The sequence below is a fragment of the Reyranella sp. genome (genome assembly GCF_044224635.1).
GTDB lineage: Bacteria > Pseudomonadota > Alphaproteobacteria > Reyranellales > Reyranellaceae > Reyranella.
This window is the reverse complement of sequence record NZ_JBGAKA010000004.1, coordinates 113,242-166,981: the sequence shown is the minus strand read 5'-3', so window position 1 is coordinate 166,981 and position 53,740 is coordinate 113,242. Positions and strand designations below refer to the sequence as shown.

The following is a 53,740-nucleotide window of genomic DNA, read 5'->3' as shown; positions in this document are numbered from 1 at the left end:
CGACCACGAAACCCACGGCGATGAACGACACCGTGCCCTGCACCAGGATGAGGTCGCGATTGAAGATGCCACCCAGCAGGAGCCGGCCGACGCCGGGCAGGGCGAAGATCTGCTCGACGATCACGGCGCCGCCGATCAGGCCCCCGACATTGAGCCCGACGATGGTGATCAGCGTGAACGAGGAGGGGCGCAGCGCGTGCCGCAGCAGCACCCGCCACGGCGGCAGGCCCTTGGCGCGGGCCAGCAGGATGAAATCCTCCTTGAGCGTGCTCAGCAGGTCCGAGCGCAGCACCCGCATCAGCACGGTCCATTCGACCAGGCCCAGCGTCAGTGCCGGCAGGATCATCGATTCGAGATTGCCCCACAGATCCTCCGACAGCGGCGTGAAGCCGGTTGCCGGGAACAGGTCGAGGGTGACCGAGAACAGGTAGATCAGCACGACGCTCAGCATGAAATTGGGCATCGCCAGGAAGCCGAACGCCGCCGAGGCCGAGATCCGGTCGAACAGGCCGCCCGGCCGGCGGACCGACAACAGCGCCACCGGCACCGCGATGCCGAGCGCGATCAGCTGGGCCATCACCATGAGCTGCAGCGAGACGGGCAGGCGATCGGCGATCGCCTGAGCCACCGGCTCGCTGCTGCGGTAGGAGCGGCCGAGATCGCCGGTCAGGGCCGAGCCCAGCCAGTCGAAGTAACGAACCAGGATCGGCCGATCGAGCCCGAGGTCGGCGCGCAAGCCGGCAATGTCCTGCGGCGTGGCAAGGCTGCCGAGAATGGCGATCGCCACGTCGCCGGGCAGGATGTTGACGATCAGGAAGGTCAGCAGCGTGACGCAGAGCAGAACGACCACAAGCCGCAACAATTGGCGCGCCAGCCAGTGCATGACGACGCTTTACGTCAGGCTGCGGAGATCTGCGGCTACTTCGCCAGCCACGCCGCCTCGACCTGTACCGCTCCGCCGCGCAGGGCGGGAATACCGCGCACGTTGGAGCGGGTGATGGCGAAATCGATGTTGCTGCCGGTCCACAGCCACACCACGTCGTCGTTCAGGATCTTGATCAGGTCGCAATACGCCGCCTTGCGCTTGTTCTCGTCGAGCGAGGTGCGACCGATCAGCAGCAGGCGATCGACCTCGGCATTGTTGTAGCCGGAGAAGTTGATCGGGCTCTTCGAATGGAAGTTGGCGAACATCTGCGGATCGACGTCGGCCAGGTCGATGATGCGCCAGCCGCTGACCAGGAAGTCGCGCGACAGCGTCTCCTTGACCAGCTGGGTCTGGTCGACCGGCTTGATCTCGACGTCGATGCCGATCTTCTTCATGTCTGCCTGGAAGACCTGGGCGTTCTCGCGACCGCGCGGCGTGGCGGTAACGGTCTGCACCAGCTTGACCGGCTTGCCGTAGTCGGCCAGCAGCTTCTTGGCGCGCTCGGGATCGTAGGGCAGGGCGCCGGTGTCGGCGCAGGCGATGCCGGAGGCCGGGCCGTAGGGGTCGTCGTAGACCGGACGCAGGCCCTGGCTCAGGATCGCCGCGTTGCCCTTGCGATTGAGTCCCATCGAGATTGCCTGGCGCACCCGCTTGTCGTTGAGCGGCTCGCGCTGGGTGTTGAGCGGGACGACCAGGGCGCCGCTGCCGACCCAATGCAGCGTGATCAGGTTCTTGTCCTTCTTGGCCTTGACGATGTTCTCGGCGCGGTCCTCCCAGATCACCTGCACGTCGCCTTTGACCAGGCTGGCATAGCGGGCATCCGAATCGGGCAGCGGGCGCACGATCACCCGGTCGAGATAGGGCCTGTCCTTGTCCCAGTAGTTGGGATTGCGCTCGGCGATCAGACGGTCGGCGGCGCGCCATTCCTTGAACACGAACGGGCCGGTGCCGACCGGATTGCGGTTGTAGTCCGCGCCCTTCTCCTGCAGCGCCTTGACCGAGATGATCAGCGAGAAGACGCTGGGCTGCGCCAGGGTCCTGGGCAGGGCCGCGTTGGGGCCGCGCATCTTGAAGACCGCCGTGAGCTCGTCGCCGACCTCGACCTTCTCGATGGCGACATAGGCACGGCCGGCGAAGCGGTTGTTCGGATCGAGCAGGCGGTTGAAGTGGTCGGCCACCGACTGGGCGGTGAACGGCGATCCGTCATGGAATTTCACGCCGGCGCGCAGCTTGGCGACCCAGATCGAGCCATCCTCGTTGGGGGTCATCGACAGCGCGAGCGCCGGCAGCAGACCGCCTTTGTCGTCGAGCCGCATCAGCGTCTCGTAGAACAGCGACGCCGCCGTGACCGTCGAATTGGAGTAGACGCCGGCCTTGACCGGGTCGAAGCCCTCGAAGTCGCTCTCCACGCCGATCGACAAGGTACCGCCCCGCACCGGCGCCTGCGTCTGCGCCACGGCCGGCGCCGCCAGCAATCCGGCAGACAATACGGCCAGCAGGCCGACCCTGCGGGAAAACACACCCATCAATTCCTCCCTGAATCGCGTCCTTGATCGACGCCGCTCCCTGGGCGGGGAGAATAGCGTGGCCGTCGGCGGCCGCCTATTGGAATTGCGCTGCGCGTCATCTGGCGATGCTGTCGACGCCTGCTAGGATGGCTTCCACAACGAAGGAGAAGCCAAGGCCATGGTCAAGACGGTGCTGTACGCGGAGAAGCTCTACGACAACGACAAGGTCGAGCGCGACGTGTTCGGCTCCGACGTGCGCGTGGTGTGGCGTAATGTGACCAACCTGTCGCAGCTCGAGGACAAGGACTGCGCCGACGTCGACGGCCTGATGGTGCTGCGGCATGGCGTGACGGCAGAGCATCTCGCCAAGTTTCCCAAGCTCGCCTGCGTCGTGCGCATGGGGGTCGGCTACGACAAGATCGACCGCAAGGCGGCCGCGGCGCGCAACGTGATGGTGTGCAACGTGCCGGACTACGGCACCACCGAGGTGGCCGACCACGCGCTGGCGCTCGCCCTGGCGCTGCGCCGCGGCGTCGCGCTCCACCTCGAAGCGCAGCGCCGGCCACAGCCCGCGCCGTGGAGCTACGTGCGCGACCCGCTGCTGCGGCGCAACGGCGTGCAGACCTTCGGCATTGTCGGCCTGGGCCGCATCGGCACGGCGGCGGCGCTCAGGGCGAAGGCCTTCCAGTTCCGCGTCGTCGCCTATGACCCCTACATGCCGAACGGCACCGAGCTCGGCGTCGGCGTCGAGCGTGCGAACACGCTCGAGGCGCTGATGGAGCAGACCGACACGCTGTCGATCCACGCGCCGCTGACGGCGGAGACACGCGGCATGATCTCGCGCGCCATGCTGGAGCGCATGCCGAAGGGCGGTGTGGTGGTGAGCACGGCGCGCGGACCGATCGTCGACGTCGACGCTCTGGCCGACCTGCTGAAGCGCGGGCATCTCGCCGGGGTCGGCCTCGACGTTCTTCCCGTGGAGCCGCCGGTCGAGCCCATCCCCGAGCTGCTGCGCGCCTATCGCGCGCGCGAGCCGTGGTGCGAGGGGCGCCTGATCATCACGCCGCACTCGGCTTTCTTCACGCCCGAGGCGTGGGAGGACATCCGGGTCAAGTCGGCGGAGACCATGCGCGCGGCGATGGTCGGACCGCGGCCGCAGAACGTCATCACGCCGGAGATGTTCTAGCCCCTGACGTGGCGAGGCCGTCATGAAGATCGACAAGGTCGAGACATTCCTGGTGCGCTGGGGCGACGTCTCCCGGCCGGCCGAGGTCGCCCCCGGCACGGCGACCGCCGTCGTCGCCGTTCACGCCGGCGGGCTGGTGGGGCTCGGCGAAGCGTCGCCGATGCAGGGTGGTGTGGCCTCGCTCTCCGTCATCGCGCGCGACATGGCGCCGACATTGATCGGCGCCGATCCGCTCGACCATGCCGTCATTCTCGACCGGTTGCTCCACAAGCTGATCAAGCTCGGCCCTGACGGCATCGTGACCGGCGCGGTGGCGGCGGTCGACATCGCCCTGTGGGACCTGAAGGGGAAGGCGCTCGGGCAGCCGATCCACAAGCTGCTGGGCGGCGCGTGGCGCACGCGCATTCCGTTCTACGCCTCGATCGGGGGCAACGCCGCCCGCGACGTCGATGGCGTGCTGCGGACGGTCGAGGCCCGCTTCAAGGCGGAACAGCCGTCCGCGATCAAGATCCGCTGGGACGGCACGCGATCGGAGATCGATCGCGATATCAAAGGCGACATCGCCAAGGCCAAGGCCGTGCGCAAGCTGGTGGGGGACGATTTCCCCTTGGCGTTCGACGCCAACAACCGCTACTCGGTCGGCGCGGCGATCAGGGTCGGGCGGGCGCTCGAGGAACTCGGCTATATCTGGTTCGAGGAGCCCGTGGAGTACTACCACGTCAAGGCGATGGGCGAGGTCGCGCAACGGCTCGACATCACGGTGTCGGCCGGCGAGCAGTCCTATACGCTGCAGTCGGTGGCGGCCCTGATCGACAGCGGGGTCAGGATGGTCCAGCCGGACATCGTGAAGATGGGTGGCGTCACCGGCCTGATGCAATGCGCCGCCCTCTGCCACGCCCACGGCGTCGAGTTCGTGCCGCACCAGACCCAGCCGGCCATCGGCAACGCCGCCAACCTGCATGTGCTGTCGACCGTCATGCATGCGACCAAGCCGGCGGAGCTGGCTGACGGCTGGTCGCGGTCCGCCGACACGTTCGTCAACGCTCCCAAGCCCGACGGCGGATGCATGGTGGTCCCCGACGGACCGGGGCTCGGCCTGGTGGTCGACGAGGCGATGCTGGCGCGCCGTCGCGTCGACGTGAAGGGCTGAACGAACGGGGCGTCAGCCGAGCGACCGAGCCAGCGCCTTCCGTGCGGCGACGATGCTCGGCAACGCGGCTCGCGGATCACGGTCGGGCGGCGCGACGAGGTTGAGATGAGTGACCCCGGCCGCCGCCATTTTCCGGCCCCTCTCGACCACGGCCTTCATGTCATCGCCGCCGACGACGAGCGGCCCGCGCACTTTCAGGTGCGACGGATCGCGCCCGGCGTCGCGCATGAATTGCTGCAGGCGCGGTATGTCGGGGAGGGGGTCTCCGAGCGACATCCAGCCATCGGCGATGCGCGCCACGCGGCGCAGAGCCTTTTCGCCCGATTCGGTGCCCATCCAGATCGGGATCGGCGGAACGGCGGGGCGATTGAGGCCGAGCTTGTCGAGCGTGTGATAACGGCCCTCGAACGTGACGTAGGGCTGTGACCAGAGCTGCCGCAGCACGCTGACCTGCTCCTCGAGCCGCGCCCCGCGGCCGTGGATGTCCTGGCCCAGGGCGCGATACTCGGCGGCGTTCCAGCTTATGCCGATGCCGAGCTCGAAGCGTCCGCGGCTCAGGATCGCGAGCTCGGCCGACTGCTTGGCCGCCAGCGCTGTCGGCCAGGCTGGGAGGATCAGGATGGCGGTGACGAAGTGGATGCGGCGCGTCATGCCCGCGAGATAGGAGAACGTCACCATCGGGTCGTAGAACGGTCCGACATACTGCCGGTCAGGCCGTTGCGGATTCGTGCCGGAAGGCTGCCCGAGGACGTGACCGGCGGTCGAGGTGAAGTCGAAGCCTTCGCCGTCGAGCGTCTGGACGTAGTCCTTGACCGTGTCGAAATCCGGGAAGGCCGTGATCGGAATGGGGCTGCCGTAGCGCATTGCAAGTCTCCAGGGCGATTGACCGCCAGCCTACACGCTCGGCCCGGCGAGGAGCCACATCGACCCCGCAGGACCATCGTGCAGCCATGGTTGCAATCCATCGTGGCGAATTGCCGGTGGCGCAGCACTGTGGGGCGAGCCCGCCGGCAGAGGAGACGGGCATGAGACGCGCGGGGATCTTCGCTTGGTGGCACGGAAGACGATCAATCCCCTTGATCCTCTCGCTTTGCACTCTCGTCTCGGCAGCGGCCCTGGCGACGAACACCGATGGCGCGGCAATCGAGGGTCGCTGGGAAACCGCGCGTAAAGACCTCGTGCTCGACATCGGCCGCTGCGCCCAGGGGTATTGCGGGCAGCTCGTGACGCCCGACAACAAGTGCGAGCGGACGATCCTGACGGTCGCGCTCAAGGCAGACGAACCGCCCTTTCCCGCTTTCGCGGGCGACTTCGCTCCGCCGAAGGGGGTACGTCCCACCTACAAGGTCAGGATCGATGTCACGCCGTCGGCAGGGGAGAAACCCGGCCGCATGATCATCATCGGGGACGAGGTCGATCCTAATCCGATGCGACGATCATTCCCGTACCGCGCGCTGCTCACGCGAGTCGGCGAAGCGGCTTGCTCTTCCCGCACCACAAGCTGAGCAGATGCTCCTTCTCATGGAGAAGGGACCGCGACGGGCAGCCATCCCGATCGGCATCGGGCTCGCCGCCGCTGTCGGCGTCGCGGCGCTCGGCTCCGCGATCGGCCTGCCGCCCTTGCCCGAGCCGCTGGCCGATCTCGATCAGCGGCTGCCGGGCATCTTCAAGGCGCATATGCTGTCGGCAGGTCTTGGCTTGATCCTGCTGCCGTGGATCCTGCTCCTGCGGCGCCGTCCGTCCGTTCATCGCGTGCTGGGACGCATCGGCGCCGGGCTTCTTTTCGTCGGCGCGGCGACCTCGCTGCCCAGCGCGCTGCACAGCGAGGCCGTGCCGCTGGCGCGGCTGGGTTTCTTCGCGCAAGGCGTTCTCTGCCTGGTGTTCGTGGCCGGCGGCGTCAGCGCAATCCACAGGCGCGATGCACGACGCCATGCACGGCTGATGGTGCGGTTGAGCGCGGTGATGTGCGGCGTGATCGTCCTGCGTGCCCTGATGGCGGTGGCGATGAGCCTGGGCTGGCCGTTCGATCCGACCTACGCGGCGCTCGCCTGGCTGTCATGGCTCCTGCCGCTGGCGGCGGTCGTGCTCTGGCCGACCGTGGCGCGTCTGCCGATGCGGCCGAACCGGTCGACCGCCGCCTTTCGCTACGAGTCGGCGAGCAGCGCCACGCCCGCGGTGGCCATGATCAGCAGCCCGCCGGGAAACAGCCACATCCACCAGGCGTCGCGCAGGTAGGGACCGGCGTGAGCCATGATGTGCCCCCAGCCGGGAACGTCGTGATTGGTCAGGCCGACGAAGGAGAGCGTCGCTTCCGCCAGCACGGCGCTGCTGAACAGGACGCCGGTCAGGGCCAGCACGACGGGCAGGATCGCCGGCAGCACGTGGCGCAACGCAATGCCCGGCCGGGAAACGCCGAGCGCCCGCGCAGCCAGCAGGTCGGGCTGGCCGCGCAACGCCAGCCCGGCGGCGCGCGCGACCCTTCCGGCCGTGGGCCAGGCGCCGACGCCGAGCGCCACCGCGGTGAGCAGCGTGCCGCTGCCCAGCAACGCCACCACAACGATGGCAAGCAAGAGCGGCGGCACCGTCACGGTGATCTCGGCCGTGCGCATCACGAGGTCGTCGACCAGGCGGCCGCCGAACGCCGCGCAGAGGCCCAGCACGGTCCCCACCAGCAGCGCGATCAGGGTGGCGAGCGTGCCGATGGCGAACGACACCTGGGCGCCCTGCGCCAGCAGCACCAGCATGTCGTGGCCGAGCTCGTCGGTGCCCAGCGGATGGCGCAGGCTGGGCGGCGCCAGCATGGCGCCGATCGTGAGCTTGCCCAGCGCCGGCGCGAACACGGCGAGCAGCAGCGGCGGCATCAGCAGCACGACGCCGACCCATCGCAGGTGACGATCCGCGCGATCGGGGAGGTGGGCGTCACGCCGCATGCGCCTCGTCCCGCTCGAGCGCCATGCGCGGATCGATGCGATTCATGGTAAGGTCGGTCAGCAGGTTGCCCACCATGGCGACGGCGCAAACCGATAGCGCGATGCCCAGCACCAGCGGATGATCGCGATTGACGGCGGCCGACACGATCAGCCGCCCCAGGCCCGGCAGGGCGAACACGGTCTCGACGGCGATGGCGCCGACGAAGGTTGCTCCGAGGCGGCCGCCCAGCACGGCGAGGACGGGCTGCAGGGCATTGACCAGCGCATGGCTGAAGCGGGCGCGCGGAAAGTCGAGCCCCTTGGCCAGCGCGGTCGTCATGTAGGGGCGGGCAACCTCCAGTCGCAACGCCGCGCGCAAGGTCAGCGCCGTCAGGGCGAGCTGATGGAGGGAGAGCGCCAGGACAGGCAGCACGAGATGCCGCGCGCGGTCGGCGAGGCTCGGCGTCGCGAGCCGCGGATCGTCGAGGCCCTGCACGGGAAACCAGCCGAGCGTCAGGGCGAACAGCAGCACCAGGCCCTGCGCCATCCAGAAAGTCGGCACGAGATGACCGACCAGCGCCATCACGGGACCGAGCACCCGCCGCCGTTCGCCCGGCGGCGGCGTCGACCACAGGCCGATCGCGGCGCCGCCTGCCAGCGAGAGCAGCGCCGCGGGCAGCACCAGCGACAGCGTTGCCGGCAGGCGCTCGAGGATCACCGCCATCACCGGCGCCTTGTGGAGATAGGAGCGGCCGAAATCGCCGGTGAAGGCCCGTCCCATCCAGTCGAGGTAGCGCTCGCCGAGCGGACGATCGAGACCGTAGCGCGCCTCGATCTCCTGGCGCAGCTCGGCGGTGGCGTACTCGCCGCTCAGCGCCGTCACGGGGCCGCCCGGCGCGGCATGGATCAGCAGGAAGGCGAGGGAGCCGACGATGAACAGCCCGATCGGCACCTGGATCAGGCGCCGCAGGATGTAGCGGCCCATGCGCCCTGGCCCAGCCTTCTCCTAGCGACGCCCCGCCCGTTCCGCGAACTGGCCGCTCCAGCCTTCGAAACCGGTGAGATCGGCCTTCCAAGCCACGGTGAAATCGGTCTCGACCAGCCAGAGCCGGCGGCGGCGAACAGCGCGTCGACCTCCGGGTTGCGATAGGCGGCGGCGTTGGAGAACGGGATGTTGCCGATGTTGCTCGACACGTACATGCGCCGCACCCCGATCTCGGGATCGCTGCCATTGCAGTAGGAGACGAGGGTGAGGTCGAAGTTGCGCTGCTTGAACACCGCATCGACCATCGCCGCCGGATCGACGAGGCGCGGCCGCACGCGGATGCCGACGGCGCCGAGTTGGTCGCGCAGCAGGTCGGCATAGCGGCCGAAGCTCGCGAACTGCACCAGCTCGACGGTGAGCCGCACGCCCTCGCTGTCGGGCTTGAGGCCGGCCGCATCGAGCAGGGCGCGGGCGCGCGCCGGGTCGTAGAGTGATGCCGGGAAGCTCCCGCCGGCATGGGCCCAGGCGATGCCGCTCGAGATCGGCGCGTCGGCGATGCGGCCGTGACCCACCAGGATGCGCTCGACGAACTGGCCGCGATCGATCGCGGCGGCCAAGGCCTCGCGCCCCTCGCGCGCCTGCAGGGCGGGCCGCTCGAGGTTGAAGCCCAGCGTCATGATGCAGTTGCCGCCGCCCGGCCCGAAGCGCACGTCGGCAAGCGTGGCGCGGCCGGAACGCTGCAGGCGCGCGACCTCGGCGGGCGCGACGCGGCTGATGAAATCGATCTCGCCCGCCGTCAGCGCCTGCGCCTGCGTGGCGCCATCGGGAATGACGCGGAACACCAGGCGATCGACCTTGGGCAGGCCCGGCTTGAAGTAGGCCGCGTTGCGGACCAGCACGACGCGGTCGCCCTTGGCGTAGCTCTCGAAGCGGAACGGCCCGGACCCCACGGGCCTGAGGTTGGCCGGATTGCGCTCGATGTCGCCCTCGCCCTCGCCATAGACGTGGCGCGGCAGGATCGGCGCTTCGGTGACATCGAGCTGCTGCAGCAGCGCCGGATAGGGCCGCTTCATGCGGAACTCGACCGTCGCCGGATCGATCACGTCGACGGCCTCGAGCACCGGCCCGAGACTGGCGCGCGTGCGCGCGTGATGGCGCAGCAGCACGGCCTCGAAGGTGAATTTCACGTCGTCGGCTGTCACCGGCTTGCCGTCGTGCCACCTGGTGTCCGGCGTCAGCTCGAAGCGTGCCCTGAGGCCGTCTTCCGACAAGGACCAGCGCATCGCGAGATCGGGCCGCGGCTCGCCTTTTTCATCGAGCGACAGCAGGCCGTTGAACAGCGAATCGGCCACCGCGTGAGTGGGCGAGCCGGTGGTGATCGCCGGGTTGAGATGGCCGGGGTCGGCCGATACTGCGGCCACCACGGTCAGCGGCGGCTGTGCCACGGCGAGCGGCGCCATCAGCGCGAGGAGGAGGATGAAGGAAAGTAGGTGGTGACGAGTCACGTGCTCTGATCCTGTGAGGTCTTGGTCGACTTTAGGGGCAAGCGGCGTTGGTCGAAAGCGAAGCTGGTGCAGTGACGAATGAAGATAACCCAGATCACCGTCCACCAGGTCGACCTGCCGCTCAGCGCCGGCACCTACAGCTGGTCCGACGGCAAGTCGATCCGCATTCGACGGTCGTGCGCGTGCATACGGATGCCGGCCTGATCGGCCACGGCGAGGTCTGCCCTCTGGGGCCGTCCTATCTGCCGGCTTACGCCAACGGCGTGCGCACGGGGCTTGCCGAGCTGGCGCCGCATCTCATCGGCCGCGATCCGCGCCAGCTCGGCATCATCAACCGGATCATGGACCAGCAGCTCAAGGGCCATCCCTATGTGAAGTCGGCGCTCGACATCGCCCGCATCCGCGCCGTCGCCAACGGCTACAACACGGTGAGCATCGCCGCGGGCGGTCCGCAGCAGCGCGGCGGCTACGTCGAGGCGCCGGTCGGTCCGGGCCTCGGTGTCGTTCCCTATCTTGACGTGCTCGGCGAGCCGGTGCTGACGATCGGGTGATCGGGTCTGTCGTTCAGCTCAACCGGAGCGGCGCGCGACTGTGCTGCCTCTCCTGCGCTGCCACACGGTCTCGGCCAGCACCAACAAGCCGTCGATCCTGCCCTATCGCGGCGTTGCCCGGACCGGCGTGTGCTACGCCATGAAACGGGTTGGCGTGTCGTTGGCCGCATGGAGCGGGCATCGCGCTCGACGCGTCGCGACCGGGTAGGCTACACCCTCAGGATGAACCGGGATCGTGAGCCGAAGGCAGGCCGCTAGTGTCCGATGCGCCGAGACCCGTGCGCATCGTCGATGCGCACCATCACATCTGGCGGCAGGCCGATCTTGCCTGGCTGCAAGGTCCGATGCAGCCGCGTATCTTCGGGCCCTACGAGGCGATCCGGCGGGACTACCCTGTCGAGGAATATCTCGCCGATATCGAGTCGTGCGGCGTCGTGAAGTCGGTCTATGTGCAGACCAACTGGCCGCCGGGCGGCGAGCTCGAGGAGGCCGCCTGGGTCCAGCAGGTCGCCGACCGGCATGGCTTCCCGAATGCCTTCGTGGGTTACGCCGATCTGCAATCGGAGACGCTCGCCTCGACGCTCGATGCGCTGTCCCGCCATCGCCGCTTGCGCGGCATCCGCCAGCAGCTTCATTGGCACGAGAATGCGACGTATCGCTTCGCCCGACAGCCTGCGCTCATGAGCGAGGCGAGCTGGCGTCGCGGCCTGCGCGCCGTGGCCGATCGCGGTCTGCTGTTCGAGCTGCAGGTGTTCACGAGCCAGATGGCGGACGCGGCGCAGCTGGCCGGCGCGTTCGGCGACCTCACCTTCGTGCTGCTGCATGCCGGCATGCTGGAGGACCAGAGCGCGCACGGCTGGGCGGCGTGGCGCGAGGGCATGCGGCGGCTGGCCGGCTGCCCGAACGTCGTGGTGAAGCTGTCGGGCCTGGGCACCTTCATCCATCGCTGCGACGCCGAGGCATGGTTGCCGGTCATTCGCGAGACGGTCGCGATGTTCGGGCCCAAGCGCTGCCTGTTCGGCAGCAACTTCCCGATCGAGAAGCTATGGACCGATTACGGCGCGATCGTCGATGCCGTGGCCGGCGCGCTCGATGGATGCACTGCCGAGGAGTGCGACGCGATCTTTTATGCCAACGCCGTGAGAGTCTATCGGCTCTGACTCGAAATCCGGTCACCGGCAGAGTTGGGGTGCTTGCGCTGCAGTATGGCGTGACACGATACGAATGCCGACGGGGAGGCTCCAATGGGCGAATGGCGAGCTGCTGCCGCGATGACCTAACCTCTCCATCGTGGCCGCACGTCGAGCGGCAAACGCTGGAGGAACTTCAGGCTGGTCGCAATGCTTTGCATTGGGTCTGGCGAGTTATCCTGCTCGACAAACAGGAGGTTTGCGCCAATGCGCAGCGCAGTTCGGACGATCGAGTCGAAGTCCAGCACACCGGCACCCAGTTCCACCGTCGATCCGTCCGTCGCCATGTCCTTCAGATGGACCAGCACAACCCGGCCCGTGGCGTTCATCAGGATTTGGACGGGGTCCAATCCGGCTTTGGCCAGCCAATAGACATCGAGTTCGAGCTTGACGTCTTGCGGATCGGTTTCGTGCATCATCAGCTGAAACGGAGTGGTCCCGTCATCGAACGGCGCGAGCTCGAGGTCGTGATTGTGGTACGCCAGCGCCATGCCGTGGCGGCGGACGGCGCGTCCAGCCCTGCTCAAGGTTTGACAGACCCGCTTCCAATCGTCGGGAGTCCGACGCTGGTCGGCGTCGATCGAGGGACAAACGATGAAGTGCGATCCGAGGGTGGCGGCATCCTCGACGAGGGCATCGAGATTTCCCTGCAGGTCGTCGTATCCTGCATGCATCGACGGCGCGGTGAGTGCGTGCTGCCTGAGCTTGCTCCGGATGACGTCGACGGTAGCACCGACAAATCCGGCGGTCTCGACTTCCAGATATCCGATCTCGGCGATGCGTCGCAGCGTGCCGTCGAGATCGGCGCCGAGGTGGTCCCGCACGGTGTGGAGCTGCAAGCCGGCGAACCATGGCCCGCGCGGCCGGGCAAGAGCGTCCCGTGACACTCCAAGCCCCAGCAGGATCGGCAGGAGAGACCGTCTCGTCGTTTCCGGCACTGCCCACGGCTTTCCTTCACATGCGAATGCCCTGGCCGAGATGGCGGGCGAAGAACGCTCCGCCACCATGATACATGATAGCCTGCCGGCGGTCCTGCAGAAGGTCGACTGCGCTGGGCCTGAGCTGTCCGATCAGGAGAGGCATGCCAGATGATCCGCTATGAAGTGCAGGGCGCGATTGCGCAGATCCTGTTGGACAACCCGCCCGTGAACGGCATCAGCCACGGGCTGCTGGATACCCTCATGGCGCGCCTGCGGGAGGCCGGCAGCGACAAGATGGTGCGGGCCATCGTCCTCGGCAGCGCCGTGCCGGGTCGCTTCAGCGGCGGGCTCGATCTCGCCAGGTTCCGCGAGAGCTCGCCTGCGGAGGCGCATGCGGTGACGCACAAGCTCTATCTCGAGCTGTTCGAGCTGCAGTCGATGCTGCCGAAGCCGGTGATCGCGGCGGTCACGGGGGCGGTCCGCGGAGGCGGAATGTCCATCGCCATCACCTGCGACATGATCGTGGCGGCGGAGAATTCGACCTTCGGCTACCCGGAAATGGACGTTGGCCTGCTGCCGTCGATCCATTTCAACCACCTGCACCGGATCGTGGGTCGCTACCGCGCGTTCGACCTGCTGTTCACCGGCCGGGTGTTCACGGCGCACGAGGCGATGGAGCTCGGCCTGGTCGGCCGCCTTGCGCCGCAAGACGAGGTCCTCGCCAGCGCGCACAAGCTCGGTGCCGTTTTCGCCGGCAAGTCACCCGAGCTGATGCGTCTTGGCAAGGCTGCGTTCGGGCGCGTCATCGACAACGGCTACCGCCAGGGTGCGGCTGCCGCCGTCGATCTCGTCTCGACCGTTTTCGGGACGCCCGACTGCGCCGAGGGGCTTTCGGCCTTCGTCGAGAAGCGCAAGCCGCAATGGAGCAAGGCTTGACGAGGGCGCTTTGAACGAGAGCGCTATTCTTTCATGCCGATCCGTGCTCTTCCGGACCGCGGGCGCTCCGCTCGCACGGAGTCATGAGCGAGCGGGACGCCCGCGGTCCGGAGGAGCTTGAACGCGATCCTTCTCCGAGCTCATCTGCTTCCCCTCGGACCGCCCACGCCTTAGCGTGCAGATGCAACTGATTTTACGGCTGCTTCCATGCGGAGTGCTCTGTTTTGCCTGCCTGGTCCTGAAGCATTGCTTGCGTTCGCACATAATCGGTGAGAGGCTCGCGGCGAGCTGAGGCCGCGGGGAAGGCCGACATGTCACGACGCGTGCAGCCGCTTTCGAGTCGTGATCGCCGCCCGTCGGGGTCGAGCGAAATGCGCACGGTTGCGTCCGTGACCCCTCCCGAATTCGTCCTCGAGCAACATCTTTTCTTCTGGTTCACCCAGGTCCTCGATCGGCGCGACCGGCAACTCGCGACGGCGCTCAAGGCCGACGGGTTGCGCGCTCCGGAATGGCGCACCCTGGCCACGCTGCACAGCCGCCACCGCCTGTCGATGAGTGCGCTCGCCGATCTCACCTCGATCGACCGCACGACCTTGACGCGGGTCGTCGAGCGCATGGTGAAGGCCGGCTGGGTGACGCGCCTCAGCGACGCGAGCGATGCGCGCGTGACCCGGCTGGCCCTCACCGGGTCGGGCGAACGCCTGTTCGCGCGCATCTGGCCACAGGTGCGGCAGGTCAACGAGCGGGCGATGGCGAACCTGCCCGAGCCGGCGATCGGCCTGGTGCGCTGGGCGGTCCAGGAGATGTGCCGGAACTTCGATGCGCGCAAATCCGACGCGCAGGGTATCCCCATGGCGGCGTCCGGCGTTGCCTAGCGTAGCAAGGGCCTGGAGGATGGTGGCTCAGAGGAGGTCTTGATGGCAGTCGATATCGGCCTGGATGTCGGCCGGGCGGTGGAGCCCGATCGCGTTCACCGCAGCGTCTATTCCGATCCCGGCATCTTCGAGCTCGAGATGGAGCGCATCTTCAACAAGGTGTGGACTTATGTCGGCCACGAAAGCCAGGTGCCGAACGTCGGCGACTACTGGACGGTGCAGATCGGCCGCCAGCCGATGGTCATTGTCCGCCATGCCGACCGCTCGGTGCGCGTGCTTTACAATCGCTGCCCGCATCGCGGCGCCATGCTGTACGGCGACCGCTGCGGCAATGTCGGCAAGGGCATCATCTGCTCCTACCATTCCTGGCAGTTCGACACTGACGGAAGCTGCAAGGCGATTCCGCTCGACAAGGGCTACCAGGGCACGCGCCTGACGCCGGGCGACGACAACACCAACATCAAGAATGCGGCACGCGTGGCATCCTACCGCGGCTTCGTGTTCGCCAGCCTCGCGGCCGACGGGCCGTCGCTCGCCGACTGGCTCGGGCCGGCCAAGGTCGCCTTCGACGACATGTGCGATCGCGCGCCCGAAGGCGAGGTCGAGGTGGTGCCGACCTGCTTCCGCGTGATCCAGCAGTCGAACTGGAAGATCTTCCTGGAGAACCAGCTCGACGCGCTGCACCCGGCGGTGACGCACGAATCGACCGGGCGGGCTGCCGGCGAGGTCGAGGAGGAGATCAGCCGCAAGGGCGGGCACGCGCCGCTCAGCTATCACTTCCTGTCCGCTTTCGCGACGCCGATCACCAAATGGGATGCCTTCCAGACGCTGGGCTATCCCCACGGCCATTGCATCCTCACCGGCTACATGGGGCTCAGGCCGCGCGACCCCGACACACTGGCCTACGAGAAGGTGATGGAGAAAGCCTACGGCAAGCAGCGCATGGAGGAGATCCTCGGGGTCAACATCCACCACGTGCTGCTCTATCCCGGACTGTCGGTGCAGTCGCCGCTGCAGCAGCTGCGCGCGGTGCGGCCGCTCGGTGTCGACAAGACCCTGACCGAGATCTGGCACTTCCGGCTCAAGGGCGCGCCCGAGGCGATCTACCGCCGCGCGCTCGGCTACTACAATCTCGTCAATTCGCCCTCGACCATGGTCAATGCCGACGACCTGTGGAACTTCTGGAAGTGCCACAAGGGTCTCGAATCGGAGGGCGGCGACTGGGTGAGCTTCCATCGCAACGCCGGCCAGGATCACGAGACCAACGAGGTGACGACCTCGGTCATCGGCACCTCCGAGCAGCCGATGCGCAACCAGTTCAAGGCATGGACCCAGTACATGAACGGGGTGCACTGATGGCGCGGAAGACGAAGACGGCGCGCAAGAGCGTGGTCCGGAAAGGTGCAGCTCGGAAGAGTGCTCCGCGCAAGAGCATGGCGCCGAGGGCGAAAGCCGTGGCGAAGCCGTCGAACGGGCACGACAAGTCGGGCGTGCACGACAAGTCGGGCTTGTACGGCACGCTGCGCGCGGTCGAGCAGCTCCTGTTCCGCCAGGCCGAATGCCTCGACGGCAAGCGCTGGCAGGATTTCATCGAGCTGTTCACGCCGGACGGCACCTACTGGATGCCGGCGGCGCCCGAACAGACCACCGGCGACGGCGTGCCGTCGATCTTCTGGGAAGACCGCGACCTGATGACGGTGCGGCTGAAGCGGCTCACCCATCCGCGGGCCTGGTCGCAACGGACGGCATGGGGCACCAATCACGTCATCGGCAACGTCACCATCGAGAAGGAGGATGCGCGAAGCGGCGATCTGGTCGTCCGTTCGCGCTTCCACATGATGGAGTTCCGCAACGATGCGACCCGCCATTTCGCCGGCTCGTACATTCATCATTTGAAGAAGACGAGGGACGGCCATCGCATCAAGCTGCAGCGCGTCGACATGGTGAACGCCCAGGGTCCGTACGAGTACGTGCTGCAGGCGTGGGTGTGAGGATCATTGCCAGGAGCGCGCGTTATATTCCCCTCCCCAGCTCCGCTGGGGAGGTGTCGGCGTCTGCGCGGACGGAGGGGTCATGAGTCACGGTCACGCTGTTCATGACCCCTCCGTCGCCGTAAGACGACGACACCTCCCCAGCGAAGCTGGGGAGGGGAATGTAAAGTCGCTCCCGGCTAAAACCAACAAGGGGAGGGCATCATGAGAAGGATCCTATCGGCGTTGGCGCTGTCGCTGATTGCGGTGGTACCGGGTGCCCTGCCGGCCGGCGCGGCCGACAAGGTCAAGGTCGGGTTCCTCAGCACCCTGTCGGGCCCGGGCGCGGCGCTCGGCGTGGACATGCGTGACGCCTTCCTGCTGGCGGTGAAGGTGAACGGCGGCAAGCTCGGGGGCCTGCCTGCCGAGGTCAGCGTCGTCGACGATCAGCAGAAGCCCGACGTTGCACGCGAGGCGGTCGAGCGCTTCACCAAGCGCGACAATGTCGACCTGATCACCGGCATGGTGTTCTCCAACGTGCTGCTGCCCGTCATGCCGGCGATCCTCAGTTCCAACACGATCTATCTCAGCACCAACACCGGACCGGAGGACTATGCCGGCGAGAAGTGCAATCCGAGCTTCTTTGCCGTGGCCTGGCAGAACGAGGACATCCCCGGCGCCATGGGCGAGGTGATGAACCAGCGCGGGCTGAAGAACGTCTATCTGATCGCGCCGAACTATCCGGGCGGGCGCGAGACGCTGGCGGGCTTCAAGCGCTTCTACAAGGGCAAGATCGCTGACGAGGTCTACACCAAGCTGGGCCAGCTCGACTACGCGGTCGAGATCGCCAACATTCGTGCCGCCAAGCCCGACGCGGTGTTCTTCTTCCTGCCCGGCGGCATGGGCATCAACTTCGTCAAGCAGTACGTCGCTGCCGGCGCCGACAAGGAAGCCAAGCTGTTCACGCCCGGCTTCTCGGCCGATGAGGACACGATCAAGGCGGTCGGCGAGCCGATGATCGGCATCCTCAACACCTCGCAGTGGGCTGCCGATCTCGACAACCCGGTCAACAAGAAGTTCGTCCAGGAATTCCAGAAGGAGTATGGCCGGATGCCGACGATGTATGCCTCGCAGGCCTACGACGTGGCGCTGCTGGTCGATGCCGCGGTGAAGCAGATCGGCGGCAAGGTCGAGGACAAAGAGGCGTTGCGCAAGGCGCTCGCGGAAGCGAAATTCGACGCCACGCGTGGAAAATTCCGCTTCAACAAGAACAACTTCCCGATCCAGGACTATTACCTGCGCGAGGTCTACAAGGACGCCGGAGGCCGCATCACCAACAAGACGATCGCCAAGGTGTTCACCGACTTCCAGGACGTCCATGCCGCCAAGTGCAAGATGAAGTAGTGAGTGGGCGAGACCATCTTCATTTTCCTTCCCAGCGCAGCTGGGGAGGTGTTGCCGTCTTACGGCGATCGAGGGGCCATGAGTCATGGAGACTACGGGCGCCTCGCCCGCCGATGATCTTGAGCGGGCGGGACGCCCGCGGTCCGGAAGACCATGACCCCTCCGCCGCCGTAAGACGGCGGCACCTCCCCAAGCGAAGCTTGGGGAGGATGTGATCTTGCCTTCCTCCCTGATCGCCGAGCAGCTGCTGAACGGGCTGCAGCTCGGGTTGATGCTGTTCCTGCTGGCGGCAGGGCTGACGCTGGTGTTCGGGATCATGGACATGATCAACCTGGCACACGGCTCGCTCTACATGATTGGCGCCTACCTGGCGGCCGCGGTGATCGAGGCGTCGGGGTCGTTCCTGCTCGGCGTCGTCGGCGCGGTCGTCGGCACGGCGCTGGTCGGCGTGGTGCTCGAGGTGGCGCTGCTGCGCCGGCTCTATCGGCGCTCGCACCTGTCGCAGGTGCTGGCGACCTTCGCCGTGATCCTGATCGCCAACGAGATCGTGCGCATGATCTGGGGCAGCCAGCCGATCCTGCTCAACATGCCGGCCGCGTTGTCGGGGCCGGTCGAGCTCGGCGGAATCCGCTATCCCGCCTACCGCTTGGTGGTGATCGGCGCGGGCCTCGCGATCGCGCTCCTGCTTTACCTGCTGGTGACGCGCTCGCGCGCCGGCATGTGGGTGCGTGCCGGTGCGTCGGACCGCGAGATGGCCGAAATCATGGGCGTCGACACGCGCATCCTGTTCACGGTGGTCTTCGCGATCGGCGCGGCGCTCTGCGCGGTGGCGGGTGCGTTGCTCGGGCCATTGCTCGCCGTGCAGGTCGGCATGGGCGAGAACATCCTCATCCTGGCCTTCGTGGTCATCACCATCGGCGGCATCGGCTCGATCCGCGGCGCCCTGGTCGGTGCGCTGCTGGTCGGCCTGCTGGATACGACCGGCCGTGCCTTCCTGCCCTACCTGTTCCGCCAGTTGTTTCCGGCGGTGATCGCGTCCGAGGCCGGCCCCGCGGTGGCGTCGATGTTGATCTACATGCTGATGGCGGCGGTGCTGTTCTTCCGGCCGACCGGCCTGTTCCCGGCGCGCGGTTGATGCGCGACACGCTGCGCATTCCGCTGCGGCCCTGGCCAATCCTCGTGGCGGTCGCGCTGCTGGGGGGGCTGCCGTTCGTGGCCCTCGCGGTCGGCCAGCCGTTCTACGTGGTGTTCGCGACGCGCGTGCTGATCTACGCCCTGATCGCCACCAGCCTAAACTTGCTGATCGGTTATGTCGGTCTGGTGAGCTTCGGCCACGCCGCGTTCGTCGGCGCCGGCGCCTACACCGTTGCCGTGCTGATGATGGCCGGGGTGACCAGGGCGTGGCTGCTGTGGCCCGCCGCGATCGTCGTGGCCGCACTGCTGGCGCTGCTGATCGGCGCGATCAGCCTGCGCACGCGCGGCGTCTACTTCATCATGATCACGCTGGCCTTCGCCCAGATGATCTACTACCTCGTGGTGTCGCTGCGCGTCCTGGGCAGCGACGACGGACTCACCCTCAGCGTCCGCCCGTCTCTCGACGTCGTCGCCCTCGATCGTGACACCCACTTCTATCTCGTCGCGCTGACTATCCTGCTGGCGGCGCTGCTCGGGATGCGCGCGCTGCTCAACGCGCCGCTCGGTCGCGCGCTGCAGGGTATTCGCGACAACGAGACCCGTATGGAGGCGATCGGCTTTCCGACCTACCGCCTGAAGCTGCTCGCGTTCGTCATCGCCGGCGCGGCGGCCGGCCTGGGCGGCGGGCTCCTGGCCAGTCTCAACGGGCTGGTCGGTCCGAACCTGTTGCATTGGCCCGAATCGGGGCTGCTGATGATCATGGTGATCCTGGGCGGCGCCGGTCGGCTGCCGGGCGGTGTCCTGGGGGCGGCGGCGCTGCTGATCGCGCAGGAGGCGCTTGCCGGGCATACGATCCATTGGCCGCTCGCGATCGGCGTGGTGCTGCTGGTGGTCGTGCTGTTCGCGCCGCAGGGACTGTCGGGCCTGATGCGGCGCGCCGGTGCCAAGCCATGACCGCGCCCCTCCTCAGGGTCAGCGGGCTGCAGAAGCGGTTCGGCGGGGTGCTGGCGGTCGATGGCGTGGATCTCGATCTCGCCGCCGGGGAGCTGCACGCCGTGATCGGTCCGAATGGCGCCGGCAAGACGACCCTGATCCATCTTCTGTCCGGCGCGCTTGCGCCCAGTGCCGGCACGATCCTGCTCGACGGTCGCGACATCACCGGCCTTGCCATGCATCGTCGCGTGCGGCTGGGGCTGGCGCGCTCGTACCAGATCACCAGCCTGTTTCCGGCGTTCACGGTGCTGGAGAATCTGGCGCTCGCCGTCCAGGGCGCGGGCGGCGGGCACGACCCGGCGCGCGCACGCGCCGAGCTCGAGGCGGTCGGGCTCGCCAGGCGCGCCGATCAGCGCGCGGGTGCGCTGGCGCATGGCGAGCGCCGCCAGCTCGAGCTCGGCCTGGCCCTGGCAGCCGGCGCCCGCATCCTGCTGCTCGACGAGCCGATGGCAGGGATGGCGGCCGAGGAGACGGCGCGCATCGTCGCCCTGATCGAGGCGCTGAAGGGGCGGCGCACCATCCTGCTGGTCGAGCACGACATGGACGCGGTGTTCCGCCTCGCCGATCGCATCACGACGCTGGTCTATGGGCGAGTCATCGCCAGCGGTGCACCCGACGAGATTCGCCGCCATCCCGAAGTGCGCCGGGCCTATCTCGGCGAAGAGGTTGTCGCGTGACCCGGCTGCTCGAGGTCGAGGGCGTGCAGGCGGGCTACGACGGCCTGCCCGTGCTGTTCGGCGTCGATCTCGCCATTCAGCCGGGCGAAGCGGTGGCGCTGCTCGGTCGCAACGGGATGGGCAAGACCACGGCCGTGCGCTGCATTGTCGGTCTCATCCGGCCGACCGCCGGTGCCATCCGCTTCGAAGGGCGGCGCATCGACGGCTGGACGGCCGACCGCATTGGCCGCGCCGGTATCGCGCTGGTGCCCGAAGGACGGCGGATCTTTCCCAATCTCAGCGTGCGCGAGAACCTGGTCGCCTTTGCCGCCAATCGTGGCGACGCCAAACCGCCGTGGACGCTCGAGCGCATTTTCTCGCTGTTTCCGCGTCTTGCGGAGCGTGCCGGCAACATGGGCGTCGAGCTGTCCGGGGGCGAGCAGCAAATGCTGGCGATCGGTCGCGCGCTGATGACCAACCCCAGGCTCCTCATCCTCGACGAGGCGACGGAAGGGCTGGCGCCGCTCCTGCGCGAGGAGATCTGGCGTGTGCTCGCCGAGTTGAGCCGCACGGGCCTCGCCATTCTGGCGATCGACAAGTACGTCGACCGGCTGGTGGCGCTGTGCGCGCGTCATACCATCCTGGAACGCGGCCGCGTCGCGTGGGCCGGCGCCTCAGGCGAGCTCGCCGCCGACCGCACCCTGTGGGAGCGCCATCTCGGTGTGTAGGCGCCTGGCTTCCCTGGTGATCGCCCGCGCGGTCCCGCTGGCCCTGGCCCGGGCCTGTACGGGAATAAGTGCTTCAGATTCCGATACTGGCAGGTGGTGTGCGCGACAAAGACATTGTCATCCCGAGCGCAGCGAGGGACCTTTCCCGCTGCCCTTAAAGGTCCCCCCGGGGTCTCAAACGAAGTGCAACACCTTGCTAGAAGGGTGTTGTCATGGGAACCCACTACAAACAACTCACGCACGATGAACGGTGCGATATTGCCGTGCTACGTCGAGCGGGCCAGTCGATCCGTCAAATCGCTGCAGCTTTGGATCGCGCGCCATCGAGCATCTCTCGCGAGCTGAAGCGCAATGGCTCCAGGCAGGCTATTGGTGAGCGAAGGCCGGCCGGTAGCCAGCCGGCTGGCTACCGGCCGGCCTTCGCTCACCAACAGGCTCGAGCCCGGCGGTGGTCTGGCTCGCGCCTGGATCGCGACCCGGTGCTGCGCGCCAGCGTGCTCGACCGTCTGAGCAAAGGCTGGTCGCCCGCTGCCGTCTGCGGCCGCCTGGCGCTCGAGCATCGTCGGCCGGTGATCGGCTGCGAGTCCATCTATCGCTTCATCTACGCTCAGCTCAGGCGGACCAAGGACGGCCGCTGGCGTCACTATCTGCCACAGGCCAAGGGCCGGCGAGGCCACCGGCGCCCGCGCAGCCGCAGCCCCGCCTTGGCAATCAAGCACCGCCTGCCCATCGATCATCGTCCCCAGGAAGCCCTCGATCGCTGCCAAGCCGGCCACTGGGAAGCCGACTTCATGCTGTTCTCCCGCCCCCGACAATCCATCCTGGTCCTGCACGAGCGCACTTCGCGCTTCACCGCAATCGTGCGCACCCCCAACCGCCGCGCTCAACCGACCGCCAATACAATCGCCCAATTCTTCGCCCTCATGCCCCCTCAACTCCGCCGATCTCTAACTTTCGACAACGGAACCGAGTTTGCCGAGCATCATCAGCTGCATAAAAGCTCCGACCTGCAGACCTTCTTCTGCGATCCCCATTCGCCGTGGCAAAAGGGCGGCATCGAGAATGCCATCGGCCGATTCCGACGCCTCTTGCCCAGGACCACTGATCTTAAGGCCGTCAAACCCAAAGACATCGCTCGCTTCATCCACGCCTACAATCACACGCCTCGAAAATGCCTGGACTTCCACACTCCCGCTGAGGTCTTCTCAAAACTGTTGCACTTCAAACGAGAATCCACACCCTCGCTGCGCTCGGGATGACAACTTTGCTGAGTGCAGTCATCTCGTGAAACCTGGGCCGGTGCCGGCCTCGTGGCGGTGCAAGCACGCGTTCGCAGTGGTACACTTGGCGCCCGGGTCGCAACGCCGCGCGGGCGGTGACGACGCCCCTGATTGATCTGGATCGGCGGTCGGCCGGCGTCGTAGCCAAGAAAAATCGGGGGTAGCGATGACCAACTCGACGATCGGGCCATTCGACAGCCGCTCGTCAGGCCGGCGCGGCTTATTGCTGTTGTCTGTGGCGGCGGTGGTCTCCCTATCGCTGCCGTCGTTCGCACAGACCGACAAGAAGACCTTTTCGCCGGAGGAGCTCGACCAGATCTTGGCGCCGATCGCGCTCTACGACGACGCCTTGTTGTCGCAGGTCCTGATGGCCGCGACCTACCCGCTGGAGATCGTCGAGGCGTCCCGCTGGCTGCAGGCCAACACCAATCTCAAGGGCGATGCCGCCGTCAAGGCCGTCGCCGACAAGAGCTGGGATGTCAGCGTCAAGTCGATGGTCGCCTTTCCCCCGGTCCTGAGCCAGCTGAACGACCATCTCGACTGGACCCAGAAGCTGGGCGACGCCTTTCTCGGCCAGCAGCAGGATGTCGCGGCTTCCATCCAGCGGCTGCGCGCCAAGGCGGCAGCCGCGGGCACCCTGAAGAGCGGTCCGCAGACCACGGTGACGACCGAGTCCCAGGGCGGCGAGACCGTGTATGTGGTCCAACAGGCCAGTCCCGACGTGGTGTACGTGCCGAGCCATCGCGGCGATCCTCGGCAAGAGCTGGAATGATTTCGTGCCGGGCAGCGATCAGCACGACGAGGAAATCCGCGAACGTTTCCTGAAAGCCTGGGACGAGGGGCACAAGATCATTCCCGACGGACCGGACAAGGCGCTGGTCGGCGCCGGCATGACGGGCTGGGTGTCGCCGATCCCGATCGTCAGGCAAGGCAACGAGTGTCGCTACGATGTCGAGGCGGGACGCGTGGAAATGCAGGCGCGTCTGATCGGCCGCAATGAGCTGGCGGTCATCCAGACCCTGCTGGCGATCGTCGATGCCCAGCGCGACTACGCCGCGCTCGATCCGATGAAGGTCGGGGTGCCCGTCTATGCGCGCCGGCTCGTCAGCTCTCCGGGTCGCATGGACGGACTTTATTGGGAGACCAAGCCCGGCGAGCCCGAGAGCCCGAGAGCCCGCTGGGGCCGCTGCTCGCCAAGGCCCAGCTGGGTGACGTGCAGGAGAACGGGTACTACGGCTACCGCTTTCGCCTGCTGTACAGCCAGGGACCGGACGCCCCCGGCGGCGCCTACGATTATCTGGTCAAGGGCCGCATGCTCGGCGGTTTCGCCGTCATCGCCTGGCCGGTGCACTGGGGCGAGACCGGCGTCATGACCTTCATGGTGAGCCACAACAGCGACGTCTATGAACAGGATCTCGGTCCCGATACGGCGCAGCGTGCCGCGGCCATCACTGTCTTCAATCCCGACAAGAATTGGGACAAGGCCGATATGACTCCCGAAAAGTAAGGTCCGGTGATGCCTGCTCAGTACGATTTGCCGGCCGGATAGGTCGCGAACGTCGGCACCGCCGGATCCAGATGGTCCCACGGCTGGGCGCTCTTGACGAAGATGTTGGCATCGGGCCGGAACCAGCTCGGGTCGTCGAAGGTGCAGACCCGCAGGCCGACGATATCCGGTCGCGTCGAGACCTCGACGTAGAGCGGCGTGCCGCAGTCGCCGCAGAAGACGCGCGTGATCTCATTGCCGGCATCAGACTTGGCGCGATAGCGCTTGGGCGTGCCCTGTGTGACGCGGAAATTGGCCGCCGGCATGCGCACTGCCGCGACATGGGGCGCGCCGCTCTGCCGCTGGCAATCGCGGCAATGGCACTGCAGGGCGAATTGCGGTTCACCGCTGCATTCGTAGCGCACGGCCCCGCACAGGCAGCCACCGTTTCTCGTCGGCATGTGGGTCTCCTTTGGTGCAGTATCCTGATCGCGGAAAGCGCCGCGCCGTTGTCTGGCAGCAGTATGAGAGGATTTCCGGCGGGCGGGAAACCGTGCCGGTGGCGTTCGAGGAGAGGTGAATGAACAAGGCCGAGGCGATCGCATCGGAAGAGTACCGCCGGGCTCACGTGCCGCTGTACAACGAACAGAAGCTCAAGCTCGGCGTCTTCGGCATCAATTGCAGCTACGGGCTCAACATCTCGCACGCTCCGACCAGCTACAAGGTGACCTGGCAACATACGTCCGACATCGTCAAGCGCGCCGATGCCATGGGCTTCGAGCTGGCGCTGCCGGTGGCGCGATGGCGGGGATTTGGCGGCACGACCGATTTCAACGGCGAGTCGTTCGAGACATACACCTGGGCGGCAGGGCTCGCCCAGGCGACCCGCAACATCATGGTCGCGGCGACATCGCATGTGCCCACGGTCCATCCCATCGTTGCCGCCAAGCAGGCGACGACCATCGACCATATCTCAAACGGCCGCTTCGCCCTCAATCTCGTGATGGGATGGTTCACGCCGGAAATGGAGATGTTCCAGGGCATGCAGCGGGCGCACGACGATCGCTACCGCTACGGCGCCGAGTGGCTCACCGTCGTCAAGCGACTGTGGACCGACGACGAGCCGTTCGATTTCGAGTCCGAGAGCTTCCACATCAAGCAGGCCCAAGCCCATCCCAAACCGGTTCAGAAGCCCTATCCCGTCCTGATCAACGCCGGCCATTCACCGGCGGCGACTGACTTCTCGGCGCGCGAGGTCGACTTCAGCTTCGTGGGCTTCGACAGCGTCGAGTCCGTGAAGGCGGTGGCTGCCCGGGTCCGCGACAAGGCGCGCACGGACTATCGGCGTCACATCGGCGTCTGCACCTCGGCCCTTGTCGTGTGTCGTGAAACCGAGGCCGAGGCCCGGCAGGTGTATCGCAGCATCATCGAGCACGGCGACTGGGTGGCTGCCGACAATCTGATGAAGGTGCTGGGCATCGAGAGCCAGTCGTTCAACGACCGCATCCAGAAATATCGTGAACGATTGGTCGCCGGTTGGGGCACCAACCCGATCATCGGCACGCCCGAGCAGGTCACCTCCCAGCTCGCCCAGGTCTCGGCCGCCGGCATCGATGGCGTGGTGTTCGGGTTCCTCGACTACAACGAGGAGCTCAAGTTTTTCGACAGTGCCGTGATGCCGCTGCTGCGCCAGGCAGGGCTGCGGAGCTAACTCGAGACCTCAAGCCTCCGGGGCCTGCGCCTCATCGAGCTCCACGAGCATGCGGTCGGCTTCGGCCTGTAGCCTGTCGAGGCAGACGATCAGGGTTTCGGCGGTACCGGCCGGCAAGGCGCCCAACAGCCTTTTCTGGCGCCGCCGTGCGTTGGCCATGATCGCGTCGTGCACCCCCTTGCCCGGCTTGGTGAGGCTCACCAGCGTTCGCCGCATGTCGAGCTTGTCGGTGGAACGTTGGACGAGGCCATGCTGCTCGAGCTTCTCGACCGACAGGCCGACCCACGCCTTGTCGGTCGCCAGGGCGCGACTGATGTCCCGCGCCGTCGTGGTCTCGTGCAGGGCGATGATGGAGAGCACGCGCCATTCGGGAAGCGTCACATTGAACTGCTTGCGATACCGGCGGTTGCTGTAGAGGCCGAGCGTGTTGGACAGACGGAGCAGGCGGTAGGTCAGCAGATCGGTGACTGATTTCGGCTCGCGCATGCGAGGGGCTTAGCAGTTGACGATGGTCCTGCTCAAGCCATACGGTAGTGATCACTACTACTTTCCAAAGGAGAGGGCGCTTGGACATCGACTGCGTGTCCTCCGTTGCCAACGATCTGGGTGAATCGCCCTTGTGGGATCCAGATTCCCGGCGTCTCTACTGGATCGATGCCTGGAGGAGCGAGGTCCACGCCTTCGACCCGGCGACGCGCGAGACGTCCTGCACGGCGCTCGCGCCGGCGCTGGCCGGCCTTCCGATCGGGTCGATTGCCCGCTGTGCCGAAGGCGGGCTGCTCAGCGGCGTCAAGGGCGGCTTCTATCACCTCGACCTCGCTCGGCGCGCGGCGCGTCTGATCGCCGCCGTGGAGGCGGATCGTCCCGCGACGAACCGGTTGAACGACGGCAAGTGCGATCGTGCCGGCCGCTTCTGGTGCGCGTCGGTCAACACCGATCACCATACGCCGACGGGCGCGCTGTGGCGGCTCGACCAGGACAAGGCGCCGGTGCGGATGGAGGACGGCCTGACCATCGGCAATGGAATCGCCTGGAGTCCCGATGATCGGCGCCTGTACCTCGCCGACACCTTGACCGCGACCGTCTGGCAGTACGATTTCGACGTCGCCAGCGGGGCCATCGCCAACCGCCGGCTGTTCGTATCGACCGTGCACATTCGCGGCTTCGTCGACGGTGCGACGGTCGATGCCGATGGCTGCTACTGGGCGGCCCTGTTCCGTGGCGGCGCGGTCGCGCAGTTCGATCCGGACGGCAAGCTCATGCGCCACATTCGCCTGCCGGTCTCCAATCCGACGATGTGCGCGTTCGGCGGACCCTGCCTCGACATCCTCTACGTCACCTCGGCCAGCCGCTTTCTCGACGCCGCGCACTTGCGCGACCAGCCATTGGCCGGGCGCCTGTTCGCCATCGAAGGTCTCGGCGCGCGCGGCCTTGCCGAGCCGAGGTTCGGCGCGTGAGCCGGCCGCCGCTCGCCAGGCTGCCCCTCGAAGGCGTGCGCGTGCTCGAATGCGCCAGCGTCATCGCCGGTCCCTACAGCGCCTACCTGCTGACGCTGCTGGGCGCGGAGACGATCAAGATCGAGCGCCCGGGCCAGGGCGACTGGATGCGCAGCCAGGGTGGCGACGCGGCGTTGGTCGCCGCTGGCCTCGGCAGCACGTTCCTGTCATGCAACGCGGCCAAGCGATCGGTGGCGCTGAACCTCAAGGATCCGCGGGGTCAGAAGATCGCACGCGAGATCGCCGCCGGCGTCGACGTCATGATCGAGAACTGGCGCCCTGGCACGGCGGAGCGGCTGGGCGTGGGCTTCGACGCGATCAGATCCGTCAATCCGCGCATCGTCTACTGCTCGATCTCGGGCTTCGGGCAGAACGGGCCGATGTCGCCGCGGCCTGCCTACGACCATATCATCCAGGCGGTGTCCGGAATCATGTCGGTCACCGGCACGCCGGAGACGGCGCCGAGCCGGACCGGGCCGCCGCTGGTCGATTACCTGACCGGCCTGTCGGCGACCGTCGCCATCCTCGCCGCGCTGCGCGAGCGCGACCGCACCGGAGAGGCGCAGTCGATCGACGTCGGCATGCTCGATTGTGCGGTCGCGGCAATGGGCTCGATTCTGTCGGCCCACGTCAATGGCGGGGTGCCTGCCGCCCCGATCGGCAACGCGGCTGCCAGCGGCGCGCCGGGATCGGGGCTGTTTCAGACCGCGACCTCGCCTTTGACGGTCGTCGCCAACACCGAGGCGCAGTTCGCCGCGCTGTGCGGGGTGCTCGGCCGGCCCGAGCTCATGCACGACCCGCGCTTTTGCGAACCCGCCGTCCGAAAGCAGAACCAGGACGCCCTGCGAGCGATCATCGCGGCCTGCCTGGCCGGGCGCCCGGCGATCGACTGGGAAGGGAGGCTGGCCGCGGCTGGCGTGCCGGCGGGCGCGGTCCGTTCGGTGCCCGAGCTGATCGACGAGGCGCATGTCGCGGCGCGCGACCTCTCGCGCCAGCTGGCGCTGCCGGAGCAGGGGCGTGACGCCGCGCTGCCGGCGGCCGGCTTCAAGCTCAACGGACGCAGGATTGCCCCCGAGCGCGGACCGCCACTGCTTGCGGCCGACAACGAGAGCGTCCTGGCGGCGCTCGGCTACGACGCCGCGCAACGCCGGGCCCTGCGCGAGGCCGGCGTCTGGTGAGCGGGACCATCACGGGAAGTGCTGCGGGCGTCTCGCCTGCATGGAGACACCAGGGAGGGAACAGATGAGAGATCGGATCATGGCAAGCGTGCTGGCCTTCGGCATGGCGGCATCGGCGATCCTTGCGACGCCGCCGGCAGCGCAGTCGCAGGACAAGCTCACGGCCAGCGTCGGCTACTATCCCGGCGCGCTCATCTCGATGCCGGTGCTGGTCGCCAACGAGCAGAAGTTTTTCGAGAGGAACGGCCTCGCGGTGGAGCTCGTGCCGGTCGCCAGCGGGCCGGCGATGACCTCCGCCGTCGCTAGCGGCAGCGTGACCTTCGTCAACAACTCTTGGGACAATCTCATCCTGGCGGTCGACAAGGGCCTGCCGGTGCGGGCGGTCGTGGGGTCGACCGTCAAGGTGCCGTTCGCCTTGCTCGCTCGCAAAGGCATCGCCCTGCCGCACCTGGCCGAGGGCTATCCCGGCATCATCAAGGATTTGGTCGGCAAGAACTGGGGTGTCCTGGCGCTCGGCGTCTCCGTGCATTTCATGGCGCAGATGATCCTGACCGACGCCGGGTTCAAGGCGAGCGACGTGACGTTCCTCGCCGTCGGCCTGCCCAATACTGCGCGCCCCGCCCTGCAGCGTGGCACTGTCGACACCTACTTGAGCATCGAGCCGCTGCCGTCGATCGCCGCGGCCAACAACGAGGGGACCGTCGTCGTCGATCTTGCGAAGAACCAGGGCCCCAAGGTGTTCCATGACCTCGGCTACAACGGCTGGTGGGCCTCGACGTCGACGATCAAGGACAAGCCAGAGGTCGTCGCGCGTTTTGCCAAGGCACTCGAGGAGTCGTACTGCTGGTTCAGCAAGCCCGACAACCTCGATCAGGTCGTCGCGCTGATGCAGAAATACGTCAAGGTCCCCGACCTCTCCGAGGACGCCTACAAGGCGATGGTGAAGGGGTTGCTGCCGACCTTCGGTCCCGACATCACCTCGCGCACCATCGACACCTGGGCGAAGCTCCTGGTCGACAACAAGCAGCTCGGCGCGCCCAAGACGCGGCGCGACATCGTCGCCGAGACGGCGCGGGAGAGCTTCCGCTGTCCCAATTAGGCGCTGCGGCGACGGCCGGGGCCGTGACGATTGCCGACGGCGGCGGGCGAGCCGGCGACATCAGCGTGCGCGGCCTCTCCGTGACGTTCGGGCGGGCGCGCAGCGTGCTGTCGGGCGTCGATCTCTCCGTGCAGCGCGGCGAATTCATTGCGCTGATCGGGGCCAGCGGTTGCGGCAAGACGACGTTGCTGAACGTTATCGCCGGGCTCGTGCCGGCGGCGGGCGGAACCGTGACGATCGCCGGCACCCCGCCGACCGCCGGGCGCCGAGACATCTGCTACGTCCTCGCCCGCGACGCCCTGCTGCCGTGGCGCACCGTCATGGGCAATGTCGAGTACGGCCTAGAGGTCTCCGGCATCGGCCGGGAGGAAAGGGCGCGCCGGGCCGCGGCCTATGTCGAGAAGGTCGGCCTGGCACACGCCCGCGATCTCTATCCCTCCAGGCTCTCCCAGGGCATGCGGCAGCGCGCATCGCTGGCGCGCGCCTTCGCGGTCGGTCGCAGCCTCTATCTCATGGACGAGCCGTTCAGCGCCCTCGATTCGCAGACCAAGCTCGTGCTCCACGATCAGCTCCTCGGGCTGTGGGGGAGCAGCGGCGCTACCGTCGTCTTCGTGACCCACGACATCGGCGAGGCGATCACGCTGGCTGATCGCGTGCTCGTGATGTCGAAGAAGGGAACGGGGGTCGTCGACGAGATCCGCATCGATCTGGCGCGCCCGCGCTCGGCCGAAGCGCTGCAGGCGGATGCCCATTATCACGATCTCTATCGCAGGACCTGGACCTCCCTGAAGGCGAGCGCCCAATGACCGACATCGCCAGCTCCGAAGCCAGGCTCGACTCGGCCGTGCGCGCAAAGGGCGGCCGCTCGGCGTCGATCTTCGCGGCGCGGGCCCTCTTCCTCGCCGTCATCCTGGCGACCTGGCAAGGCGCCGTCGCCTTGGGCCTGGCCAACGCCGCCTTCGTGTCGACGCCGGCCGGCGTCGCGCAATCCTTGTGGCACCTGTTCAAGGACGGCGAGATCTTCCCCGATCTCGGCACGACGGTGCTCGAGATCGCGATCGCCTTCGCCCTGTCGGTCGTGTTCGGCATCGGTAGCGCCGTCATCCTCGATCGCAACGACTGGCTGAACCGGATCGTCTCGCCCTTCCTGACGGCCTTCAACAGCATGCCCCGGATCGCCCTGGGGCCGCTTTTCATCCTGTGGTTCGGCATCGGCATCGCGTCGAAGGTCGTGCTCGCCTTCTCGCTCGGCTACTTCATCATGCTGCTGAGCACCCTGGGCGGCCTCAAGAACGTCGATCGCGATCTCCTGCTGATGTCGCGGCTGTTCGGGGCTTCCGAGCTTCGCCTGTTCCGCGATGTCCGCTTTCCCTGGGCGCTGCCCGGCATCTTCGCCGGGCTCAAGCTGACGCTGATCTACTGCAGCGCCGGCGCGGTGATCGGCGAGATGATCGCGGCCAAGAGTGGCCTCGGCGTGCTCCTGCAGAGCTTCAGCGGCCGCTTCGATGTCGCCGGCGTGCTCGCCCTCATCCTGATCGTCGCCCTGCTGGTGATGGTGCTGACGTCCCTCATGGACCTGGCGGAACGCCGCTTGCTGGAATGGAGCAAGGGCAGCACCGACGTGCCGGGATGACGGCGAGGGCGGTCACGGCGATGCGCCGTTCCTCCCCGGCTCTGCTGGGGAGGTGTCGCCGTCTTCGGCGACGGGGTCATGAACTGGGAGCGCGCCACTCCGTGGCGCTCTTCTTCTTCCTCCCCAACGAAGTTGGGGAGGTGTCCGCGTAATCGCGGACGGAGGGGTCAAAGGCCACAGTCACGATGCTCTTGACCCCTCCGTCGCCGAAGACGGCGACACCTCCCCAAGCCTCGCTTGGGGAGGAAAGAGAAGAGCGCTCCTCTGACACTACCTTCGCGCTTGCCGCCGTCGGCGCGGTCTTATAGCTTCCGGCCATGCGCTCTACCGTCTGCATCGCACGTTGGTGGCGGCCGATCCTTTAGCGGACGGCCGGTTTTGTGCATTGCTCAACAGGCCGTCCCGGGTTCGGGGCGGCTTTCGTATTTCCGGCGATTGTGATCCCGAGCTCGCGGCAGCCGAACCCGAGGAGTTGGTTCGATGTCTTGCGACCGTTATCAAACCCGTGGCGGCATCGCGGTTCACCGCGATGTCCGGGAGCTGCCCTATCCCGGCGGCACCGACGCACTGGCGCGCACGCTGGACCGCCGTCGCGGCGTGCTGTTGTCCTCCAGCTTCGAATATCCTGGGCGCTATAGCCGCTGGGACACCGGCTTCGCCGATCCACCCCTGGTGCTCGAGGCCAGAGGCCGCGGCTTCTCCATCGTCGGGCTGAACCCGCGCGGCGAGGCTCTGGTGCAGGTCGTGGCCGATCATGTCCGGGGCCTCGACGCGATCGTCGCCCTCGAGGTACGCGACGATCGCATCGACGGAATGCTGTGCGAGCCGGCTGGCCGCTTCCCCGAGGAGGCACGCAGCCGCCAGCCCAGCGTGTTCTCGATCCTGCGGTCGCTCACCGAGCTTTTTGGAGCCGCCGAGGACGATCATCTGGGATTCTACGGCGCGTTCGGCTACGACCTCGTGTTCCAGTTCGAGCCGATGGCGCTGCGCCTGCCGCGTGCGGCCGATCAGCGCGACCTCGTGCTGTTCCTGCCCGACGAGCTGCTGATCGTCGATCACATGCGCCAGGTTGCCAGGTGTTTCAGATACGACTTCACGGTCGGTACCCGCTCGACGGTGGGACTGCCGCGCGGCAGTGCCGACGATCCCTACGTGACCGGGATCGCCGGCGCGGTGCCTGCCGAGAGCGACCACGCGCCGGGCGAGTACGCCGCCATGGTCGAACGCGCACGCGAGGCCTTCGCCCGCGGCGACCTGTTCGAGGTCGTGCTCGGGCAGCTTCTCTCGGCGCCCTGCCGCGATCAGCCCAGCGCGATCTTCGAGCGCCTGCGGCGGATCAACCCGGCGCCATATGGCGCGCTGATGAATTTGGGCGACGGCGAGTTCCTGGTTGCCGCCTCACCGGAGATGTTCGTCCGGGTCGAAGGCCGCCGCGTCGAGACCTGTCCGATCTCCGGCACCATCCGCCGCGGCTGCGACGCCCTCGAGGATGCCGATCGCATTCGCGAGCTGCTGAACTCCGCCAAGGACGAAGCCGAGCTGACGATGTGCACCGACGTCGATCGCAACGACAAGTCGCGCGTGTGCGAGCCCGGCAGCGTGCGCGTCATCGGGCGCCGCCAGATCGAGATGTATTCGCGCCTGATCCACACCGTCGACCATGTCGAAGGCGCTCTTCGTCCCGAGTTCGACGCTCTCGACGCCTTCCTGTCTCACGCCTGGGCGGTCACCGTCACCGGTGCGCCGAAGCCGTGGGCCATTCGCTTCGTCGAGGCCGAGGAGAAGAGTGCGCGCCGCTGGTATGGTGGCGCCATCGGCGGAACGATGTTCAACGGCAACATGAACACCGGCCTGACCCTGCGAACGGTGCGGATGAAGGGCGGCATTGCCGAGGTGCGCGCCGGCGCCACCCTGCTGCACGACAGCGACCCGCACGAGGAGGAGGCCGAGACCAGGCTGAAGGCGGCGGCGATGTTCTCGGCGATCAATGGCGGCGTCGAGGCTGCGGGGCCGGTTTCGGCGCCCGCGCTCACGGTGCGTGCGTCCAAAACGGGCGCGATCCGAATGCTCCTGGTCGATCACGAGGACAGCTTCGTCCATACGCTCGCCAACTACAGCCGCGCGGCCGGGGCGCACGTGGTCACCCAAAGACCGGATCTGGCCCGTGAAACCCTGGCCGGCAACCAGCCGGTCGACATCGTGCTGCTGTCGCCGGGACCGGGCAGACCGGCCGATTTCGCCATGGATCAAACGCTGGCACTGGCAATGAAGCGCCGGCTGCCGGTGTTCGGCGTCTGCCTCGGCCTGCAGGGCATGGTGGAATTTTTCGGGGGCGCGCTCGATCTGCTGGCCAAGCCGATGCACGGCAAGGCGTCCGAGGTCCGCGTGCTGGGCGGCAAGCTCTTTCAAGGGCTGCCGCGTCACTTCACCGTCGGTCGCTATCACTCGATCCACGCGCGCGGCAGCGCGATGCCGAAGGAACTTGCGGTGACGGCGGAGACCGCAGCCGGCGTCGTGATGGCAATCGAGCATATTATCCTGCCGATGGCGGCAGTGCAGTTCCATCCCGAGTCGGTGATGACGGCGCCCGACATCGGCCTCCGGCTGATCGAGAACGCCCTGCAGCTGCTGACATTCCGGCAGACCGCCGCGAGGAGGCTGCTATGATGCCCCTGTGGAGCAGGGCGAGAGAACCATCGACTTTCACGCGGTGCTGCTGGGCCTGCGCATCGACACCCGGGGCCTCGAGCACCCCGACACGATCGGGCTGTCGCCGCTCACGCTGCGCGTCGGCCGCCGCGGCGTGGCATTCGCCTTCCGGTTCGGGGTCGTGGTGTTCGCAGGCGTCCCGCTCGCCGACGAACATGCGGTCCTGGAGGTGCTGCGGCCGCGCGTCGTCGAAGCCGTGGCTGTGCCTGAGCGCGACCGGACCACGGCATCGCTGAGTGGTAGTGACGACAAGCTCGACACGGCCGGGGCGATCTTCCTGAAGGACGATGCGCCCGAGCGGTTGCAGATCGTGGCCAATGTGCTGGCCAAGAGCCTCGTGCTGTCGCAGCAGGAGACCGAGCTCGCCATCGCCGTCGACCGCATCGACCAGCTTGCCATGGAGCTCAAGCGCAAGGGGCGTGGCGTGCGCCAGGCGCGCGACCTCGTACGCCAGATCGGCGACAGCCTGCTCACCCAGCATCGCATGGTCGGCCGCGTCGCGGTCGAGGACAAGCCCGACATCCTGTGGGACTGGCCCGAGCTCGAGCGGTTCTATGCCCGGCTTGCCGATGAATACGAGCTCCTGGAGCGCGGCAAGGCGGTGGACCGCAAGCTCGCCCTGGTGGGCGACACCATCCGCACGCTTCTCGAGCTGGTGCAGGACCAGCGTACCGTCCGCCTCGAATGGTACATCATCATCCTGATCGCCATCGAGATCCTGCTGTCGCTGTACGAGATGTTCTTCCGCAGCCATTGAGCACCGCGCTGGCGGGCCTCGACGATCAATGCTCCAGGATCTGCCGCGCTGTTTCCGGCCGGCCCTCCAGGCGACGGAAGTAGAGGTGGCCGGCGATGCCCATCGCCAGGAGCAGCAGGCCAAAATAGAACTCGGTGTGGGTCGGGCCGATCAGGTCGAACAGCGGGGTGGCGGCGAGATTGAACACCAGCATCGACGCCGCCATGATCGCCAGCCGCAGACGGAAGACGCGGGCGATCTCGACGCCGCGATAGACGGTCTGCATCCGGGTGATCATCGGGATGAAGTAGAACGGCCCGCCGAAGCCCGAGATCAGGGCGGCCGCCATCATCGCGGGCAGCTTGAACGGATTGTCGAGGCTCCAGGCGGCGAGCGCCAGCAGGACGAAGCCCGTTCCCATGGCGACGTAGCCCAGGAACATGGTCTGCAAGGGCTTCTGGAACTTGACGCTGCCGGCCACCAGGTTGCCGACCACGTCGCCGACGCCGCAGGTTCCGATGATCAGGCCCAGCGCGGCGAGCCCGTGGAGGCCGAACAAATGCGGGTCGTGCTCGAGCACGATGAGCGTGATGGCAAGCTGCAGGGCGACGCTCCACGGGCCGTTGGCGAAGGCGTTGACCAGCAACAGGACGCCGGTGATGGGCTCGCGCAACATCAGGCGCGCGCCATCGAGCAGGGCATCCCAGGCGCCGCGCCAGCCGGCGCGTGACGGCCGCGGCGGCACGCTGGGATCGTAGGTCCTGTCTCGCACGGCCCACACCGCGACGGCCGAGAGCACGAAGCCCACCGCCGTGACCGACAGGAAATGGATCACCGGCAGGAGAGCGTTCAGCACCGCGGCCAGCATCGGCCCGACCAGCCGCGCCAGCCGCCAGGTGGCGTCGAACAGGCCATTGATCGCCTGCATCTCGTTGCGGTTGGGCACCAGCACCGGGACCGCCGACTGCAACGCCGGCGTGAACACCATGCGCAAGCCGGCGAGCCCCATTACCGACAGGATCAGCAGCGGGATCGAGATGCCCCAGACGTAGTAACCGCCGACCGGCAGGAGGGCGAGCACGGCGCTCGCATACTTGGCGCCGATCATGGCGCGGTCGGCACGCCAGCGATCGAACAGCGAGGCGCCGATCAGCCCGATCACCAGCATGGCGCCGTATTGCGCAGCGTTGACGTAGCCTGCGGCATTGCCGATCTGCTCGGCGGCGATCCACACCACGGCGACCCGGAACAGGTCCTCGCCGATGGTTGAGGCGGCGAGCCCCGACCAGATCGTGGCAATACCAGAGTCCTTGAGCGGACGAAGGACGGCGATCATCGGATTATTGGTTCAGCGAATTAGCCGGCTCACAGATCAGCGGATCCACACCCCGCCATCCTTGCTGCGGTAGCCGAGCGACTGGTAGGTGGCGTCGACCAGCGACTGGCCGCGCTTGTTCATCAGGATACCGGGACCCATCTGGTTCATCGTATAGCCGAAAGACAGGCCGGCCGCCGGATCGGCGAAGCCCAGCGAACCGCCGGCACCGACATGGCCGAAGGCGGCGCTGCCCAGGATCACGCTGTCGACATCCTCGCCGAACAGCTTGGCTCCGACGCTGCGCTTGCGATTGTCCATCGACTTCATGAAGCCCAGCGCAAAGCGCGTCGGGATGCGCAAGGTGGCGTCGTCGTGCGTTGCCATCGAGACCTCGCCCATGCGGGCGAGCGTCGTCGCGTCGACCAGGGATCCGCCGCCGTTGGCCAGCGGCTGGTACATGCCGGCAAGGCCGCGCGCGTTGGTGACGCCATTGGCGGCGCCGATCTCGGCGGCGCGGCCGGCCCGCGTGTTGGCACCGCCTGCCCGCCAGGCGCCGACATTCATGTAGAACAGGAACGGGATCGATTGCTTGTCGGTGGCGAGGTCGCGCAGGAATGGCGTCTTGGCGTCCTCGGCCTTGAGCGGGTAGGCGAGGATCGGCGCGACGCGCGGCTCGATGGCTTCCGGCAGGCCGATCCAGAAATCGAGCCCGAGCGGCCCTGCGATCTCTTGGCGGAAAAACGTGCCCAGCGGCTTGCCGCTCGCCCGACGCACCATCTCGCCGACCGTCCAGCCGAAGGTGAAGCCGTGATAGCCGTTGCGCGTGCCGGGCTGCCAGAACGGCTGCTCGGCCGCGAGCAGGCCGGTCATGTGGTCCCAGTCGTAGGGGCCGCTGTCCTTGAGGCGGGCGCGGAGCGCCGGCACGCCCGCCGAATGGTCGAGCATCATGCGCGTGGTGACGTGCTCCTTGCCGTTCTGGCCGAACTCGGGCCACAGCTCGACCACCGGCGCGTCGAGATCAAGCTGGCCGCGGCTCGCCAGCACGTGGGCGCACAGCGCCGTCGCGCCCTTGGTGCAGGAGAACACCACGCTCACCGTGTCGGCCTCCCACGCCGCGCCGGTCTTGGGATCGGCAATGCCGCCCCACAGATCGACGACGGTCTCGCCATCGACCGTTACGCACACCGAGGCGCCGACCTCGCCGTTTTTCTGCAGGTTCTCGACGAAAGCCTCGGCGACGCGCTCGAAGCCCGGCTTGCAAATTTCCTGGGTCATCCGACTCAATCTTCTCTTCAAGTCATGTTCCTCTCCCCCGCTATGAGCGGGTTCGGCTTCGCCGAGCCGCGCCTGTGGGGGAGAGGCTGGGTGAGGGGGCGACGACGTGCCCAACCCCCTCACCCAACCTCGCCCAATCGGCGGAGAGGAGCTCGAATTGGGTGGACACACATGCCCTCATCCCGGCATCGGCAGCTTGAGGGCCTCGAGCAGGAAGCGGGCGGCGTTCGACAGGGCGGTCTCGTCGATGCCGTGGCCGACGCCGGGCGAGATGTGAACGCCGACTCGGAGGCCGTTCTGCTCCAGTGCCTCGGCGGCGCGCTCGGTCAGCACATGCGGCAGCATCTCGTCGCTGTCGCCGTGCGCCAGCAGGATCGGCGGCCGCGATCGCAGCTCGGCCTTGAGGACCTCCGGACCGGCCAGCATGCCGGAGAAGCCGACGATGCCGGCCAAGCGGTTGCGTCGCCGCAGGCCGACATGCAGCGCCATCATCGTGCCCTGGGAGAAGCCGACCAGGCAGGTCTTGCTTTCGTCGAGCCCGTATTCGGCGAGCTTCTCGTCGATGAAGGCATCGACGAACGGCGCGGCGGCGCGCACGCCGGCCAGCGTCGCCGCCGGATCGAGGCGCGTGATCGGGAACCACTGATAGCCGTAGGGGTTGCCGTCGCACGGGTAGGGAGCGTTGGGCGAATGGAACACGACGTCGGGCATCAGCGGGCTCAGCACCGGCGCCAGCCCGATCAGGTCGTTGCCGTCGGCGCCGTAGCCGTGCAGCAGGATCACGAGATGGCCCAGCTTGCCGCCATTCTGCGGGCCGTGGCTGGGACCGTCGAGCTTGATGTCGGTCATTTCCTCTTTGCTTTCGTCAGTGGCCCGGCCTTCTTCGTGGCTGGCTTGGGCTTCGGCTCGCGAGCGCTCCAGTCCGGCATGTTGCGACGATAGTGCCAGAGCAGCAGCGCCGCGGCACTGCGCCAGGGACGCCACTGCTCTGCGATTTTGACCAAGCGCTTGGCGTCGGGCCGCTTGCGCAGGTTCTTGAGATGCTGCGCGGCGATCACCAGGCCGAGATCGAGGCCCGGCATGATGTCGGGCCGGCCATGGGCAAACATCAGGTAGATCTCGGCCGTCCAGCGGCCGATCCCCTTGGCTTGGCACAGCATGGCAATGGCCGTTTCGTCGTCGAGCGTGTCGAGGACCGCGAAATCGATGCGGCCCTCGACGATGTCTGTGGCGAGGCTGCGGCCGTAGCGCATCTTGGCGCCCGACAGGCCGACCGCGCGCAGCTGCTCGTCGCCGAGCGCCAGGAACTCGGCCGGCGCCATGCTCGGCACCGCCTCTTCCAGCCGCAGCCAGATGCTGCGGGCGGCATGCACCGAGACCTGCTGGCCGATGATGGCGCGCATCAGGCCGTTGAAGCCGCGCGGCACCTCGCGCAGCGCGGGATGCCCGACCTCGGCGATCGCGCGCGCGAAATCGGCATCGATCTCGGCGAGATGCGCCATGGCCGTCGCGAGATTGGAGGCGTCGAGGATCACTTGAGCCATGGCCCGGGCATAGCACGGCGGCGCAAGCGCCTGTAACGTCGGATGATGTCCCTGATTACGCGTTTTGCCCCCAGCCCGACCGGCGAGCTGCATCTCGGCTCGGCCTATTCGGCGTGGACCGGTTGGCATCGCGCGCATGAGGCGGGCGGGACCTTCCTGGTGCGCATCGAGGACATCGATATCAGGCGCTGCAAGCGGCAGTTCGAGATGGCGATCCTGGCCGATCTGCAGTGGCTTGGCTTCACGTGGGACGGCGAGGTGCGCCGCCAGTCCGATCACTTCGCCGACTATGGCAAGGTGCTCGATGCACTTGATGCGCAGGGGCTGATCTATCCCTGCTTCTGCTCGCGCGCCGACATCGCGGCATCGGTTGGTGCGCCGCATGGGCCCCTCCCGGGGCCAGACGGCCCGCTCTATCCCGGCACTTGCCGGACCCTCCCGCTGCAGGAGCGCCGCGAGCGCCTGCGGGCCGGCCGTGAGCACTGTTTGCGGCTCGATGCCGGGCGCGCGGCCGCGCAGGCCGGGCCGTACCGCTTCTTCGACGAGGTGCGCGGCTGGATCGAGGGCGAGCCCCAGCTGCTTGGCGACGTCGTCATCGCCCGCAAGGACACGCCGACCAGCTACCATCTGTCGGTCGTCGTCGACGATCAGCTGCAAGGCATCACCCTGGTGACGCGCGGCGAGGACGTGCTGGCCTCGACCCACGTGCACGGCCTGCTGCAGAAGCTCCTGGGCTACGACCAGCCGCGCTATGCCCATCACAGGTTGCTGACCGACGCCGCCGGCCGGCGTTTCGCCAAGCGCGACCGCGACATGACGATCCGCGCGATGCGTGAAAGCGGCATGACGCCGCGCCAAGTAGTCGACGCGGCGATCCGTGCCGCCGCCGAAGCCTAGTCGAGACGAGCGTGCCGTCTACGGCTGCTCGCGAAAGCGCTTTTCCTTTGCCGCGAGCTCCGGGAACGCATCGGTCAGCAGTTTCCCGCCGACTGCGACGTTGTCGTAGGAATGTTCCTCGAAGTGGATGGTCAGGAGGTCGGCCGAATGACCTGTCGTGGCTTCAAAGGCCTGCGTCACCGCTTTTGCGCAAGCGACCTTTGTCTCGCGGGACAAGCGCGGTGAATAGATGACGATATGGGGCATGGCGACCGCTCACTTGCTCATGGGAGCCTCAGCTGCTCCCCCATCAGGTAGCATCCAACAGTAAGGGTCTTCGGCCATCATGTCACCGGTCACCGCCCAGGCCGCTGCCCGACAGCCGCCGCAACTCTCGCGGTACCGGCAATCACCGCAGCGACCCTTCACTTCGCGAGACTTGAGTGTCGCAACGGTCGCCGACCTTGACCAGATCGTCCTCAGGCGCTGGGAGCGAAGATTGCCCAATGACAAGGGAAACATGACGCAGGGCGTGACGTCGCCACGGGCGGTGATGCAGCCGATACTCATACCCGCCTGACAGCCACCGCGGCAGTCGGCGGCCGACGGTGCCAGGGCGGCCAGGCCGGACGAATGCGCCGTGAGGTGCAGATCGGGATGACGCCGCTTGGCGGCGAGCCACGTCTCCAGCAGGTGCTTCGCGAGCGATGGTTGGAGACCCTCGCTGAGCGAGCCACGGCCGGTCGGCACGAACTGGGACAGATTGACTCCGTCCACGCCCAGCGTTACCGCAAGCTCAATCATTTCCGGAAAGAGATGAGCGTTGCTGCGCATCGCGGTGAAGCAGATGTTCGTCCGCAGACCCGCCTCGACACTGTGCTGGATGGCGGTGATCGCCTTGTCGAACGATCCCGGCCCTCGGATACGCTCGTGAGCCGACCGCGTGCCGTCCAGGCTGACCTGTAGTCGATCAAGTCCGGACATCTTGATCGATTGAGCGCGGCGATGAGTCAAGGCATAGCCATTGGTGCTGGTGCCGGTTGAGAAGCCAAGTTCCTTGGCGAACGCCACGAGCTCTTCGAGATCACGCCTAAGGAGCGGCTCGCCACCCGAGAAAGCGACGTCGACGACGCCCACGTCCACCATCTGCGCCAGGACGTCGCGAGCTTCGGAGGTCGAAAAGCCGGCCGAGGAATGGGCATCGGCGTTCGACGAGCAATGGGTGCAGGCGAGATTGCACTTGTTGCCGAGGATGAGCACGAAGTGCAACGGAAACGATGCGGCAAACATGGTTCCCTCCGTTCAGAGGAACGACTGGCGTATTCGCGCCTCGACGTCGATCAAGTCCAGCCTGCGTGCCGAGCCGGCGTATGCCTTGCGCAGCAGTGGAAGCTTGTCGACGATGAAGCCACGTAGCCGTAGCGCCCGCGCGGTTATCTCGTCGCGCGACGCGTCGTCTGACTCGTGGGCGATTGCGTCGGAAAACATGACCGCTTCCGCGAGGGTGATGTCGGAGAAGACAGCATAATCGGAGAAGCTGGTGAAGCGCCGCTGGATGCCGAAACGCTTCGGATTCTTGTGGATCTCGGTCTGTGGGAACAAGATCAGCGGACTCACCCAGCGCGGTATTCCGCCGGCTTCCATGGTTCGTTCGATGAGCTGTTCACTCTCGTGCACGGCGTCGAGGTCTTCGCCGGGAAGACCGACCATCCACCATGTGTAGGGCTCGAGTCCGGCAGAGACAGCATCCAATATTCGCGAGACCGCCAGATCGGGATCGAGTCGTCGATTGTTGAGTGCGGCTACCCGCACAGAGCCCGTCTCGACACCGTAGTCGATGCTGCCACGCTCGCAACAGCCTGCCAGCGCCGCCATTCCTGCTTTCGTGTAACTATCGGGATGGGCAAAGATATTGAGATGTGCGGGACGTATCCCTCGGCGCACCAGAGCGTCGGCAAGAGCTACGAGCCTGCGATCACCGCCGACGAAGAAATTGTCCTGGATCGTGAATCGATGGATACCTTCTTCCGCCAGCGCCTCGATCTGTGCGACGATCCTGTCTGGCGTATGGAAGCGCAGCTTGGCACGGCCTTGCATCTGACCGATGACGGGTTCGACGCACCAGGCGCAGCGGAATGGACAGGCGCCTCGAGCCGTCGAAAGGGCGGCGACGTCGGGCTGAAGCGGTGCCGGTCTGAGGCTCTGGTAGCTGTAGACCGGCAGCGAATCGAGATCTTCGACGACTTGCGGTGGCTCGGCCGCAATGCCGCATTGATGGAGGCCGGGAACGTGCTCCGGAATGGGCCTGCCGGTCGACAGAGCCGTTGCGATACGCAGGAGTGGCAATTCGGCCTCGCCGCGAATGACGCCGTCGAGGACGTCGGCATGATCGTTGGCGATCTCGTCGGCGAACAGGCTGGCATGCTGGCCACCGACGATGATCGGCATGTCGGGCCGGAGGCTGCGCAGGCGTCGCGCCGTCTCGACGGCGCCCCTGCTGAAATGGACCCAGTTGAGGCCGATTGCCGTGAACAGTGGTTCCTTGTCGAGAATGAACCTCATGACTTCGTCGGGCGATGCGCCGCGATGGAGCATCAGAGGTATGTGAACGCCTTCGACTGCAAAGCCCGCCGACTCCAGCCATGCAGCATTGGCGAGAATCCCGAGGCCGAACTGCTTGTCGTCAAGGCATGGCGAGGGATTGTCGAATGATGCCGGCGGTTGGATCAGCAGGATCGCGTGGGTGGGCATGTCAGTACATGACAACGAGGTGCCGCTTCTTCAGGCTGCAGAGAAACGACACGATGTCCGGCGGCGAGACCAGGGGCTGCCCTTCGACCGCGAGGCTGCAGGCGTCCTTCACGACGTCGTCGATTGTCCGTCCGTCGCACAGGTCGAAAACCTTCTTGCCGAGCTCGTCCAGCATATGCAGCTGGTCGGTTTTCGGATTGTACAGAAGGTAGTGGCCTTCGTTCTCGGCGCGACAACGAATCCTCGGAGCCTTCTCAACTGACGAGAAATATTCGGTCATGACTTCGCCTCCCGTACCCCCATCCGTCGGTTCTCCAGCTCGGCGAATTCCGGCCTGATCCAGCAAGTGGGATCACCCAGGTAGGCGTCGCCAAAGTGGGCAAAGCTTGCGGCGCGGCAGCCGCCGCACCGGTCGAGATGCTCGCAGCCGGCGCAGTTGCCACCGCGAATGTTGGCACGATCCCGAATTTTGTGGAGCTCTGGTGCGTTCTTCCAGATGTCGACGAAGCGCTGTGTCCTGAGGTTGCCGACCGGGACGGGTAGGACTACGCATGGCGTCACGTCGTGATCGATGGTGATCCGACAGTGGGTGTAGCCTGCACCGCAGCCCTTGTAGGGATCGGCCTCGGCCCCGGGCAGGAGCAGCGCGACGCGGCAGTCGTGCCAATCGACCTCGATCTTGCCCTTCCAGGCATCGGCCGCGCTCGTCCAGCGCGATAGCAGTGCGCCAAGCTCGGCCGGCCGCGGCATCAATTCCACGCCGCCGCGGGAAGTGTAAACGTATTCTGTGAGATTGATCTTCTTGGCGCCGAGATCGTAGGCGAGAGCGATGAGGCTTTCGGCTTGCGACAGGTTCGGCCGCATCGGCGTGTAGTTGACGGTCACCCGCACTCCCAGCCCCGAAAGGCGGCGTACCGCCTCACAGGCCTTCGCGAAGATATGAGGAACTCCCCGGATTTTCTCGTGCACTTCCGAGGAGGCGCCATCGAGACTGACGCTGACGTTCGCCACGCCAAGCTCCTTGATGCGTCGTGCGACGTCGTCCGTGACCTTGATGCCGTTGGTCGCAAACGTGACTTGCAGGCCGCGACCGACGGCGTGTTCGACGATCCTTTCCCAATCGGGCCGGAGCAGGAACTCGCCGCCCGACAACGCGAGGATGATGACGCCGGCGTCGGCCAGCTCATCGACCAAGTCGAGGCATTCCGCGAGCTGCCAATAGACTGGTCCGTGCCCGAATAGGGCATCGGAATAACAATGCATGCACTTCGCGTTGCAGTCGAGCGTTGTTTCCCAGACTACGTAGAGCGGAATCGCGAGCTTCATGGAACTCTCCTCCGGGTATCGACGGGATACCGAGGTCAGTGCGGTCGTTCAGGCGACCATCCAGGCCATCGCCGAAAGCCTGCCCATATCCTCGACCTTCAGGTTTCCAAGCGGCGCGACCTCAGACTTGTCGGGCGCGCCGACGTGGATCCTCAACTCGGCAATGCGGCCGTCGCGCATCGTGAAATTGTGAGTGAAGGGCACCTGCAGGCCCTCGTCGTCGTGGGTGACGACGTAGCGGATGCCGCTTGCGACGACATGGTCGGCACTCTTGGCATTCGCCACATCGACCGCCGAGACGTTGACGGCGATCTCACCATGCACGCCCTTCGCGCGTTGCTCGTAGAACCCGGCGATCTCACGTGATCCCTGATAGGATTTTTCTTCGCCGATCGGCTTGCCGCTGATGCTCAGCCGGCCGTCGTCATGCCAAAGGGCCATGATGCGGCCGGTTTCGAAAGCTTTCTGAGACGTGGCGGCCTTGTCCATCGCCTTGACCGCGGCGAAGTACCTTCTGATGACCGCCAGATTGTCGAAAGGTACGAGGTTGGATCGTGCAAGGTCATTGAATTTCATGGTCAATCTCCCTACCGAAGGTAGTATCGTGTGAGGCGCAGCATGATGTTGCTTTGACTTGGATCAAGCGGGCTGCAGGAGCAACCGCAGGCGGGTCAGATCCGCCGGGGATAGGAGGCCAAGTGTCTGCGTGAAAGCAGATGCTGGCGGCTGCGATAGCGGCGCCTCGGTTGGCGAAATCAGGGCTCGTGGCGCTTTGCCGCATGCGGGCGTTGGTTTTCGGCCTCCTGAATGCATGACGCCTGGAGCGTCCGGCACACAGCGACTAAGCTTCCCGCATGCAGAGACCGCAAGAACTGGCCGTCGGAAGGCGGCTGCTCGGCCATATCGACGGCCGCACCACTGACCTCGCAGAGGACATGTTCCGCAATCGCGTCACGGCCTATTCGTGCCGCGAGCGGGCTGGACTCGAGCGCGACAGGCTGTTCCGCGAGCGTCCGATCTTCATGGGGCTCAGCACGCGGCTCGCCAGGCCGGGCGACTATCTGGCCGAGGATGTCGCCGGCATGCCCATCCTGATGACCCGTGCGCCGGACGGTGAGGTTCGGGCGTTCGCCAACATCTGCCGCCATCGCGGCGCCCCTCTCGCACAGGGCTGCGGCAACGCCCGCGCCTTCGTCTGCCCGTATCACGGCTGGACCTACGATTTGGCCGGCAAGCTCCTGGGGACCACCGACAAGGTGGGCTTTGCCGGGCTCGATCTCGCCGGGCATGGGCTCGCCCGCCTGCCAGCGGCGGAGAAGCATGGCATGATGTACGTGCGGCCGCGTCCGCTCGCGCCGGGCGAGAGTGCCGTGATCGACGTCGAGCGAGAGCTTGGCGCATTTGCAGCCGATTTGGACGCGCTGCGGCTCGACACCTATCCGATCTACTCGGTCGATCGTATCGCGCCGCGCATCAACTGGAAGTTCGCCATCGACACCTTCCTCGAGGGCTACCACATCCCGCATCTGCACAGGAAAACCATCGCGCCGTACTTCATCGGCAATTGCGGCACGTTCGACGGCGCCGGCCTGCACGGGCGCATGTGCGTGGCGCGCACCTCGATCGACAAGGTGCGCGCGCTGCCCGAGGACGAACGCGACTACCGTCCGCACGTCATCTCGGTCTACCAGCTCTTTCCCAACACCATCCTGATCTGGCAGGTCGACCATATCGAGATCTGGCGCGCCTTCCCGGGCCGCGACGATGCCAGCCGTTGCGATGTCGAGATGACGATCTACAAGCCGGCCGACAGCACGCGGCCCGATGCCTACTGGGAGAAAAACCGCGACATCGCCATCCGCACCGTGATGGAAGAGGATTTCCCGTTGGGCGAGCGCATGCAGATCGGATTCGAGTCAGGCGGTACCGAAGAAGTCGTCTACGGTCGCAACGAGCCCTCGCTCGTCCATTTCCACAGCTCGATCCGCAACGCCCTGGGAGTGGCCGCCTGATGCAACGAACCCAGCCTCCGTTTCGCGCCGACCAGGTCGGCAGCCTGCTGCGCAGCGCGCCGGTCAAGGAAGCGCGCGCCAGGCGACTCGCGGGCGAGATTGATGCGGCCGGCTTGAAGGCGGTCGAGGACGCCGAGATCAGCAAGCTCGTTGCCCGCCAGGAGGCGATCGGCCTGCAGGCGGTGACCGACGGCGAGTTCCGCCGCTCATGGTGGCACTACGATTTCCTGGCCAAGCTCGACGGTGTCGAGCTCGTGAGCGTCACCCAGGGCCTGCAGTTCAAGGGCACGCAGACCAAGGCCGAGGGCCTGCACGTCCATGGCCGCATCGACTTCTCATCGAGCCATCCGATGCTCGATCATTTCCGCTACCTGAAGTCGGTGGCCCAGGCGGTGCCGAAGATGACCATCCCGTCGCCGACGGCGCTGCACTATCGCGGCGGCCGGCAGGCGATCGAAAGGTCGGTCTATCCGGAGATGGAGCCGTTCTTCGCCGACCTCGGCCGCGCCTACGGCAAGGCGGTGCGCGCTTTCGGCGAGGCCGGCTGCACCTACCTGCAGCTCGACGAGGTGTTCGTGGCCTATCTGTGCGACGAGCAACAGCGCGAGTATCTGCGCGGCCGCGGCGACGACCCGGACAGGCTCCTGCATGTCTATGCCGATCTGGTGAACGCGGCCTGCGCCGGTCGCACGCCGGGCATGACAATCTCGATGCATCTCTGCCGCGGCAACTTCCGCTCGACCTGGATGGCGCAGGGCGGCTACGAGCGCATCGCCGACATCCTGTTCAACCAGATGGGTGTCGATGCCTATTTCATGGAATACGATACCGAGCGCGCCGGCGGCTTCGAGCCGCTGCGCTTCCTGCCAAAGGGCAAGCAGGTGGTCCTGGGCGTCATGACCTCGAAGACCGGCGCGCTCGAGAGCAAGGACCAGCTCAAGCGCCGCATCGACGAGGCGGCGAAGTTCGCCCCGATCGACCAGCTCTGCCTCTCGCCGCAATGCGGCTTCGCCAGCACCGAGGAAGGCAACCTGCTGGCCGAGGACGAACAGTGGGCCAAGCTCTCCCGCTGCGTCGAGGTCGCGCGCGAGGTTTGGGGCTAGGCTGGGGCACAAGAAACATGAGCAAAGGTCTCCCGCTGCGCTCGGGAGCGTCACCGTCCCTCGAGCTGTTCGTTCACCCAGATCTGCACTGTGTTGGTCTCGAGGAAATTATGCGCCGCCCTGCGCACCTTGGCGTCGTCGACCGGGCCGACGACGATGGCGACGACGAGGTCGCACTTGTAGGAAACGGCGATGGCATCGGCGAGGCGTTCGCCATCCCGAGTCCTGAGGCGGTAGAGCCGGGCGCGGCCGAACAGGTCGGTGATGCGGATGCGGCTGCCCACCTGCACTGGCACGAAGTGGGGATCGAGCAGGTCGATGTCGGTGACGCGGTCGACCTCCGAATCCTCGACCACGCCGGTGTCGCAATTGCCGCAGAAGCCGAGCTTCAGGCGGACATAGACCTCGAGGTCGAGACCGCGATTGCGCCACGCCTTGCCGTCCGGCCAGGCGTCGCGCGGGAAGGGCCAGGGCATCGACTTCCAGCCCGGTCCGTATTCCGCCACCCAGGCCTTGTACCAATGGCCGATCTCGGAAAATCCGGCGAGCCCGGCCACCATGCCGCCCGCCAACGACGCCTGGATGACGGTGCGCCGCTTGAGCATCGCTCCTACTTCAGGCCCGCCACCTGTCGCGCCGCACCCTCGAGCTCCAGGATGTGCAGCCCGGTGTTGGCGCGGCCGACGATGTAGATGTAGGCGCTGCAGGCCTGCAGGTCACTGCTGCCGACGAGCCGCATGTTGAGGGCTTCCGGCGGCGCACCGATCTTTTGCTGTTGCTGGGCGGCGACAGCGCTTGTCAGAGCCAGGAGACCTGCGACCAACAGTCCGCATCGCGTCATGGCTTCCTCCGGATTCTTGCCGAGTATATACCGTGTGGCCGATGAGCGTCGAAAACCTGTTCCTGTTCTTCCTGGCGTGCGGTGCGGCGACGTTCCCGCTCAGCTTGGTGTTGGTGCGATTGCTTGCCTCCTTCGCGCCGAGCACCAGCCTGTCGCGGCGTATCGAACGGTCGTATGAGCCGGCCCTCAGCCTGTCGCTGGTGATCTGGATCCTCGGTGCCCTGGCTTTCTACGTCGTGGCGTTGCACATCGAGCGCAAGAAGGACTGCCCCGACCAGCACACCAACCAGCTGACGGCCGAGTGCCGCAAAGAGCTCGGCGCCCCCGATCATCGCTAGGCCGGCCGGCGTGGTTGGCGATTTTCACGATGCCAACCGCCATCGCCGGGAGGCGCCTGCCGCCTCCTGGGCGCGTCGCCGTGCTGGCGAGCGCTTCGGCGCGCGCTGCGCGCACCACGATGCAGTGAAAAAACTGGCGTTACTTCGGAAGAAGCTCATGGCTGGGCGCGCGCCCGCCAAGCGCATTTTCAAAGGCGTGACGCCTTAGATCTTGTGCGCCATCGGCGGGGCGGGGATCGGGCGGACTCGTTCGTAGGCGGCGGCGGCGCGCAGTACCAGCGCGTCGCGGGCATGGCCGGAGACGATCTGCAGGCCGATCGGCAGGCCCTCGCGGTCGAGGCCGCAGGGGATCGTGGCGGCCGGCTGGCGCGTCAGGTTGAAGGTGAGCGTGAACGGTGTCCAGCCGATGTCGACACCGTCGCCGCCCCATGCCGCGTTCTCATTCACCGCGAACGCCGTCATCGGCATGGTTGGCGTCAGCAGCAGGTCGTACTTGGCCATGAACTGATTCATGATCACGCCGAGGTGCTGGCGCTGGTGGATCGCCGTCACGACCGTTTCCTGGCCGAGATTGGCGCCGATCTCGGCGGCCTTGAGCAGGCCGGGATCCATCAGGGTGCGCCGTTCCGGCGCGAAGCTCCTGACCAGCATGGCGCTGTTGGACTGCCAATGGGCGTTCAGGATCCGCCGTGGGTCGAGTCCCATGAGGTCGGGCGAGTCCTCGACCACGCGCGCACCCAGGGTCTTGAACACCTTCACCGCACTCTCGACCGCGGCGGCGACGTCGCGATCGATCTTGTCGCGCTCGACGAAGCCGAGATTGGGAGAGTAGGCGATGTGCAGGCCCTTTACGCCCTTGTCGAACCCCTTGAGGTAATTCTCCTCGTCGTCGGGGCGGCCGTAGAGGTCGCGCGGGTCAGGGCGGGCGATCACGTTCATCATCATCGCCGCGTCGCGCACCGTGCGCGTCATCGGCCCGACATGCGACAGCGTGCCTTGCGCGGAGGGCGGGAAAATCGGCACGCGGGCCTGCGTCGCCTTCAGCCCGAACAGGCCGGAGAAGGCGCAGGGAATGCGAATCGAGCCCGCGCCGTCGGAGCCGATGGCGAGATTGCCCATGCCGACCGCCTCGGCGGCGACGCCGCCGCCCGACGAACCTCCCGACGTGCGGCCAATCTTCCACGGATTGTGGGTGGCGCCGAACAGCGGCGAGTCGGTCACGCCCTTCCAGCCGTGATCCGGCGAGGTCGTCTTGCCGAGCAGCACCGTGCCGGCGGCGCGCAGATGCGCCGACACCGGCGCGTCGACCGTCCACGGGCCGTCGGCATTGGTCGCCATGCTGCCCATGCGCGTCGGCATGCCCTTGGTCTGCACCATGTCCTTGATGGTGATCGGCACGCCGTCGATGTCGGACAGCCGCTTGCCGCCCTTCTTCCAGCGCTTCTCCGAGGCGCGCGCCGCGCGCAGCGCGCCGTCGGGATCGAGATGCTGGAAGGCGTTGAGCTCGGGATTGAACGCCTCGACGCGGGCCAACGCCGCCCGCGTCGCCTCGACCGGCGAGGCCTTGCGCGCCTTGTAGAGCTTCACTAGCTCGTGGGCCGGCATCATTGCTAGATCGGCGGTCATCACTTGGTCTCCGGAAGAGCAGGGAACGTGAGGGGATTGGCTTCGGTGTAGCGGGCGGCAGCACGCAGCACGAGGGCATCGCGATAGTGCCCGGCCACGATATGCAGGCCGATCGGCAGCCCGTCGCGGCTCAGCCCGCATGGTACGGAGGCCGCGGGATGCCGGCTCATGTTGAAAGTTGCGGTATAGGGCGACCACAGGACGTTGCCTTTTCCGTCGGGCCCCCGTGGCAGGTTCTTGCCGGCCTCGAAGGGCTGCACGGCGACCGTTGGCGTCAGCAGCAGATCATACTTGGCGAAGAACTGGTTCCAGGCGATTGCGAGCTCGCGCCGCACCACCTGCGCATTCACCAGGTCCTGCAGGCTGTAGCGAAGCCCGGCCTTGGCCGAGGCCAGCAGGTTTGGATCGAACTCGCCGTGCCGGTTCTCGGGGAAGAGCTGCAGCAGGCGCTGCAGGGCGGAGAGCCAATGCACGACGAAGGCGCGGCTGGCATCGGCATAGGGGAAGGGCGCCTGCGTCTCCTCCACCTTGCACCCGAGGGCAGAGAATTGCTTGGCCGCCCGGGTGACCAGGGAAGCGACCTCGATGTCGACCGGACAATCGCCGAAGCGCAGGACGAAGCCGACCTTGAGCTTCTTCAGATCGCCGTCGAGCTTCTTCGCATAGTTGATGTCGTCGGCGGGCAGGCCGCAGGCGTCGCGCGCATCGGGCCGCGAAATGACGTTCATCATCAGCGCGCAGTCGAGCGCAGTGCGGCACATCGGCCCGGTGTTGGAGAGATCGCCGGTCATCGACGGCGGCCAGGCGGGGACGCGGCCGAATGTGGCCTTGAGCCCGACCAGGCCGCAGAAGCTCGAGGGAATGCGCACCGAGCCGCCGCCGTCGGTGCCGATGGCGATCGGCCCCAGTCCGGCCGCGACGGCCGCGCCGGCGCCGCCCGACGAGCCGCCCGGCGTGCACTCGACGTTCCACGGGTTGCGCGTGATGCCGTTCAGGGGCGAATCGGTCACGCCCTTGTGGCCGTGCTCCGAGCTGGTGCTCTGGGCGAACACGACGGCACCCGCCTCGCGCAGACGGGCGACGGCCGGCGCATCCTCGTCGACCGGGCTCTTGTCGGTAAGCTTGCTGCCCATGCTGGCGGCCCAACCCTTGACACGGACCAGCTCCTTGATCGAGACCGGTACGCCGTCGATCGGCGAAAGCGCCTCATCCTTCTTCCAGCGCCGCTCCGACGCGCGCGCCGCTGTCAGCGCCGCATCGGCATCGACATGGCGAAAGGCGTTGATCGTCGGATTGATCTTCTCGGTGCGGGCCAGCACCGCCTTCATTGCCTCGACCGGCGAGGCCTTGCCTTTGCGATAGAGCGCCGCGAGCCTGGCGGCGGTCAGTTGGGCGAGATCGTCGGTCATTGCGGGCCTCTTGTGCTGTACTTGCGTGCAAGCTGATCGGCCTCGAAATCGGCGAACATCGCCCGCTCGGTGCGGCCGACGCGGCGATAGAGATCGCCCAGCGAGCGCTTGGTCCAGGGAACGGTTGGCCGCTCGCGTTCGGCAGCCTGGAGGAGGGCGATGGCGGCGTCGTTCCAGCCCGAGCGCATCAGGGCGTCGAGATGGATGGCGCCGAACAGCGCCCGCTGCGCGATGCTGCCGCCGATCGACTGGACATGCGGCATGGCGCGCCCGATCAGGGAGGCGGCCTCGGCATGATTGCCGACGGCGTGGGCGGCCAGTCCGTGCGCCATCGGCACGGCGCAGTCGCCCCAGGCTTCGCGCTCGAAGGGTCGCGCGTTCTCGGCGCGCTCCTCGAGGCTCGCCAGCATCTCGGTGACGGCGCTACGCTCGCCGGCGCGCGCCAGGCCATAGAGATACTGCAGGTCGAGGAACGGTGAATAATGCTCGTGCAGGCGCGGCTTCAGAAAGACCGCGAGGTCGGACCAGCGGTTGCCGACATTGAGGCCGCGCAGCTCGAGCCGCGCGAGCAGCGAGACGGCGTTGATCTGGTCCTCGCAGAATTCCTTCCACACGCCCCAGACGCGCTGGTCGTACAGCGTCAGCGCTTCATCGGCGCGATCGAGGTCGATCAGGAAGAGCGCAAGATGCCACCAATTATGGGTGTACATGAAGGAATTGCAGTGCTCCCAGGTGTCGGACATCGCGGTCAGGAAGGCCTCACCTTCGACCAGGCGGCCGCGCGCCTCCAGGCAATGCGCCACCACGTGATGCGCCCATGGGTCGTTGCGGTCGAGCGAGATGGCGTGCTGCGCGATACCCTCGGCCTCGTCGAGACGATGATTTTCGACCAGACCGAAGGCATACATGGCATGGACGAAGCGGTTGTCGCGGCCCGAGTCGAACAGCCGCTCGCCAAAGCGCAGCAGCGTCTGCGCATCGCCGCGGTTGAAGGCATGCAGCTGGCCGAGCTTGCCGGCCAGCAGATCGCGCGGCCAGTGAATCGTCAGATGGTCGAGCCTGTCGAGGGTGCGCTCGATGTCACCGTCGATCCAGGCTTGGGTCGCGGCGAGCCAGGCGCGTTCGCGGTCGTTGGCGTCGGCCCCGTCGCGCGCCAGCGCCCTGGCGCGGGTCAGGTACTGTTTGGCGGCACGATGGCCTTCATCGGAATGCATCGACAGGACGAGGTTGGCCGCCATGAGCGGCAGCAGGGCGCAGCGTTCCTCGCGATCCGCGGCTGCGATGAACCGGGGCAGACGGTTGCCGAAGGCCAGCCATTCGTTGGTCAGGAAATCGAGGGCGGCGATTGCCTCGCCACTGGCGTTGCACACCTCCAAGCCCTGACCGTCCCGCACCAAACCTGCCCCCGCTTTCCGTTGGCCGAGCTTCGCACGGCGTGGCAGCTTGAGCAAAAGCCGGGAAGGGAAAACGACACGCGATCAAGGGGCTCGAGCATCCCGCCGCCAAGCCGAGCGTGTCGTCCGGAGCGTAGTGAAGGACCTTATCGCCGTGGGCTGCTGTCGGCTTCGTAACCCCTGGCAATGAGATCCTTCGCTACGCTCAGGACGACATGACTAACGCGCTGAAGCACTGCTACGATTTCGGCGAGCCGCCGAGGAAGCAGTAGATCATTCCGCTGCGGCTGGCACAGATATGGCTGTTGCCGTCCGGTGCCAGTTGCTGAAGCACGACCCGAGGCGGTACCGGCACCCAGCGGCCGTTGATCAACGCGCGCCAGGTGCCGTCGTCGGCCTGGTAGGCGCGGGTCGGACGGCAATCGCCTTCGACGCCATTGACCGTGCCGTTGCAGCAGGAGTAGCCGGTGCCAGGCTGCTTCAGCTGCTGGTACCAGTCGTGGTTTTCGGCATGGCCTTGGCCATGATGGCCGCTCTGCGACGCCACGGGCCCGATCGCAAGACCGAGCAGGCCGATCGACAGGACAACAGGAAACGCACGTCGAGGCATGGGGGGATGCCATCTCATCGCAGCCAGTCGAGCCAGCGACGTATTCCAAGCGACGCGCCATTCGCTCGGCTGTTTCCGTTGTCGATATGCTACATGAAGATGTGCTGGAAAACGACTGTGAACCGAGTGAGAATTTTCCGGCGAACGTGCGGGCTGAGGCATGAGAAAATACTCCCTCAGCCCATGCAACGCTCTCACGTTTCGCGTGGTTGCGTTGCCTTCAATTCACCGACGATGCGAAGGAAATCAGGATCGTCGGCCGCGAACAGTCCATGGCGGACGAAGAAGTCGATCAGCACGAGATTGCAGTTGTACTTGAAGTCGAACGTGTCGCGGACGGTCTCGAACACGCGTTCCACCGGCCACAATTCGAACGAGTGAACCTCGCCGTCGTTTGCCCTCGGGGTGAACTCCTCCGGCAGCTCGAGATCGAAACACACCATGATGTCGGGCTTGAGCTGTGG

General features: G+C 66.7%; 60 protein-coding genes and 1 pseudogene (2 of these 61 running past the window's edge). 33 read left to right on the top strand and 28 right to left on the bottom strand.

The window, feature by feature from the left end; all coding sequences use genetic code 11:
- Positions 1-883, bottom strand: the 5' portion of a protein-coding gene (locus ACILR9_RS05830) for an ABC transporter permease (protein ID WP_395708956.1). It extends 71 nt beyond the left edge of the window; 883 of the gene's 954 nt are visible here — the first part of the coding sequence; the start codon lies at positions 881-883; its stop codon lies off the left edge, out of view.
- Positions 884-918: 35 nt separating this feature from the next.
- Positions 919-2,451: an ABC transporter substrate-binding protein gene (locus ACILR9_RS05825; protein WP_395708955.1), complete on the bottom strand. Its 1,533-nt coding sequence runs from the start codon at positions 2,449-2,451 to the stop codon at positions 919-921.
- 160 nt (positions 2,452-2,611) lie between these two features.
- On the opposite strand from ACILR9_RS05825, the gene ACILR9_RS05820 reads away from it, so the two are divergent.
- Together ACILR9_RS05820 and ACILR9_RS05815 are read left to right on the top strand one after the other, a co-directional pair.
- A complete protein-coding gene (locus tag ACILR9_RS05820; protein ID WP_395708954.1) occupies positions 2,612-3,619 on the top strand; it encodes a C-terminal binding protein in 1,008 nt (335 codons plus the stop codon).
- Between the two features lie 22 nt (positions 3,620-3,641).
- Positions 3,642-4,769, top strand: a complete 1,128-nt coding sequence (locus ACILR9_RS05815) for a mandelate racemase/muconate lactonizing enzyme family protein (RefSeq protein ID WP_395708953.1) — start codon at positions 3,642-3,644, stop codon at positions 4,767-4,769.
- 12 nt (positions 4,770-4,781) lie between these two features.
- Here the strand turns inward: ACILR9_RS05815 and ACILR9_RS05810 are convergent, their stop codons facing one another.
- A complete protein-coding gene (locus tag ACILR9_RS05810) occupies positions 4,782-5,633 on the bottom strand; it encodes a TIGR03619 family F420-dependent LLM class oxidoreductase (protein ID WP_395708952.1) in 852 nt (283 codons plus the stop codon).
- Between the two features lie 212 nt (positions 5,634-5,845).
- On the opposite strand from ACILR9_RS05810, the gene ACILR9_RS05805 reads away from it, so the two are divergent.
- Together ACILR9_RS05805 and ACILR9_RS05800 are read left to right on the top strand one after the other, a co-directional pair.
- Positions 5,846-6,274, top strand: coding sequence for a hypothetical protein (locus tag ACILR9_RS05805; protein WP_395708951.1), 429 nt, complete (start codon positions 5,846-5,848; stop codon positions 6,272-6,274).
- Positions 6,275-6,290: 16 nt separating this feature from the next.
- Positions 6,291-7,004 carry a DUF2306 domain-containing protein gene (locus tag ACILR9_RS05800; protein WP_395708950.1) on the top strand — a complete coding sequence of 238 codons (714 nt, stop codon included), beginning with the start codon at positions 6,291-6,293 and terminating at the stop codon, positions 7,002-7,004.
- On the opposite strand, the gene ACILR9_RS05795 is transcribed toward ACILR9_RS05800, so the two are convergent.
- From ACILR9_RS05795 to ACILR9_RS05785, 3 genes are read right to left on the bottom strand one after another with little or no spacing between them, the layout of a single operon-like run.
- Positions 6,914-7,699, bottom strand: a complete 786-nt coding sequence (locus tag ACILR9_RS05795) for an ABC transporter permease (protein ID WP_395708949.1) — start codon at positions 7,697-7,699, stop codon at positions 6,914-6,916. The genes ACILR9_RS05800 and ACILR9_RS05795 overlap by 91 nt on opposite strands.
- The gene (locus ACILR9_RS05790) at positions 7,689-8,663 is read right to left on the bottom strand and encodes an ABC transporter permease (RefSeq protein ID WP_395708948.1); all 975 of its coding nucleotides are present in this window, start codon (positions 8,661-8,663) and stop codon (positions 7,689-7,691) included. Before ACILR9_RS05790 ends, ACILR9_RS05795 begins: the two co-directional genes overlap by 11 nt.
- Positions 8,636-10,168, bottom strand: a complete 1,533-nt coding sequence (locus ACILR9_RS05785; RefSeq protein WP_395708947.1) for an ABC transporter substrate-binding protein — start codon at positions 10,166-10,168, stop codon at positions 8,636-8,638. The genes ACILR9_RS05790 and ACILR9_RS05785 overlap by 28 nt, the downstream gene beginning before the upstream one ends.
- 78 nt (positions 10,169-10,246) lie before the next feature.
- Here ACILR9_RS05785 and ACILR9_RS05780 point away from each other — a divergent pair, with 78 nt between their 5' ends.
- The 4 genes from ACILR9_RS05780 to ACILR9_RS05765 are packed head-to-tail and all read left to right on the top strand — an operon-like array spanning position 10,247 to position 11,879.
- Complete coding sequence (locus ACILR9_RS05780) at positions 10,247-10,372, top strand: hypothetical protein (protein WP_395708946.1); 126 nt, start codon at positions 10,247-10,249, stop codon at positions 10,370-10,372.
- Positions 10,345-10,719, top strand: coding sequence for a hypothetical protein (locus tag ACILR9_RS05775; protein ID WP_395708945.1), 375 nt, complete (start codon positions 10,345-10,347; stop codon positions 10,717-10,719). Before ACILR9_RS05780 ends, ACILR9_RS05775 begins: the two co-directional genes overlap by 28 nt.
- A gap of 40 nt (positions 10,720-10,759) precedes the next feature.
- The gene (locus ACILR9_RS05770) at positions 10,760-10,927 is read left to right on the top strand and encodes a hypothetical protein (RefSeq protein ID WP_395708944.1); all 168 of its coding nucleotides are present in this window, start codon (positions 10,760-10,762) and stop codon (positions 10,925-10,927) included.
- A gap of 49 nt (positions 10,928-10,976) precedes the next feature.
- Positions 10,977-11,879, top strand: coding sequence for an amidohydrolase family protein (locus tag ACILR9_RS05765; protein WP_395708943.1), 903 nt, complete (start codon positions 10,977-10,979; stop codon positions 11,877-11,879).
- A 116-nt stretch (positions 11,880-11,995) separates the two neighbouring features.
- On the opposite strand, the gene ACILR9_RS05760 is transcribed toward ACILR9_RS05765, so the two are convergent.
- On the bottom strand, positions 11,996-12,847 hold the full coding sequence (locus ACILR9_RS05760; RefSeq protein ID WP_395708942.1) for a sugar phosphate isomerase/epimerase family protein: 852 nt from the start codon (positions 12,845-12,847) through the stop codon (positions 11,996-11,998).
- A 16-nt stretch (positions 12,848-12,863) separates the two neighbouring features.
- Positions 12,864-12,992, bottom strand: a complete 129-nt coding sequence (locus ACILR9_RS05755) for a hypothetical protein (RefSeq protein ID WP_395708941.1) — start codon at positions 12,990-12,992, stop codon at positions 12,864-12,866.
- A gap of 5 nt (positions 12,993-12,997) precedes the next feature.
- Between ACILR9_RS05755 and ACILR9_RS05750 the strand changes: the two genes are divergently transcribed.
- From ACILR9_RS05750 to ACILR9_RS05690, 13 genes and pseudogenes are all read left to right on the top strand, one after another.
- On the top strand, positions 12,998-13,765 hold the full coding sequence (locus ACILR9_RS05750; protein WP_395708940.1) for an enoyl-CoA hydratase/isomerase family protein: 768 nt from the start codon (positions 12,998-13,000) through the stop codon (positions 13,763-13,765).
- Positions 13,766-14,154: 389 nt separating this feature from the next.
- Complete coding sequence (locus tag ACILR9_RS05745; protein WP_395708939.1) at positions 14,155-14,640, top strand: MarR family winged helix-turn-helix transcriptional regulator; 486 nt, start codon at positions 14,155-14,157, stop codon at positions 14,638-14,640.
- 42 nt (positions 14,641-14,682) lie between these two features.
- Complete coding sequence (locus ACILR9_RS05740) at positions 14,683-15,996, top strand: Rieske 2Fe-2S domain-containing protein (protein WP_395708938.1); 1,314 nt, start codon at positions 14,683-14,685, stop codon at positions 15,994-15,996.
- 98 nt (positions 15,997-16,094) lie between these two features.
- Positions 16,095-16,631 carry an aromatic-ring-hydroxylating dioxygenase subunit beta gene (locus ACILR9_RS05735; protein WP_395708937.1) on the top strand — a complete coding sequence of 179 codons (537 nt, stop codon included), beginning with the start codon at positions 16,095-16,097 and terminating at the stop codon, positions 16,629-16,631.
- A 204-nt stretch (positions 16,632-16,835) separates the two neighbouring features.
- Complete coding sequence (locus ACILR9_RS05730) at positions 16,836-18,014, top strand: ABC transporter substrate-binding protein (protein ID WP_395708936.1); 1,179 nt, start codon at positions 16,836-16,838, stop codon at positions 18,012-18,014.
- A gap of 217 nt (positions 18,015-18,231) precedes the next feature.
- Complete coding sequence (locus ACILR9_RS05725; RefSeq protein ID WP_395708935.1) at positions 18,232-19,149, top strand: branched-chain amino acid ABC transporter permease; 918 nt, start codon at positions 18,232-18,234, stop codon at positions 19,147-19,149.
- Complete coding sequence (locus ACILR9_RS05720; RefSeq protein ID WP_395708934.1) at positions 19,149-20,102, top strand: branched-chain amino acid ABC transporter permease; 954 nt, start codon at positions 19,149-19,151, stop codon at positions 20,100-20,102. The genes ACILR9_RS05725 and ACILR9_RS05720 overlap by 1 nt, the downstream gene beginning before the upstream one ends.
- Complete coding sequence (locus tag ACILR9_RS05715) at positions 20,099-20,818, top strand: ABC transporter ATP-binding protein (protein WP_395708933.1); 720 nt, start codon at positions 20,099-20,101, stop codon at positions 20,816-20,818. Before ACILR9_RS05720 ends, ACILR9_RS05715 begins: the two co-directional genes overlap by 4 nt.
- The gene (locus tag ACILR9_RS05710) at positions 20,815-21,525 is read left to right on the top strand and encodes an ABC transporter ATP-binding protein (RefSeq protein ID WP_395708932.1); all 711 of its coding nucleotides are present in this window, start codon (positions 20,815-20,817) and stop codon (positions 21,523-21,525) included. The genes ACILR9_RS05715 and ACILR9_RS05710 overlap by 4 nt, the downstream gene beginning before the upstream one ends.
- A 212-nt stretch (positions 21,526-21,737) precedes the next feature.
- Positions 21,738-22,784, top strand: coding sequence for an IS30 family transposase (locus tag ACILR9_RS05705; RefSeq protein ID WP_395708931.1), 1,047 nt, complete (start codon positions 21,738-21,740; stop codon positions 22,782-22,784).
- Between the two features lie 187 nt (positions 22,785-22,971).
- Positions 22,972-23,577 (top strand): DUF3300 domain-containing protein, encoded by a 606-nt coding sequence (locus ACILR9_RS05700; RefSeq protein WP_395708930.1) that lies wholly within the window; start codon positions 22,972-22,974, stop codon positions 23,575-23,577.
- Positions 23,501-23,914, top strand: a pseudogene (locus tag ACILR9_RS05695) (DUF2950 family protein); the annotation flags it as partial. The gene ACILR9_RS05700 and the pseudogene ACILR9_RS05695, both read left to right, overlap by 77 nt.
- 26 nt (positions 23,915-23,940) lie before the next feature.
- Positions 23,941-24,312: a DUF2950 family protein gene (locus ACILR9_RS05690; RefSeq protein WP_395708929.1), complete on the top strand. Its 372-nt coding sequence runs from the start codon at positions 23,941-23,943 to the stop codon at positions 24,310-24,312.
- Between the two features lie 17 nt (positions 24,313-24,329).
- Here ACILR9_RS05690 and ACILR9_RS05685 read toward each other — a convergent pair whose 3' ends face one another.
- Entirely contained in the window at positions 24,330-24,752 is a 423-nt protein-coding gene (locus tag ACILR9_RS05685) for a GFA family protein (RefSeq protein WP_395708928.1), read from the bottom strand.
- A gap of 119 nt (positions 24,753-24,871) precedes the next feature.
- Here ACILR9_RS05685 and ACILR9_RS05680 point away from each other — a divergent pair, with 119 nt between their 5' ends.
- The gene (locus tag ACILR9_RS05680) at positions 24,872-26,002 is read left to right on the top strand and encodes an LLM class flavin-dependent oxidoreductase (protein ID WP_395708927.1); all 1,131 of its coding nucleotides are present in this window, start codon (positions 24,872-24,874) and stop codon (positions 26,000-26,002) included.
- 9 nt (positions 26,003-26,011) lie between these two features.
- Here the strand turns inward: ACILR9_RS05680 and ACILR9_RS05675 are convergent, their stop codons facing one another.
- Positions 26,012-26,488, bottom strand: a complete 477-nt coding sequence (locus ACILR9_RS05675; protein ID WP_395708926.1) for a MarR family winged helix-turn-helix transcriptional regulator — start codon at positions 26,486-26,488, stop codon at positions 26,012-26,014.
- Between the two features lie 80 nt (positions 26,489-26,568).
- Between ACILR9_RS05675 and ACILR9_RS05670 the strand changes: the two genes are divergently transcribed.
- From ACILR9_RS05670 to ACILR9_RS05650, 5 genes are all read left to right on the top strand, one after another.
- Positions 26,569-27,459: an SMP-30/gluconolactonase/LRE family protein gene (locus ACILR9_RS05670; RefSeq protein WP_395708925.1), complete on the top strand. Its 891-nt coding sequence runs from the start codon at positions 26,569-26,571 to the stop codon at positions 27,457-27,459.
- A complete protein-coding gene (locus ACILR9_RS05665) occupies positions 27,456-28,676 on the top strand; it encodes a CaiB/BaiF CoA transferase family protein (protein WP_395708924.1) in 1,221 nt (406 codons plus the stop codon). The genes ACILR9_RS05670 and ACILR9_RS05665 overlap by 4 nt, the downstream gene beginning before the upstream one ends.
- Positions 28,677-28,740: 64 nt before the next feature.
- On the top strand, positions 28,741-29,775 hold the full coding sequence (locus ACILR9_RS05660; protein WP_395708923.1) for an ABC transporter substrate-binding protein: 1,035 nt from the start codon (positions 28,741-28,743) through the stop codon (positions 29,773-29,775).
- A 23-nt stretch (positions 29,776-29,798) separates the two neighbouring features.
- The gene (locus tag ACILR9_RS05655; protein ID WP_395708922.1) at positions 29,799-30,581 is read left to right on the top strand and encodes an ABC transporter ATP-binding protein; all 783 of its coding nucleotides are present in this window, start codon (positions 29,799-29,801) and stop codon (positions 30,579-30,581) included.
- The gene (locus tag ACILR9_RS05650; protein WP_395708921.1) at positions 30,578-31,408 is read left to right on the top strand and encodes an ABC transporter permease; all 831 of its coding nucleotides are present in this window, start codon (positions 30,578-30,580) and stop codon (positions 31,406-31,408) included. Before ACILR9_RS05655 ends, ACILR9_RS05650 begins: the two co-directional genes overlap by 4 nt.
- 76 nt (positions 31,409-31,484) lie before the next feature.
- On the opposite strand, the gene ACILR9_RS05645 is transcribed toward ACILR9_RS05650, so the two are convergent.
- Entirely contained in the window at positions 31,485-31,727 is a 243-nt protein-coding gene (locus ACILR9_RS05645; protein ID WP_395708920.1) for a hypothetical protein, read from the bottom strand.
- Positions 31,728-31,888: 161 nt separating this feature from the next.
- Between ACILR9_RS05645 and ACILR9_RS05640 the strand changes: the two genes are divergently transcribed.
- Together ACILR9_RS05640 and ACILR9_RS05635 are read left to right on the top strand one after the other, a co-directional pair.
- Positions 31,889-34,075 (top strand): anthranilate synthase component I, encoded by a 2,187-nt coding sequence (locus tag ACILR9_RS05640; protein WP_395708919.1) that lies wholly within the window; start codon positions 31,889-31,891, stop codon positions 34,073-34,075.
- A 7-nt stretch (positions 34,076-34,082) separates the two neighbouring features.
- Positions 34,083-34,874 (top strand): RMD1 family protein, encoded by a 792-nt coding sequence (locus ACILR9_RS05635; RefSeq protein ID WP_395708918.1) that lies wholly within the window; start codon positions 34,083-34,085, stop codon positions 34,872-34,874.
- 25 nt (positions 34,875-34,899) lie between these two features.
- Here ACILR9_RS05635 and ACILR9_RS05630 read toward each other — a convergent pair whose 3' ends face one another.
- The 4 genes from ACILR9_RS05630 to ACILR9_RS05615 all read right to left on the bottom strand — a co-directional run bounded on the left by ACILR9_RS05630 (position 34,900) and on the right by ACILR9_RS05615 (position 38,990).
- Positions 34,900-36,189 carry an MFS transporter gene (locus tag ACILR9_RS05630; protein WP_395708917.1) on the bottom strand — a complete coding sequence of 430 codons (1,290 nt, stop codon included), beginning with the start codon at positions 36,187-36,189 and terminating at the stop codon, positions 34,900-34,902.
- A 36-nt stretch (positions 36,190-36,225) separates the two neighbouring features.
- Complete coding sequence (locus ACILR9_RS05625; protein WP_395708916.1) at positions 36,226-37,446, bottom strand: serine hydrolase domain-containing protein; 1,221 nt, start codon at positions 37,444-37,446, stop codon at positions 36,226-36,228.
- A gap of 177 nt (positions 37,447-37,623) precedes the next feature.
- Positions 37,624-38,295 carry an alpha/beta hydrolase gene (locus ACILR9_RS05620; RefSeq protein WP_395708915.1) on the bottom strand — a complete coding sequence of 224 codons (672 nt, stop codon included), beginning with the start codon at positions 38,293-38,295 and terminating at the stop codon, positions 37,624-37,626.
- A complete protein-coding gene (locus ACILR9_RS05615) occupies positions 38,292-38,990 on the bottom strand; it encodes a DNA-3-methyladenine glycosylase family protein (protein ID WP_395708914.1) in 699 nt (232 codons plus the stop codon). Before ACILR9_RS05615 ends, ACILR9_RS05620 begins: the two co-directional genes overlap by 4 nt.
- Positions 38,991-39,032: 42 nt before the next feature.
- Here ACILR9_RS05615 and gluQRS point away from each other — a divergent pair, with 42 nt between their 5' ends.
- Positions 39,033-39,887 (top strand): tRNA glutamyl-Q(34) synthetase GluQRS, encoded by an 855-nt coding sequence (gene gluQRS / locus ACILR9_RS05610; protein WP_395708913.1) that lies wholly within the window; start codon positions 39,033-39,035, stop codon positions 39,885-39,887.
- A gap of 18 nt (positions 39,888-39,905) precedes the next feature.
- Here gluQRS and ACILR9_RS05605 read toward each other — a convergent pair whose 3' ends face one another.
- Genes ACILR9_RS05605 through ACILR9_RS05580 form a run of 6 tightly spaced genes read right to left on the bottom strand, consistent with a single transcriptional unit; the run spans position 39,906 to position 44,519 of the window.
- On the bottom strand, positions 39,906-40,133 hold the full coding sequence (locus ACILR9_RS05605) for a 4-oxalocrotonate tautomerase family protein (RefSeq protein WP_395708912.1): 228 nt from the start codon (positions 40,131-40,133) through the stop codon (positions 39,906-39,908).
- A 9-nt stretch (positions 40,134-40,142) separates the two neighbouring features.
- Positions 40,143-41,156 carry a radical SAM protein gene (locus tag ACILR9_RS05600; protein ID WP_395708911.1) on the bottom strand — a complete coding sequence of 338 codons (1,014 nt, stop codon included), beginning with the start codon at positions 41,154-41,156 and terminating at the stop codon, positions 40,143-40,145.
- A gap of 12 nt (positions 41,157-41,168) precedes the next feature.
- A complete protein-coding gene (locus tag ACILR9_RS05595; protein ID WP_395708910.1) occupies positions 41,169-42,617 on the bottom strand; it encodes a B12-binding domain-containing radical SAM protein in 1,449 nt (482 codons plus the stop codon).
- 1 nt (position 42,618) lies between these two features.
- Complete coding sequence (locus tag ACILR9_RS05590; protein WP_395708909.1) at positions 42,619-42,897, bottom strand: PqqD family protein; 279 nt, start codon at positions 42,895-42,897, stop codon at positions 42,619-42,621.
- Positions 42,894-43,943 (bottom strand): radical SAM protein, encoded by a 1,050-nt coding sequence (locus ACILR9_RS05585; RefSeq protein ID WP_395708908.1) that lies wholly within the window; start codon positions 43,941-43,943, stop codon positions 42,894-42,896. Before ACILR9_RS05585 ends, ACILR9_RS05590 begins: the two co-directional genes overlap by 4 nt.
- Positions 43,944-43,991: 48 nt before the next feature.
- Positions 43,992-44,519 carry a nuclear transport factor 2 family protein gene (locus ACILR9_RS05580; RefSeq protein WP_395708907.1) on the bottom strand — a complete coding sequence of 176 codons (528 nt, stop codon included), beginning with the start codon at positions 44,517-44,519 and terminating at the stop codon, positions 43,992-43,994.
- 278 nt (positions 44,520-44,797) lie between these two features.
- Here ACILR9_RS05580 and ACILR9_RS05575 point away from each other — a divergent pair, with 278 nt between their 5' ends.
- Complete coding sequence (locus ACILR9_RS05575) at positions 44,798-45,955, top strand: aromatic ring-hydroxylating dioxygenase subunit alpha (RefSeq protein WP_395708906.1); 1,158 nt, start codon at positions 44,798-44,800, stop codon at positions 45,953-45,955.
- Positions 45,955-47,058: a 5-methyltetrahydropteroyltriglutamate--homocysteine S-methyltransferase gene (locus ACILR9_RS05570; protein WP_395708905.1), complete on the top strand. Its 1,104-nt coding sequence runs from the start codon at positions 45,955-45,957 to the stop codon at positions 47,056-47,058. Before ACILR9_RS05575 ends, ACILR9_RS05570 begins: the two co-directional genes overlap by 1 nt.
- Before the next feature lie 50 nt (positions 47,059-47,108).
- On the opposite strand, the gene ACILR9_RS05565 is transcribed toward ACILR9_RS05570, so the two are convergent.
- Both ACILR9_RS05565 and ACILR9_RS05560 read right to left on the bottom strand, forming a co-directional pair.
- On the bottom strand, positions 47,109-47,663 hold the full coding sequence (locus ACILR9_RS05565; protein ID WP_395708904.1) for a hypothetical protein: 555 nt from the start codon (positions 47,661-47,663) through the stop codon (positions 47,109-47,111).
- A gap of 5 nt (positions 47,664-47,668) precedes the next feature.
- Entirely contained in the window at positions 47,669-47,899 is a 231-nt protein-coding gene (locus tag ACILR9_RS05560; RefSeq protein WP_395708903.1) for a hypothetical protein, read from the bottom strand.
- 41 nt (positions 47,900-47,940) lie between these two features.
- Between ACILR9_RS05560 and ACILR9_RS05555 the strand changes: the two genes are divergently transcribed.
- Positions 47,941-48,237 (top strand): hypothetical protein, encoded by a 297-nt coding sequence (locus ACILR9_RS05555; RefSeq protein ID WP_395708902.1) that lies wholly within the window; start codon positions 47,941-47,943, stop codon positions 48,235-48,237.
- A 204-nt stretch (positions 48,238-48,441) separates the two neighbouring features.
- Here the strand turns inward: ACILR9_RS05555 and ACILR9_RS05550 are convergent, their stop codons facing one another.
- The 5 genes from ACILR9_RS05550 to ACILR9_RS05530 all read right to left on the bottom strand — a co-directional run.
- Complete coding sequence (locus tag ACILR9_RS05550; RefSeq protein ID WP_395708901.1) at positions 48,442-49,863, bottom strand: amidase; 1,422 nt, start codon at positions 49,861-49,863, stop codon at positions 48,442-48,444.
- The gene (locus ACILR9_RS05545) at positions 49,863-51,272 is read right to left on the bottom strand and encodes an amidase (RefSeq protein WP_395708900.1); all 1,410 of its coding nucleotides are present in this window, start codon (positions 51,270-51,272) and stop codon (positions 49,863-49,865) included. Before ACILR9_RS05545 ends, ACILR9_RS05550 begins: the two co-directional genes overlap by 1 nt.
- Positions 51,269-52,666, bottom strand: coding sequence for a tetratricopeptide repeat protein (locus ACILR9_RS05540; RefSeq protein ID WP_395708899.1), 1,398 nt, complete (start codon positions 52,664-52,666; stop codon positions 51,269-51,271). Before ACILR9_RS05540 ends, ACILR9_RS05545 begins: the two co-directional genes overlap by 4 nt.
- A 238-nt stretch (positions 52,667-52,904) precedes the next feature.
- Positions 52,905-53,276 (bottom strand): hypothetical protein, encoded by a 372-nt coding sequence (locus ACILR9_RS05535; protein ID WP_395708898.1) that lies wholly within the window; start codon positions 53,274-53,276, stop codon positions 52,905-52,907.
- Positions 53,277-53,470: 194 nt separating this feature from the next.
- On the bottom strand, positions 53,471-53,740 hold the end of the coding sequence (locus ACILR9_RS05530; protein WP_395708897.1) for a DUF4743 domain-containing protein. 636 nt of this gene lie beyond the right edge of the window; the window shows 270 of its 906 coding nt (coding positions 637-906); its start codon lies off the right edge, out of view; it ends in the stop codon at positions 53,471-53,473.

What these genes read in the sequence shown, in the direction of transcription:
- ACILR9_RS05645 (WP_395708920.1), bottom strand. Translation starts at nt 31,727, where the DNA reads ATGGCCGGAAGCTATAAGACCGCGCCGACGGCGGCAAGCGCGAAGGTA.
- ACILR9_RS05595 (WP_395708910.1), bottom strand. Translation starts at nt 42,617, where the DNA reads ATGCCCACCCACGCGATCCTGCTGATCCAACCGCCGGCATCATTCGAC.
- ACILR9_RS05650 (WP_395708921.1), top strand. Translation starts at nt 30,578, where the DNA reads ATGACCGACATCGCCAGCTCCGAAGCCAGGCTCGACTCGGCCGTGCGC.
- ACILR9_RS05720 (WP_395708934.1), top strand. Translation starts at nt 19,149, where the DNA reads ATGCGCGACACGCTGCGCATTCCGCTGCGGCCCTGGCCAATCCTCGTG.
- ACILR9_RS05605 (WP_395708912.1), bottom strand. Translation starts at nt 40,133, where the DNA reads ATGCCCCATATCGTCATCTATTCACCGCGCTTGTCCCGCGAGACAAAG.
- ACILR9_RS05810 (WP_395708952.1), bottom strand. Translation starts at nt 5,633, where the DNA reads ATGCGCTACGGCAGCCCCATTCCGATCACGGCCTTCCCGGATTTCGAC.
- ACILR9_RS05675 (WP_395708926.1), bottom strand. Translation starts at nt 26,488, where the DNA reads ATGCGCGAGCCGAAATCAGTCACCGATCTGCTGACCTACCGCCTGCTC.
- ACILR9_RS05800 (WP_395708950.1), top strand. Translation starts at nt 6,291, where the DNA reads ATGGAGAAGGGACCGCGACGGGCAGCCATCCCGATCGGCATCGGGCTC.
- ACILR9_RS05590 (WP_395708909.1), bottom strand. Translation starts at nt 42,897, where the DNA reads ATGACCGAATATTTCTCGTCAGTTGAGAAGGCTCCGAGGATTCGTTGT.
- ACILR9_RS05575 (WP_395708906.1), top strand. Translation starts at nt 44,798, where the DNA reads ATGCAGAGACCGCAAGAACTGGCCGTCGGAAGGCGGCTGCTCGGCCAT.
- ACILR9_RS05825 (WP_395708955.1), bottom strand. Translation starts at nt 2,451, where the DNA reads ATGGGTGTGTTTTCCCGCAGGGTCGGCCTGCTGGCCGTATTGTCTGCC.
- ACILR9_RS05815 (WP_395708953.1), top strand. Translation starts at nt 3,642, where the DNA reads ATGAAGATCGACAAGGTCGAGACATTCCTGGTGCGCTGGGGCGACGTC.
- gluQRS (WP_395708913.1), top strand. Translation starts at nt 39,033, where the DNA reads ATGATGTCCCTGATTACGCGTTTTGCCCCCAGCCCGACCGGCGAGCTG.
- ACILR9_RS05535 (WP_395708898.1), bottom strand. Translation starts at nt 53,276, where the DNA reads ATGCCTCGACGTGCGTTTCCTGTTGTCCTGTCGATCGGCCTGCTCGGT.
- ACILR9_RS05560 (WP_395708903.1), bottom strand. Translation starts at nt 47,899, where the DNA reads ATGACGCGATGCGGACTGTTGGTCGCAGGTCTCCTGGCTCTGACAAGC.
- ACILR9_RS05680 (WP_395708927.1), top strand. Translation starts at nt 24,872, where the DNA reads ATGAACAAGGCCGAGGCGATCGCATCGGAAGAGTACCGCCGGGCTCAC.
- ACILR9_RS05730 (WP_395708936.1), top strand. Translation starts at nt 16,836, where the DNA reads ATGAGAAGGATCCTATCGGCGTTGGCGCTGTCGCTGATTGCGGTGGTA.
- ACILR9_RS05600 (WP_395708911.1), bottom strand. Translation starts at nt 41,156, where the DNA reads ATGTTTGCCGCATCGTTTCCGTTGCACTTCGTGCTCATCCTCGGCAAC.
- ACILR9_RS05615 (WP_395708914.1), bottom strand. Translation starts at nt 38,990, where the DNA reads ATGGCTCAAGTGATCCTCGACGCCTCCAATCTCGCGACGGCCATGGCG.
- ACILR9_RS05570 (WP_395708905.1), top strand. Translation starts at nt 45,955, where the DNA reads ATGCAACGAACCCAGCCTCCGTTTCGCGCCGACCAGGTCGGCAGCCTG.
- ACILR9_RS05705 (WP_395708931.1), top strand. Translation starts at nt 21,738, where the DNA reads ATGGGAACCCACTACAAACAACTCACGCACGATGAACGGTGCGATATT.
- ACILR9_RS05550 (WP_395708901.1), bottom strand. Translation starts at nt 49,863, where the DNA reads ATGACCGCCGATCTAGCAATGATGCCGGCCCACGAGCTAGTGAAGCTC.
- ACILR9_RS05740 (WP_395708938.1), top strand. Translation starts at nt 14,683, where the DNA reads ATGGCAGTCGATATCGGCCTGGATGTCGGCCGGGCGGTGGAGCCCGAT.
- ACILR9_RS05660 (WP_395708923.1), top strand. Translation starts at nt 28,741, where the DNA reads ATGAGAGATCGGATCATGGCAAGCGTGCTGGCCTTCGGCATGGCGGCA.
- ACILR9_RS05700 (WP_395708930.1), top strand. Translation starts at nt 22,972, where the DNA reads ATGACCAACTCGACGATCGGGCCATTCGACAGCCGCTCGTCAGGCCGG.
- ACILR9_RS05565 (WP_395708904.1), bottom strand. Translation starts at nt 47,663, where the DNA reads ATGCTCAAGCGGCGCACCGTCATCCAGGCGTCGTTGGCGGGCGGCATG.
- ACILR9_RS05820 (WP_395708954.1), top strand. Translation starts at nt 2,612, where the DNA reads ATGGTCAAGACGGTGCTGTACGCGGAGAAGCTCTACGACAACGACAAG.
- ACILR9_RS05555 (WP_395708902.1), top strand. Translation starts at nt 47,941, where the DNA reads ATGAGCGTCGAAAACCTGTTCCTGTTCTTCCTGGCGTGCGGTGCGGCG.
- ACILR9_RS05620 (WP_395708915.1), bottom strand. Translation starts at nt 38,295, where the DNA reads ATGACCGACATCAAGCTCGACGGTCCCAGCCACGGCCCGCAGAATGGC.
- ACILR9_RS05580 (WP_395708907.1), bottom strand. Translation starts at nt 44,519, where the DNA reads ATGAAATTCAATGACCTTGCACGATCCAACCTCGTACCTTTCGACAAT.
- ACILR9_RS05755 (WP_395708941.1), bottom strand. Translation starts at nt 12,992, where the DNA reads ATGCCTCTCCTGATCGGACAGCTCAGGCCCAGCGCAGTCGACCTTCTG.
- ACILR9_RS05640 (WP_395708919.1), top strand. Translation starts at nt 31,889, where the DNA reads ATGTCTTGCGACCGTTATCAAACCCGTGGCGGCATCGCGGTTCACCGC.
- ACILR9_RS05715 (WP_395708933.1), top strand. Translation starts at nt 20,099, where the DNA reads ATGACCGCGCCCCTCCTCAGGGTCAGCGGGCTGCAGAAGCGGTTCGGC.
- ACILR9_RS05790 (WP_395708948.1), bottom strand. Translation starts at nt 8,663, where the DNA reads ATGGGCCGCTACATCCTGCGGCGCCTGATCCAGGTGCCGATCGGGCTG.
- ACILR9_RS05630 (WP_395708917.1), bottom strand. Translation starts at nt 36,189, where the DNA reads ATGATCGCCGTCCTTCGTCCGCTCAAGGACTCTGGTATTGCCACGATC.
- ACILR9_RS05795 (WP_395708949.1), bottom strand. Translation starts at nt 7,699, where the DNA reads ATGCGGCGTGACGCCCACCTCCCCGATCGCGCGGATCGTCACCTGCGA.
- ACILR9_RS05750 (WP_395708940.1), top strand. Translation starts at nt 12,998, where the DNA reads ATGATCCGCTATGAAGTGCAGGGCGCGATTGCGCAGATCCTGTTGGAC.
- ACILR9_RS05585 (WP_395708908.1), bottom strand. Translation starts at nt 43,943, where the DNA reads ATGAAGCTCGCGATTCCGCTCTACGTAGTCTGGGAAACAACGCTCGAC.
- ACILR9_RS05625 (WP_395708916.1), bottom strand. Translation starts at nt 37,446, where the DNA reads ATGACCCAGGAAATTTGCAAGCCGGGCTTCGAGCGCGTCGCCGAGGCT.
- ACILR9_RS05685 (WP_395708928.1), bottom strand. Translation starts at nt 24,752, where the DNA reads ATGCCGACGAGAAACGGTGGCTGCCTGTGCGGGGCCGTGCGCTACGAA.
- ACILR9_RS05545 (WP_395708900.1), bottom strand. Translation starts at nt 51,272, where the DNA reads ATGACCGACGATCTCGCCCAACTGACCGCCGCCAGGCTCGCGGCGCTC.
- ACILR9_RS05780 (WP_395708946.1), top strand. Translation starts at nt 10,247, where the DNA reads ATGAAGATAACCCAGATCACCGTCCACCAGGTCGACCTGCCGCTCAGC.